Annotated in this window: 56 protein-coding genes (1 of these 56 running past the window's edge); 42 read left to right on the top strand and 14 right to left on the bottom strand. The window is 62.0% G+C overall.

The window, feature by feature from the left end:
- Positions 1-171: 171 nt before the first annotated feature.
- The 3 genes from VE009_RS08990 to VE009_RS09000 form a co-directional block, all read right to left on the bottom strand.
- Complete coding sequence (locus VE009_RS08990; RefSeq protein ID WP_325007058.1) at positions 172-705, bottom strand: hypothetical protein; 534 nt, start codon at positions 703-705, stop codon at positions 172-174.
- Positions 706-791: 86 nt separating this feature from the next.
- A complete protein-coding gene (locus VE009_RS08995) occupies positions 792-2069 on the bottom strand; it encodes an MFS transporter (protein WP_325007059.1) in 1278 nt (425 codons plus the stop codon).
- A 79-nt stretch (positions 2070-2148) separates the two neighbouring features.
- Positions 2149-3291 carry a winged helix-turn-helix domain-containing protein gene (locus VE009_RS09000; RefSeq protein ID WP_325007060.1) on the bottom strand — a complete coding sequence of 381 codons (1143 nt, stop codon included), beginning with the start codon at positions 3289-3291 and terminating at the stop codon, positions 2149-2151.
- Between the two features lie 157 nt (positions 3292-3448).
- Between VE009_RS09000 and spoVB the strand changes: the two genes are divergently transcribed.
- From spoVB to VE009_RS09030, 6 genes are all read left to right on the top strand, one after another.
- Entirely contained in the window at positions 3449-5011 is a 1563-nt protein-coding gene (gene spoVB, locus VE009_RS09005; RefSeq protein WP_325007061.1) for a stage V sporulation protein B, read from the top strand.
- Between the two features lie 599 nt (positions 5012-5610).
- Complete coding sequence (locus VE009_RS09010; protein WP_325007062.1) at positions 5611-6639, top strand: LacI family DNA-binding transcriptional regulator; 1029 nt, start codon at positions 5611-5613, stop codon at positions 6637-6639.
- A 159-nt stretch (positions 6640-6798) separates the two neighbouring features.
- Entirely contained in the window at positions 6799-8163 is a 1365-nt protein-coding gene (locus VE009_RS09015) for a maltose ABC transporter substrate-binding protein (RefSeq protein ID WP_325007063.1), read from the top strand.
- A gap of 87 nt (positions 8164-8250) precedes the next feature.
- The gene (locus VE009_RS09020; RefSeq protein ID WP_325007064.1) at positions 8251-9558 is read left to right on the top strand and encodes a sugar ABC transporter permease; all 1308 of its coding nucleotides are present in this window, start codon (positions 8251-8253) and stop codon (positions 9556-9558) included.
- A complete protein-coding gene (locus VE009_RS09025) occupies positions 9555-10415 on the top strand; it encodes a sugar ABC transporter permease (RefSeq protein WP_325007065.1) in 861 nt (286 codons plus the stop codon). Before VE009_RS09020 ends, VE009_RS09025 begins: the two co-directional genes overlap by 4 nt.
- A gap of 157 nt (positions 10416-10572) precedes the next feature.
- Positions 10573-11124 carry a GrpB family protein gene (locus VE009_RS09030; RefSeq protein WP_325007066.1) on the top strand — a complete coding sequence of 184 codons (552 nt, stop codon included), beginning with the start codon at positions 10573-10575 and terminating at the stop codon, positions 11122-11124.
- A 55-nt stretch (positions 11125-11179) separates the two neighbouring features.
- On the opposite strand, the gene VE009_RS09035 is transcribed toward VE009_RS09030, so the two are convergent.
- Complete coding sequence (locus VE009_RS09035; protein WP_325007067.1) at positions 11180-12541, bottom strand: MATE family efflux transporter; 1362 nt, start codon at positions 12539-12541, stop codon at positions 11180-11182.
- Between the two features lie 220 nt (positions 12542-12761).
- Between VE009_RS09035 and VE009_RS09040 the strand changes: the two genes are divergently transcribed.
- The 4 genes from VE009_RS09040 (at position 12762) to VE009_RS09055 (ending at position 16938) form a co-directional block, all read left to right on the top strand.
- Complete coding sequence (locus tag VE009_RS09040; protein WP_325007068.1) at positions 12762-13463, top strand: DUF421 domain-containing protein; 702 nt, start codon at positions 12762-12764, stop codon at positions 13461-13463.
- Between the two features lie 102 nt (positions 13464-13565).
- Positions 13566-14498, top strand: coding sequence for a manganese-dependent inorganic pyrophosphatase (locus VE009_RS09045; RefSeq protein ID WP_325007069.1), 933 nt, complete (start codon positions 13566-13568; stop codon positions 14496-14498).
- A 261-nt stretch (positions 14499-14759) separates the two neighbouring features.
- Positions 14760-15935: a BMP family ABC transporter substrate-binding protein gene (locus VE009_RS09050; protein ID WP_325007070.1), complete on the top strand. Its 1176-nt coding sequence runs from the start codon at positions 14760-14762 to the stop codon at positions 15933-15935.
- Positions 15936-15948: 13 nt separating this feature from the next.
- Positions 15949-16938, top strand: coding sequence for an aromatic ring-hydroxylating dioxygenase subunit alpha (locus VE009_RS09055; protein ID WP_325007071.1), 990 nt, complete (start codon positions 15949-15951; stop codon positions 16936-16938).
- Positions 16939-17026: 88 nt separating this feature from the next.
- Here VE009_RS09055 and VE009_RS09060 read toward each other — a convergent pair whose 3' ends face one another.
- Complete coding sequence (locus tag VE009_RS09060) at positions 17027-17845, bottom strand: divergent polysaccharide deacetylase family protein (RefSeq protein WP_325007072.1); 819 nt, start codon at positions 17843-17845, stop codon at positions 17027-17029.
- Positions 17846-17997: 152 nt separating this feature from the next.
- Between VE009_RS09060 and VE009_RS09065 the strand changes: the two genes are divergently transcribed.
- Positions 17998-18831, top strand: a complete 834-nt coding sequence (locus tag VE009_RS09065) for an amidohydrolase family protein (RefSeq protein WP_325007073.1) — start codon at positions 17998-18000, stop codon at positions 18829-18831.
- An 85-nt stretch (positions 18832-18916) separates the two neighbouring features.
- On the opposite strand, the gene VE009_RS09070 is transcribed toward VE009_RS09065, so the two are convergent.
- The gene (locus VE009_RS09070) at positions 18917-19921 is read right to left on the bottom strand and encodes a LacI family DNA-binding transcriptional regulator (RefSeq protein ID WP_325007074.1); all 1005 of its coding nucleotides are present in this window, start codon (positions 19919-19921) and stop codon (positions 18917-18919) included.
- Positions 19922-20063: 142 nt separating this feature from the next.
- Between VE009_RS09070 and VE009_RS09075 the strand changes: the two genes are divergently transcribed.
- The 7 genes from VE009_RS09075 to VE009_RS09105 all read left to right on the top strand — a co-directional run bounded on the left by VE009_RS09075 (position 20064) and on the right by VE009_RS09105 (position 24760).
- Positions 20064-20390, top strand: coding sequence for a UxaA family hydrolase (locus VE009_RS09075; protein WP_325007075.1), 327 nt, complete (start codon positions 20064-20066; stop codon positions 20388-20390).
- Complete coding sequence (locus tag VE009_RS09080) at positions 20387-21547, top strand: UxaA family hydrolase (RefSeq protein WP_325007076.1); 1161 nt, start codon at positions 20387-20389, stop codon at positions 21545-21547. Before VE009_RS09075 ends, VE009_RS09080 begins: the two co-directional genes overlap by 4 nt.
- Positions 21548-21560: 13 nt before the next feature.
- Positions 21561-22355 carry a glucose 1-dehydrogenase gene (locus VE009_RS09085; protein ID WP_325007077.1) on the top strand — a complete coding sequence of 265 codons (795 nt, stop codon included), beginning with the start codon at positions 21561-21563 and terminating at the stop codon, positions 22353-22355.
- A gap of 12 nt (positions 22356-22367) precedes the next feature.
- Complete coding sequence (locus VE009_RS09090; RefSeq protein WP_325007078.1) at positions 22368-22589, top strand: hypothetical protein; 222 nt, start codon at positions 22368-22370, stop codon at positions 22587-22589.
- A complete protein-coding gene (gene rbsD / locus VE009_RS09095; protein ID WP_325007079.1) occupies positions 22586-22972 on the top strand; it encodes a D-ribose pyranase in 387 nt (128 codons plus the stop codon). Before VE009_RS09090 ends, rbsD begins: the two co-directional genes overlap by 4 nt.
- 32 nt (positions 22973-23004) lie before the next feature.
- Positions 23005-23778 (top strand): glucose 1-dehydrogenase, encoded by a 774-nt coding sequence (locus VE009_RS09100; RefSeq protein WP_325007080.1) that lies wholly within the window; start codon positions 23005-23007, stop codon positions 23776-23778.
- 79 nt (positions 23779-23857) lie between these two features.
- Positions 23858-24760, top strand: a complete 903-nt coding sequence (locus VE009_RS09105; protein WP_325007081.1) for a fumarylacetoacetate hydrolase family protein — start codon at positions 23858-23860, stop codon at positions 24758-24760.
- A 55-nt stretch (positions 24761-24815) separates the two neighbouring features.
- On the opposite strand, the gene helD is transcribed toward VE009_RS09105, so the two are convergent.
- Complete coding sequence (gene helD, locus VE009_RS09110; protein WP_325007082.1) at positions 24816-27158, bottom strand: RNA polymerase recycling motor HelD; 2343 nt, start codon at positions 27156-27158, stop codon at positions 24816-24818.
- A 682-nt stretch (positions 27159-27840) separates the two neighbouring features.
- Here helD and VE009_RS09115 point away from each other — a divergent pair.
- Positions 27841-28920, top strand: a complete 1080-nt coding sequence (locus VE009_RS09115) for a HAMP domain-containing sensor histidine kinase (RefSeq protein WP_325007083.1) — start codon at positions 27841-27843, stop codon at positions 28918-28920.
- A 38-nt stretch (positions 28921-28958) separates the two neighbouring features.
- Here VE009_RS09115 and VE009_RS09120 read toward each other — a convergent pair whose 3' ends face one another.
- Positions 28959-30893 carry a hypothetical protein gene (locus tag VE009_RS09120; protein WP_325007084.1) on the bottom strand — a complete coding sequence of 645 codons (1935 nt, stop codon included), beginning with the start codon at positions 30891-30893 and terminating at the stop codon, positions 28959-28961.
- 137 nt (positions 30894-31030) lie between these two features.
- Between VE009_RS09120 and VE009_RS09125 the strand changes: the two genes are divergently transcribed.
- The 7 genes from VE009_RS09125 (at position 31031) to VE009_RS09155 (ending at position 36736) form a co-directional block, all read left to right on the top strand.
- Positions 31031-31264 carry a hypothetical protein gene (locus VE009_RS09125; protein ID WP_325007085.1) on the top strand — a complete coding sequence of 78 codons (234 nt, stop codon included), beginning with the start codon at positions 31031-31033 and terminating at the stop codon, positions 31262-31264.
- A 619-nt stretch (positions 31265-31883) separates the two neighbouring features.
- Positions 31884-32519 carry a chromate transporter gene (locus VE009_RS09130; RefSeq protein WP_325007086.1) on the top strand — a complete coding sequence of 212 codons (636 nt, stop codon included), beginning with the start codon at positions 31884-31886 and terminating at the stop codon, positions 32517-32519.
- 1 nt (position 32520) lies between these two features.
- Complete coding sequence (locus VE009_RS09135; protein ID WP_325007087.1) at positions 32521-33090, top strand: chromate transporter; 570 nt, start codon at positions 32521-32523, stop codon at positions 33088-33090.
- A gap of 15 nt (positions 33091-33105) precedes the next feature.
- Complete coding sequence (locus VE009_RS09140) at positions 33106-34101, top strand: formylglycine-generating enzyme family protein (RefSeq protein WP_325007088.1); 996 nt, start codon at positions 33106-33108, stop codon at positions 34099-34101.
- A 172-nt stretch (positions 34102-34273) separates the two neighbouring features.
- On the top strand, positions 34274-34927 hold the full coding sequence (locus tag VE009_RS09145) for an SGNH/GDSL hydrolase family protein (protein WP_325007089.1): 654 nt from the start codon (positions 34274-34276) through the stop codon (positions 34925-34927).
- Positions 34928-35068: 141 nt separating this feature from the next.
- Positions 35069-36046 carry a class II fructose-bisphosphatase gene (gene glpX / locus VE009_RS09150; RefSeq protein WP_325007090.1) on the top strand — a complete coding sequence of 326 codons (978 nt, stop codon included), beginning with the start codon at positions 35069-35071 and terminating at the stop codon, positions 36044-36046.
- Between the two features lie 141 nt (positions 36047-36187).
- Positions 36188-36736 carry a GNAT family protein gene (locus VE009_RS09155; protein WP_325007091.1) on the top strand — a complete coding sequence of 183 codons (549 nt, stop codon included), beginning with the start codon at positions 36188-36190 and terminating at the stop codon, positions 36734-36736.
- Here the strand turns inward: VE009_RS09155 and VE009_RS09160 are convergent.
- Positions 36733-38556 (bottom strand): ABC transporter substrate-binding protein, encoded by a 1824-nt coding sequence (locus tag VE009_RS09160; RefSeq protein ID WP_325007092.1) that lies wholly within the window; start codon positions 38554-38556, stop codon positions 36733-36735. The genes VE009_RS09155 and VE009_RS09160 overlap by 4 nt on opposite strands.
- Positions 38557-38674: 118 nt before the next feature.
- Between VE009_RS09160 and VE009_RS09165 the strand changes: the two genes are divergently transcribed.
- The 8 genes from VE009_RS09165 (at position 38675) to VE009_RS09200 (ending at position 44833) form a co-directional block, all read left to right on the top strand.
- Positions 38675-38872: a hypothetical protein gene (locus VE009_RS09165; RefSeq protein WP_325007093.1), complete on the top strand. Its 198-nt coding sequence runs from the start codon at positions 38675-38677 to the stop codon at positions 38870-38872.
- A 126-nt stretch (positions 38873-38998) separates the two neighbouring features.
- Positions 38999-39502, top strand: a complete 504-nt coding sequence (locus VE009_RS09170) for a DedA family protein (protein ID WP_325007094.1) — start codon at positions 38999-39001, stop codon at positions 39500-39502.
- An 80-nt stretch (positions 39503-39582) separates the two neighbouring features.
- Positions 39583-39768: a YfhD family protein gene (locus VE009_RS09175; protein WP_325007095.1), complete on the top strand. Its 186-nt coding sequence runs from the start codon at positions 39583-39585 to the stop codon at positions 39766-39768.
- 200 nt (positions 39769-39968) lie between these two features.
- Positions 39969-40835 carry a sugar phosphate isomerase/epimerase family protein gene (locus VE009_RS09180; RefSeq protein ID WP_325007096.1) on the top strand — a complete coding sequence of 289 codons (867 nt, stop codon included), beginning with the start codon at positions 39969-39971 and terminating at the stop codon, positions 40833-40835.
- Between the two features lie 18 nt (positions 40836-40853).
- Positions 40854-42020, top strand: coding sequence for a Gfo/Idh/MocA family oxidoreductase (locus VE009_RS09185; protein ID WP_325007097.1), 1167 nt, complete (start codon positions 40854-40856; stop codon positions 42018-42020).
- Positions 42021-42032: 12 nt separating this feature from the next.
- Positions 42033-43106 (top strand): Gfo/Idh/MocA family oxidoreductase, encoded by a 1074-nt coding sequence (locus tag VE009_RS09190; protein ID WP_325007098.1) that lies wholly within the window; start codon positions 42033-42035, stop codon positions 43104-43106.
- 51 nt (positions 43107-43157) lie between these two features.
- On the top strand, positions 43158-44030 hold the full coding sequence (locus tag VE009_RS09195; RefSeq protein WP_325007099.1) for an AraC family transcriptional regulator: 873 nt from the start codon (positions 43158-43160) through the stop codon (positions 44028-44030).
- 137 nt (positions 44031-44167) lie between these two features.
- Positions 44168-44833, top strand: coding sequence for a hypothetical protein (locus VE009_RS09200; RefSeq protein WP_325007100.1), 666 nt, complete (start codon positions 44168-44170; stop codon positions 44831-44833).
- A 201-nt stretch (positions 44834-45034) separates the two neighbouring features.
- Here VE009_RS09200 and phnC read toward each other — a convergent pair whose 3' ends face one another.
- The 4 genes from phnC to VE009_RS09220 all read right to left on the bottom strand — a co-directional run bounded on the left by phnC (position 45035) and on the right by VE009_RS09220 (position 48447).
- Complete coding sequence (gene phnC / locus VE009_RS09205) at positions 45035-45781, bottom strand: phosphonate ABC transporter ATP-binding protein (protein WP_325007101.1); 747 nt, start codon at positions 45779-45781, stop codon at positions 45035-45037.
- Positions 45782-45797: 16 nt separating this feature from the next.
- Positions 45798-46556, bottom strand: a complete 759-nt coding sequence (gene phnE, locus VE009_RS09210) for a phosphonate ABC transporter, permease protein PhnE (protein WP_325007102.1) — start codon at positions 46554-46556, stop codon at positions 45798-45800.
- Between the two features lie 15 nt (positions 46557-46571).
- Positions 46572-47450 (bottom strand): phosphate/phosphite/phosphonate ABC transporter substrate-binding protein, encoded by an 879-nt coding sequence (gene phnD / locus VE009_RS09215; protein ID WP_325007103.1) that lies wholly within the window; start codon positions 47448-47450, stop codon positions 46572-46574.
- A 115-nt stretch (positions 47451-47565) separates the two neighbouring features.
- Entirely contained in the window at positions 47566-48447 is an 882-nt protein-coding gene (locus VE009_RS09220) for a LysR family transcriptional regulator (RefSeq protein WP_325007104.1), read from the bottom strand.
- A 182-nt stretch (positions 48448-48629) separates the two neighbouring features.
- On the opposite strand from VE009_RS09220, the gene VE009_RS09225 reads away from it, so the two are divergent.
- The 5 genes from VE009_RS09225 to VE009_RS09245 all read left to right on the top strand — a co-directional run bounded on the left by VE009_RS09225 (position 48630) and on the right by VE009_RS09245 (position 53785).
- Complete coding sequence (locus VE009_RS09225; RefSeq protein ID WP_325007105.1) at positions 48630-50798, top strand: bifunctional 2',3'-cyclic-nucleotide 2'-phosphodiesterase/3'-nucleotidase; 2169 nt, start codon at positions 48630-48632, stop codon at positions 50796-50798.
- Positions 50799-50920: 122 nt separating this feature from the next.
- Positions 50921-51703 carry a hypothetical protein gene (locus tag VE009_RS09230; RefSeq protein WP_325007106.1) on the top strand — a complete coding sequence of 261 codons (783 nt, stop codon included), beginning with the start codon at positions 50921-50923 and terminating at the stop codon, positions 51701-51703.
- Positions 51704-51719: 16 nt separating this feature from the next.
- On the top strand, positions 51720-52175 hold the full coding sequence (locus tag VE009_RS09235) for a hypothetical protein (RefSeq protein WP_325007107.1): 456 nt from the start codon (positions 51720-51722) through the stop codon (positions 52173-52175).
- Positions 52176-52211: 36 nt separating this feature from the next.
- Positions 52212-53243: a glycosyltransferase family 2 protein gene (locus VE009_RS09240; protein WP_325007108.1), complete on the top strand. Its 1032-nt coding sequence runs from the start codon at positions 52212-52214 to the stop codon at positions 53241-53243.
- A 77-nt stretch (positions 53244-53320) separates the two neighbouring features.
- Entirely contained in the window at positions 53321-53785 is a 465-nt protein-coding gene (locus tag VE009_RS09245; RefSeq protein WP_325007109.1) for a VanZ family protein, read from the top strand.
- Positions 53786-53813: 28 nt separating this feature from the next.
- Here the strand turns inward: VE009_RS09245 and VE009_RS09250 are convergent, their stop codons facing one another.
- Complete coding sequence (locus tag VE009_RS09250) at positions 53814-54278, bottom strand: DUF2269 family protein (RefSeq protein WP_325007110.1); 465 nt, start codon at positions 54276-54278, stop codon at positions 53814-53816.
- 118 nt (positions 54279-54396) lie between these two features.
- On the opposite strand from VE009_RS09250, the gene pxpB reads away from it, so the two are divergent.
- The 3 genes in view from pxpB to VE009_RS09265 are tightly spaced (at most 6 nt apart) and all read left to right on the top strand, a layout consistent with a single transcriptional unit that may run on beyond the window.
- Positions 54397-55134, top strand: coding sequence for a 5-oxoprolinase subunit PxpB (gene pxpB / locus VE009_RS09255; RefSeq protein ID WP_325007111.1), 738 nt, complete (start codon positions 54397-54399; stop codon positions 55132-55134).
- On the top strand, positions 55131-56144 hold the full coding sequence (locus VE009_RS09260) for a biotin-dependent carboxyltransferase family protein (protein WP_325007112.1): 1014 nt from the start codon (positions 55131-55133) through the stop codon (positions 56142-56144). Before pxpB ends, VE009_RS09260 begins: the two co-directional genes overlap by 4 nt.
- Positions 56145-56150: 6 nt before the next feature.
- A protein-coding gene (locus VE009_RS09265) for a 5-oxoprolinase subunit PxpA (RefSeq protein ID WP_325007113.1) crosses the window boundary here: on the top strand, positions 56151-56786 show its 5' portion. The gene runs 135 nt beyond the window's last position; 636 of the gene's 771 nt are visible here — the first part of the coding sequence; its start codon is at positions 56151-56153; its stop codon lies off the right edge, out of view.

Raw genomic sequence — 56786 nt, forward strand, 5'->3', positions numbered from 1 at the left:
AATGGCTCGTTTCTTTACATCAAAGCTATATGTTTCAAGCTTCTGCCCTTTCTTTACCATGACGAAAAGCACCCCCTATAGTATTCATCGGTTTTAAACACAGGGTGTTTATCCAATGTCCACTATAAGGGGTGCACTTCAGCGGCGTCGAGGGTTTCTTATTTCGGCGCATTACGGGCGGTAGGCGGCGAGCGGTCCTTCGTACACGAGACGGAGCGGCTCGGCGGACATGAAGTCGTGAGGCGCGGTCTCGGAAGGGGGCTTGCCCACCGGCTCGACGCCGCCGCGGCGGAGCATCTCCGCCACGAACTCCGAGCAGAAATACGCGTTCGGGGTTTTAATATGCAGCGGCGCCAAGAAATTCAGCAGCCCCAAGTAATTGAACCCGTACCGGTCCGCCTCCCGCTCGAACCGTTCGAGCTCGGCGGCGATGCGCGCGCGCCGGCCCGCGTCGACGGGCAGCGCGTAGACGGCGCACCTCGTGCGGCCGCCCGCGGCCAAATGCCCGTCGCTTCGGCTTTCCCGCACGAAGCCGGCGAGCCAAGGCAGCCGCTTGTCTTTGCGTCCGAAGCTGAACAGCGGGTCGAGCCCTTCGCACAGCGCGAGCGACGCATGATTGTAAGGCGCCCCGGTAATCCGCTTGATGACCCTGGAAAACCGCGTTCCGGTATCCGTTAATACGATATACACCGTCTCCGTCTTCATATCCAAACCTCCGACCGATTCTGCTTTCATCGTATCGGAAGCAGCGGTTGAAGCCTACGGCTTCGCGTCCGGTTTCGCCGCCGGACTTAAGTCGAGGCCGCGGAGGAGCGGGCGTCGTCGACGCTGCCGGACGCCTTGTCGGACGACGCGTCGGCCGCGTCGTCCCGCCGCCGACCCGCGGCGATCGCGAGCGCGAACGCGGCCATGCCGAGGCCCGCGGCGAGGAATACGCCGCCGACGCCCGTCCGCTCGGCAACGGCCGCGCCGAGGAACGGGGCGATCAGCATCGTGCCCGTCTGCAGCGCGTTCGACAGCGCCGATACCGGAGCGATCGTGCGGCCGTCCGTCTCCGTCTGCAGCACGTAGCCGAACGGCACGGCGATCAAACCGCCGACGACGCCGAGCAGGGCGAAAGCGGGCGTCCACAGCCACAGCGACGGGGGCAGCCAGCCGTAAGCGCCGGCGCCGAAGCAGGCGACGAACAATCCGTCCGCGACGCCGAGCGCGGCCATGAACAGCAGCGGCCGCGACTTCCAGGACGTCCATCGTCCGGCGAGGAACGAGCCGGCGACGCTGCCTGCGCCGACGGCGCTCATGAGCATGCCCATCGCCGATTCGTCGTGCCCGAGGCTCGCGGCGAACAGCACGAACAGTCCGTCATAGCAAAACAGCAAAAACATGATCGCCGTCATATACAGCAACGCGATCCGCAGCGTCCGGTTGCCGCGAATGTACCGCACGGCCGCGCTCATGTCGTCCGCGAACCGGGTCGCCTCCGCTGGGGCCGCCTCTCCAGGCCAGCGGGGCAGCCGCAGCAGAACGGCGGCGGAAATCAGGTACAGCGCGGCGCCGATCCAGTACGGCGAGAACGCGCCCCACGCCGCGATGCAGGCGCCGCCGATCATCGGAGCGACGATTTTCGTCGCGTTGACCGCCATTTGGCTGAGGGCGCCGGCTTCGGCCAGCCGCTCCGCCGGCACCGTCCGCTTCACGGACGCTTGACGGACGGGGTCGAAAATCGAGCTGGCGCAATGCTTGAGGAAGACGAGCGCGAGCAGCAGCGCGAGCGAGTCGGCCCAAACGAGGGCGAGCATGACGGCGCCGCGAAACACGTCGCAGGCGACCAGCACGGTCCGTCCGCTCGAGCGTCCGACGCGCACGCCGGCGAGCGGACCGACCACGACCCACGGCAGCCCGATGCACAGCGACAACAGCGCGAGCTCAAAGGCGCCGTACCCCCAGACGTATACGATCACGGCGCCCAGCGCGAGGAAATCGAGCCAATTGGCCGCGTCCGACAGCGTTTGACCGACGAACAGCCGGCGAAACTCGGGCAGACGCAAAGGGGACCACAACGATTCCATGAAAAAAACCTCCCGACGGCATCTTTACGTTCCCATCGTAGCGGGGAAATGTCAGAGCCGTATCAGAAGGTTTTTTTTGCTATAGCAAGCGCCGGCGAAGCTCCGCTTCGATCGCCGGCAGCAGCGCTTCGGCTTCGGTCCGCTCCATCAGCCGCTCCCATTCCGGGCGATACCTTCGCGCGACCGTCTCCCAGCCGTTCCGCTCGGCATGCTTCAGCAGCGTATGGACGCCGTTCAGCCAATGCGGCACGAAGCGGGACCGGCGCAGCGACGCGAGGCCGTTCTCGAAATCGGCCTCAGCCGCCCCGCTCGCCCGGTCGTACCGGGCGATCCCGCGCAGCACGAGGAACAGCCCTTCTTCGCGCAAATACGGAAACGGCGAAAATGACCGTTCCATCCATGCGATCTGCTCTTCGGCGGCGGGCATGTCCCCCGTATCGATCAGCGTCTCGAGCTTCAGGTTAGCGAGGTACGGCAGCAGATTGGACGCCTCGCCGCCGCCCGCGGCTTCCGTCCACGCCTTACGGAACAGCGCTTCGGACGCTTCGCGCTCGCCCCAATCCCGGAGCATAAAGATGAGGTTATGCCGCTCCAGTTCCGTGTGATAAACGGGCGTGAGCAGGCGCCGGCGCAGCGCCGCTTCGACGAGCGGCCGGCTGGCGGCAGGCTTCAGCATGTGATATAGGTGCAGCAGGTAAAACGCTCGTTCCTCGAACGGCGCATTTCCTTCAGTAAACTCGCGGTATCGCCCCTCGACGAACGCCGCGTAGGACTCCATGTACGGGGCAGGCTCGAACCCGAGCAGCTCGCGCTGCTTCAGCAGGGCGAGCAGCGCGTCCCCGCGCCCGTACAGCAAATTGGCGTCGAGGATGCGCCGCATCCGCTCGGCGTGCTCGGGATCGTCCAGCAGCGGGTGCGGCAGCGGTTCGTCGGCCGAGCCGACCGCCTCCATCCGGTAGCCGGCTCCGCGCACGGTGCGGATTTCGTACAAATCGTTCCACGCCGCCAGCTTTTTGCGCAGCCGGTATACGTGATCGTCCACGGTGCGGTCGGTCGGCGACTCCATCGGCCATACGGCGTCCAGCAGCTGCTCCCTCGACAGCGTGCGCCCGAGGTGGCGGTACAGCGTCTCCAGCAGCGAAAATTCTTTGGGCAGCAGCGCGACTTCGCCGCCTCGGCAGCGGGCCGTCCGCGTGCCGCGATCCAGGTCGATCGATTGCATAAGCGATTGTCCTCCGGTCGTTGCGATTGCCAGATGTGCTTATTATAGCAACAGGCTCGCCGGTTCCGACAGAGGGAACGTTGCGATCCGGGAGATGCTTGTTCATGCTTTTCCGATTTTTGAATACAATGAAGTATTCTGCAACGGAGAGGTGCGCATGACACAGACCAAGCAATCTTTCATCCGAGGGACGTTCGTCTTGTCGGCGGCCGCTTTCATCAACCGGATCCTCGGCTTCGTCAGCGGCATGTTCCTTGCCCGATTCCTCGGGGCGGAGGGCATCGGGCTGCTTATGATGGCGCATCCGCTCGTTCCGCTCGTCATCACGGTGACGGAATTGGGGCTGCCGGTCGCGATTTCGAAGCTTGTCGCCGAAGCGGACGTGCGGGGCGATCGGCGCAAGGTCGGGCGCATTCTATCGATTTCGCTGCTCGTCACCGGCACGTTCAGCGTCGCGCTGACCGCGGCGTCGCTGCTAGGCTCCGAATGGATCGCGTCGATATTGCTGACCGACCAGCGCGCGTACTACGCGATGCTGGCCATCACCCCGATCGCGCCGATCGTCGCCGTATCCGCCGTGCTCAAAGGGTACTTCCGCGGCAAGCAGCGCATGCTGACGATCGCGGCTTCCGACGTGATCGAGCATACCGTGCAGATCGCCTGCGTGCTGGCGCTCGTTCATCTGCTCATGCCGTACGGCATCGCATACGCGGCTGCCGGCGCGATGTTCGCGTCCGTCGTCAGCGAGGCGATTAGCCTAGCGTTCCTGTTCGTCAGCTACCGCGCATACCGGGACCGGGGCGATGCGGAGCCGCTGCCGGAGCGGCTTCGCCACGGCCGGCGTACGCTCGGCGAGCTGCTGAAGATCGGGCTGCCGACGACCGGCCACGGCGTTATCCACTCCGTGTACGGGGCGTTCCAGCCGCTGCTGATCACGAAGAGCCTCGCCCTCGCGGGAATCGGCACGGCGCTCGCGACGCAGCAGTTCGGCATGCTGGCAGGCTATGCGTTCCCGCTGCTGTTCCTGCCGAGCTTCGTGACGCATTCGCTGTCGACGGCGCTCATCCCGGCGATCAGCGAGGCGAACGCGAACAAGAACGCGCTGCTCATGCACGAGCGGATGGAGCAGGCGATGCGCGTCGCCCTGCTCGTCGGCGCGCCGAGCACCGTCGTTTTGTTCGAATGGGCGACGCCGCTCACGACGCTCATTTATCAATCGCCGGACGCGGGCCCGCTGCTGAAAATTTTGGCGCCGCTCTTTTTCTTCCACTACTTCGACGCGCCGCTGCACGCCATCCTGCTCGGGCTCGGCCGGGCGAACGCGGCGATGTGGAACTACATCGTGGCGACGGCGTTCAAGGCGCTTGCGGTGTTCGTCTTCGGCAGCGAATTCGGCATTCAAGGCATCGCGTACGGCCTCGGCTTCGGCATCGTGCTGCTGACGGTGCTCAATTTCATGACGATCTCGACCGTAATCGGCTTCTACGTCGACATTCGCAAGTACGTCAAAGTCGGCATCTGCATGATTATCATGGCGATCTGCGGCCAGCTGCTGTTCGAGCGGTTTACGGAAGCCGGCGCTACGCTGCTGTGGAGCACGATCGGCTCGGCGACGGCGGCGCTCGCGGTTTACTTCGCGGCGCTGGCGCTCGCTGACCTTGTGCGGCTGTCGCACATTCGCCAACTCGCGCTCGCCATCGGGGCGAGGGTTCGCTTGTAGGTGCGGGTTCGCTTGCAGGCGGTCGGTCGGCCGGGGCATGTCGGTTGTTTCGCCTGCGCCGGGGTCGGTGCGTGAACGCGCGCCGGGGCGGGGCCGCTTGGCGAAGGAGCCGCGGATGCTCGACGCTCCCGCCGCTTGCGCTGCTGCGCTCGGGGACGCGGTTCCCAGAGCGCCTCCTTGGACTGTCGGGGTGAACCCGGCAGTCTTTTTTTCGTACCCGTCGCACTGTTAGATCCGCCCGGGCGGGGGGATGGAGCGCACGCTGCCCAAACGTGTGTCTGGAGCGGAGCGGGACGGCGGCGGGCGAGCGAACATAGGTAGATGTGCTCTCGGAGCGCGGGGAGACGACGACAGAGCGGCACAATCGGAGCGCAGCGGTGCAGCGAACCGGCGCACTCCAATGAGGGCAAGCGCTTCCAAATTTCCCGTTGACAGAATGGAAAATTGCGGTAAGATAGTAGGCAAGAAGCGATGAAACGTTTAATCAATAAAACGGGGTGATTTACCCGGAGTAACGAAAACCCATCGCATATGAATAATCAAACTCAATGATGAATATTGATGAAACGTTTCATCTAACGCACGAGGTGGATGCCCCTATGCAGCAAAGAACGACGATCAAGGATGTCGCGCGCGTCGCCAACGTTTCAATTGCAACCGTTTCCAATGTCCTGAACGGGACCGGACGGGTCGCGCCGGAGACGATGAAGCGGGTGCAGAAGGTGATCGAGGAGCTGCAATTTTCCCCGAGCACGTCCGCGCGCAATTTGAAGGACAAAAAATCGCAGCTGATCGCGGTCGTCGTCCCGTTTTTGGAAAAAGGCCGGCTCCAGGACAATCCGTTCTACTGGCAGCTCGTGTCCGGCATCGAGGAAGGGGCGCGAAACCATGCGCTGCAAGTCATTTTGATCGGCGTCGACGAGCAGGAGACGTTCTCCTTCGTGCATGAGCGGCATTTGGATGGCTTGATCGTCGTAGGCGTATTCGAAGGGTCCTCGGCGCTCGAGAAAATTCGCTCTTTGCAGATTCCTACGGTTTATATGGACAGCTATTTGTCGGATCCGTCTCTCGTGCAGGTGTACTTGGACGACGAGCTCGGCGGGTATATCGGCACAAAGCATTTGATCGCGCTCGGGCACCGGCGCATCGCCGTCCTGACCGGCAAACTGATCGAAGGCGGGGTGACCTTCAAGCGATGGCAGGGCTACCGCAGGGCGCTGGAGGAAGCGGGCATTCCGTACCTCGAGGAGCTGGTGATCGAGGAGCCGACATCGCCCCTCGGGGGCTATCATTCGGCGCAAATCGTCGGAGACGCGTCGAAGCGCATCAGCGCCGTCTTCGCCTTCTCCGACGTGGCGGCGATGGGGCTGATCAAGGGGCTCCACGAAATCGGGCTGACCGTCCCGAACGACGTGTCCGTCATGGGGTACGACGACATTTTTTACTGCGATTATATGATTCCCGCGCTGACGACGGTCCGTCAGGACATCGTACAGAAGGGGCAGACGGCCGTAAACCTGCTGCTCCGGCTCCAGGAAGAAGGGGTAGACGCGAACGAAGTCGATCGAAGGGTGGTGTTGCCGGTCAATTTGAAGGTGAGGCAGAGCACCGCGCCGTGGCGCGGCTAAGGCGACTGACGCAAGGAGCGTAGGAGAAGGTGCTGAGCGGAGGGCTGACGGATCTCGGTTTCGGGGGCGCAACGTCAGCGGCTCTCCACCAGAAATGCAAGCGCTTACGAAAGTTTCGGGGGCTCTTCAGATTACTCGTTAAAGGGAGATGAATCGATCATGGAAACGAAAACGAAGGTGCGATTCGGACTCGGCAAACTAACGATGATCATTCTGTCGATCGGCTGCTTGCTGGCCGCCTGCGCGAAGCCGCCGTCGGCGGTGCCGCCGGCGTCGACGGAGCCGCAGCAGCAACAAACCGAGCAGACGAAGCCGGAAACGGAAGCGAACGGCGGAACGGATACGGCGGAAAACCAGGCTTCCGCGGAGGAAGAGCTGCAGCCGGAGGAAGGCGCCGAGCTGCTGTTGTGGGACAACGGCGAAGCGGAAGGCGAATGGGCGCAGTACGTGGCGCAAGAGTTTACGAAGAAATACGGCATCCCCGTAAAATACGAAAAGGTGCAGCATACGGACGTGCCGACGAAGCTGCAGACGGACGGACCGGCCGGGCTCGGCGGGGACGTGTTCCTCGCGCCGCACGACCATACGGGGTCGATGGTGGCCGCGGGGCTCGTGCTGGAAAACTTTTTCCCCGATGAATATAGAGAGGCGGCGCTCGAGGCGGCCGTCAACGGAACGTCGGTCGACGGCAAGCTGTACGGCTACCCGGTGTCGATCGAGACGTACGCGCTCTTTTACAATAAAGACCTCGTGCAGCAGCCGCCGGCGACGTGGGAGGAGCTGATCGAGCAGGCGAAGGCGTTCAACGATCCGGCCGCGCAAAAATACGGCTTTATGTACGAGGCGGGCAACTTCTACTACAACTACGCTTTGATCGGCGGCTACGGCGGCTACGTGTTCGGGGGCGGCAACACCGACCCGCAGGACATTGGACTCAACACCGAAGGCGCCGTGAAAGCCGGCGAACTGATGAAGCGGCTGCAGAGCGAAGTGCTCCCGCTCAAGGTGGAGGATATTACGTATGACGTGAAGCAGTCGCTGTTCAACGAAGGTAAGCTGCTGTTCAACATCGACGGTCCTTGGGCGCTCGCCAACCACCGGGGCGCCGGCGTCAATTTCGGCGTGGCGCCGCTGCCGAAGCTGGATAACGGGCAATCGCCGACGAGCTTCTCGGGCGTGAAGCAGTATTTGGTCAACGCGTACACGAAATACCCGAACGCCGCGTCGCTGTATGCGAAATTCGCGACGAGCGACGAAATGCTGCTGAAGCGGTACGAAATGACGGGGCAAATTCCGGCGCGCAAAACGCTGCTCGAAAACGAAACGCTGAAAAAGGACGAAATCGCGATGGCGTTCCTGACGCAGGCGAACGAGGCTGTGCCGATGCCGAACATTCCGGAAATGGCGCTCGTCTGGGGACCGATGGCGACCGCGCTGACGGCGATCTGGAACGGCTTGGAGGAGCCGAAGCCGGCGCTCGACGCCGCCGTGCAGCAGATCAAGGACGCGATCGCAAGCCAGTAACGCAGTCCGCTCGGGAGTCGGGTCAGAAGCAACGGCCCGGCTCCCGAGGCGACGCCGCAGCACTCCAAGGCAAAGGATGGATACGCGATGCTGAAAACGAAGGCGTTCCGTGGCGCGCTGCTGTCGCTGCTCTGCATGGGGCTCGGGCAGCTGTATCACCGTCAATTCGCCAAAGGCTTCGCCCTGCTCGCGCTTGAAGCGTACTTGCTGGCGGCTTGGTCGCTGCCGTTCCAGTGGGCGATGTGGGGGCTGACGACGCTCGGCGAGACGCCCCAAATTCGGGAAGGCCGCAAAATCATCTACCCCGGCGACCATTCCATTTTCCTCATGATCGAAGGCATTATCTTCATCGTGGCGCTGCTCCTAATCCTGTGGATCTACTACCTGAACGTGCGCGACGCGTATGCGACGGGCAAAACGAGGGACGCCGGCGGCGCGCCGAGGCGAATCGCGGACACGCTGAAGCACGTGTGGGAAAACGGCTTCGCCTATGTTTTGCTGACGCCGACCGTCGTTTTCACCGCGTTCGTGACGATCCTGCCGCTCATTTTCGGCGTTCTGATCGCGTTCACGAATTACTCCGGACCGAACCATTTGCCGCCGAACCAGCTGGTCGATTGGGTCGGGTTCCGAAACTTCGCCAGCCTGTTCAGCCTCGGCACGTGGGGTTCGACGTTCTTCGGCGTGTTCCGCTGGACCGCGTTTTGGGCGGTCGTCGGGACGCTGTCGACGTACTTCATCGGTCTGTTCTTCGCCGCGCTGCTCGGCAACCGGAACATTCGGTTCATGAAGCTGTGGCGGACGATCTTCATCCTCCCATGGGCGGTTCCGGGCTTTATTTCGATCCTCATCATGCGCAACTTGTTCAACGGCGAGTTCGGTCCGCTGAACCAATACCTCAGGGAGCTTGGCTTCGCGGCGGTCCCGTGGCTGTCGGACCCCGAGTGGGCGAGAACGACGATTTTCCTCGTGAACGCATGGCTCGGTTTTCCGTTCTGGATGCTGCTTATGTCGGGCGTCATGACGTCGATCGACCGCGATTTGTACGAAGCGGCCGAAGTGGACGGCGCCGGCGCGTGGCGGCGGTTTTGGAGCATTACGTTCCCGATCGTCCTATTCTCGACGACTCCGCTGCTCATCATGAAATTCGCCGAGCAATTCAACAATTTCGGTCTCGTGTATTTCCTGACGCAGGGCAACCCCGTCAACACCGCATACAGCTATGCGGGGTCGACCGATCTGCTCATCACTTGGATTTATAAGCTGACGCTGGAGCGGAGCCAGTTCCATATGGCCTCGGTCGTGTCCATTCTCATTTTCATCGTCGTGGCGGCGCTGTCGATCGTTAATTTCCGGCGGACGCGCGCGTTCCGAGAGGAGGATATGATGTCGTGACGACGGTTCGCCGAACGAAACCTCGCGCCTTCGGGAAGGAAGCGCTCGCGCTCGCGTTCATTTACGCCGTCTTCATCGCGGCCTCCATCGCGATTGTATTCCCGATTTTCTGGATCGTCATGGGTTCGCTCAACCCCGGGGATACGCTGAACGCGACGTCGCTGCTGCCGAAGCGGCTGACGCTGACGCATTATGAGAGACTGTTTACCGAAACTGATTATCCGCTCTGGTTCCGCAACACGCTGTATATCGCGGCGTGGAACATGGCGCTGTCGACCGTGCTCGTGACGGCAGCCGCGTACGCGTTCTCCCGGTTCCGGTTTCCGGGCCGGAAGCAGGCGTTAATGACGATGCTCGTGCTCCAAATGTTCCCCGGCTTTATGGGCATGATCGCCATTTACATCCTGCTGCTGCAGCTCGGGCTGCTCGACAACCACTGGGGGCTCATTCTCGTGTACTCGGGCGGCAGCATCCCGTTCGGCGCGTGGCTCGTGAAAGGCTATTTCGACGCCATGCCGAGAAGCCTCGAGGAAGCGGCCAAAATCGACGGCGCGGGCAATGTGACCGTGTTTCTGCGCATCATGCTGCCGCTGTCCCGCCCGATTCTCGTGTTTCTTGCGATTACGAATTTTATCGGGCCGTGGATGGACTTCATTTTCGCCCGGCTGGTGCTGCGGTCGAACGAACAGAAGACGCTGGCGGTCGGGCTGTTCGAAATGGTCACCGGACGCGGCAACACCGAGTTTACGACGTTCGCGGCCGGCGCGGTAATCATCGCGGTGCCGATCACGCTGCTGTTTCTAACGTTCCAGAAGCATTTGGTCGAAGGGTTGAAAGCGGGGGCGAATAAAGGGTAGCGGCGACATTCCGGTTCCGGAGGGGGCGGAGGAGGGAGCTCCGCCCTGCAGTACGCTCGTGTGGGAGAACGGTCCGGACCGGGTCATGACGGCTGCCAAGGAACCTTCTCGGCCGTTCCGGCGTATTGTTTGTATTTGCGAGGAAGCGGGGGACGCCATGAGCGAAACGATTGATATCTCAGCCTATGATCCGAGTTGGCCGGACGCGTTCGATGCGGAGGCGAAACGGCTGCTCGCGGCGTTCGGAAACGAAGCGGCAGCGATCGAACATGTCGGCAGCACGGCGATTCCAAGGCAGCGGGCGAAGCCGGTGATCGATATATTCGTAGGCGTGTCGCCGTTCCGCGGCGCGGACTATTACGAGGGGCTGCTGGATGCAGTGCATTACCGGTTCGTACGGACGGGGATGCGAAATCGGTGGTTGTTCGGCAAGTTCGCGGACGGGGTATGGACGCATAACATTCATATCGTGCCGTACGACGGAGGTTTTTACCATCGGAACGAACTATTGCTTCGCGATTATTTGCGGAAGCGGCCGGATCTGGTCGACGCTTACGGGGAACTGAAGCTGCGTTCCGCCGAAGCCCACGGCGGCGATTTGGAAAGCTACACTCGATCGAAAACGGAATTTATCCAGTCCGTGATCGACGCGGCCAGGAAGGAGAAAGGGCTGCCGCTGGAGGATGTGTGGACGAACGAACCGTTATAAACCGCACGGGTTTGCGTGCGACAGTTCATGCTTTCCATAGCGGGCTCGGGACGGCTTATGAAGCCGTCCTTTGCCGTTTGATGCGGCGCTGCACGATGCGCAGCCGCACCCCGAAGCCGATCGCGGCGCATGTGAGGCCGGCGGTGATGCCGACCCAGTACCCGAACGGGCCGAGCGCCGTCCACGACAGCGCATAGCCGGCCGGAATGCCGATCGCCCAGTATGCGACGAGGGCGGTGACGAACGGCACCGTCACGTCCTTGTACCCGCGCAGAGCGCCCTGCAAAGACGCCTGCGCCGCGTCCGACAGCTGGAAGAAGATGACGAAAATGAGAAACTGCTGCGTCATCGCCGCGACGTCGGGCGCGTCCGTAAACCAAGACGCGACGTAGGCGCGAGTGAAGTAAAGCAGCAGCGCGGCAACCGCGATAATGCCGACCGCCGAAGTCACGCCGATGCGGGCGTACCGTCCCGCATGGTTCGGCCGCCCGGCGCCGATCTCGTAGCCGACGAGAATGGTCAGCGCCATCGAAATGCTGAGCGGCATCATGAACATCATGCCCGCGAAGCTGATGGCCGCTTGGTGGGACGCGATCGTTACCGTATCGAAGGCCGAGCCCATCAGCAGCGTGACGACGGAGAAAATGCTCGCTTCGAAAAAGATGGACAATCCGATCGGCACCCCGATTTTGAGCAGCTCCCGGACGGCGCTTGCCGACGGCCGCGGCCAGACGCGGAACAGGCGCTGCTGTTTCGGCGTCTCCAGCCGGAACACGAGCCACAGGCTGATCGCGAGGATGATCCAATACGTCGCCGCGGTAGCGTAGCCGGTGCCGGCGCCGCCGAGCTCCGGGAAGCCCAATTTGCCGAAAATCAGAACGTAGTTCAAAAACACGTTGCACGGGAGCGCGAACAGGACGATGGCCATCGTCACGTTCGTGCGGCCCTGCGCGTCGAAGTAATTGCGGACGACGCTCGAGAGGAACAGCGGGATCAGTCCGTACGAAAGTCCGACGAGATACTCCTTCGCGATGCCGTGCACTTCGGGGTCTAAGCGCATCATCGTCAGCACGGGGTCGACGAGGAGCGCGCCGAGAACGAACACCATCGCGGAGAGGGCGAGCGACAAATAGGCCGCTTGCGTGACTGTAGGCGCGATCCGGTCGGCGCGGCCGGCGCCCGTCAGCTGCGACACGACGGGGGTGACCGCGAGCAGCACGCCCGACAACGCGACGAAGGCGGGCATCCACAGGCTGCCGCCGATGGCGACGCCGGCGAGATCGGCGGTTCCGGCGCGGCCCGCCATGATGGTATCGGTTAAATTCATGGCGTGATACCCGACTTGGGTGACGAGAATCGGCCACATAATGTTTAGGAATAAACGTACTTTCTCCCTTGTTGTTTCGGCATGATGCATGCGGCGTTCCAGCCTCCCTTGCGACGAATCTGCGCGCAAGAAAGCCTGGGCATCGTCACCCAGGCTTCGTTGCGTCGAACCTATATCATACTATAGCTTTTAGAAAATTTCCATTTCCATGAGCTTGGAGTCGGCCTGAGGGATCGGACCGAAACGGGATTACGCCTGCCGGCCTTATGGGCATGATGAACCGTAAGAGCATCGAATGGAGGTTTGCAGCATGGTTTGGTGGGAGGCCGCGGGCCGCTCGGCGGCGGTGTTTTTGGCATTGCTTGTATGGACGCGCATTCTTGGCAAAAAAGTCATTTCGCAGATGACGTTCTTCGATTTCGTCGCGGGCGTGGCCATCGGCTCGATCGGCGCGAACGCCATGTTTAACCGGACGATTCCGTTCAGCGCGGAGCTCCTCGGCTTGTCGGTGTTTTGCGCCATAGCGCTGCTGTCGGATTACGTCTCATTGAAGAGCATCGTCGGACGGAAAGTGTTGGACTCGGAGTCGTCGATCGTCATTAAGGACGGTAAAATTTTGGAGGAAGGCATGACGAAGGCGAGGTTGACCGTAGACGGTTTGCTGCTGCTGCTCCGCAAAAAAGATGTCTTTTACGTCGACGAAGTGGAGCTCGCCTATTTCGAGGTGGACGGAACGCTGTCGGTCTTGAGAAAAGCGGGAGCGATGCCGGCGACGCGCGAAGACGTGGCCTCCTCGAAGCCGAGCCGCGGCCGGCCTCAAGCGCTCGTCATCGACGGCAAACTGATGCCTTATAGCATTCGCGAAGCGGGCAAAGACGAAGCTTGGGTCGAGCGGGAGCTTCGGCGCCGAGGCATCGCCGACGTCGCCGACGTCATGTTCATGCAGGTGGACGGTTCGGGAAACGTATACGTGGACGTGAGGAACGATGGAGAATCGACATATTCCCATTAAACGGGTAGGAATAATCGAAAATCCGTTGTATACTGTTGATTGGGCTTTCCAAAGTCGGTATAATTTTACCAACCCTATACTTAATGAACAAAGGAGTACTTCATGGAAAAGATCCTTATTTTCGGCCACAAAAATCCGGACACGGACACGATTTGCTCGGCGATCGCATACGCCGACCTGAAGACGCAGCTGGGCGAGAACGTCGAAGCGGTTCGCCTCGGCGCCGTCAGCAGCGAAACGCAGTACGCGCTCGACACGTTCGGCGCGCAGGCGCCCCGTCTCGTCGAGACGGTCGCGAACGAAGCGAAAGGCGTCATCCTCGTCGACCACAACGAGCGCCAGCAAAGCGCCTCCGACATCGAGAAGGTGCAAGTGCTCGAAGTCATCGACCATCACCGCATCGCGAATTTCGAAACGAGCGGACCGCTGTACTACCGCGCGGAGCCGGTAGGCTGCACCGCGACGATTTTGCTGAAGCTGTACAAAGAGAACGGCAAATCGGTGCCGAAAAACATCGCCGGTCTCATGCTGTCCGCGATCATCTCCGATTCGCTGTTGTTCAAATCGCCGACGTGCACGGCGCAGGACGTCGCCGCGGCGAAGGAGCTTGCGGAAATCGCGGGCGTGGACGCCGAGACGTACGGATTGGAAATGCTCAAAGCAGGCGCCAACTTGAAGGATAAGTCCGTCCCCGAGCTTATCTCGCTCGACGCGAAAGAGTTCACGATGGGCGGTTCGAAGGTCGAAATCGCGCAAGTGAACGCGGTCGACGTGAACGATGTGCTTTCCCGCCAAGCGGAAGTCGAAGCGGCCCTCGCGCAAATTATCGCGGACAAAGGGCTCGACCTGTTCTTGTTCGTCGTTACGGACATCCTGAACAACGACTCCGTCGGCATCGCGCTCGGTTCGAAGGCGCACGCCGTCGAGAAGGCGTACAACGTGACGCTGTCCAATAACACGGCTGTGCTGAAGGGCGTCGTTTCCCGCAAGTCGCAGATCGTGCCGGTGCTCACCGAGACGTTTAACAATTTGTAAAAAAAATGCGGACGAGGCTGCGGTCTCGTCCGTTTTATTTTGCCCTCCACACTCAGCCGATGCGGCGGAGAGGAGGGCTTTTTGATATTTATAAGTCAGATAACATGACACTTTTTAAATGAAAAGTCGCCAAATATCACAAAAAATATCGTAAACTGCGCGTCTTATGTGCGTCATTCACAAAATACTGTAAGGATACTTTACACATACATTCCCTGGTCGTATGATGTTCTCATCGCGATCGGGGAGGGACCTTCGGACATGGGGACGAAATCGAAACAGAACGGAGTATTGGCGCTGTTCGTCGCCGCGGCGCTGACGCTGTCGGCGTGCGGCGGCGCGGGGGGCACGAGCGGAGCGGGAGGGGCGGAAGCGACTGCCCTGGAACCGGAAGAAACGGCGGCGGAAGCTCCCGCCGCAGCGGAGGAAGCGCAGGCAGAGACGGAAAAACCGAGGGTCGCGTTCGCGTATCTCGGCGTGCCTGGCGACGGCGGATGGACGTACCAGCATGATTTGGGCGTCAAGCATTTGGAAGAGACGCTCGGCCTCGACGTCACCGTCGTCGAGAACGTGCCGGACGGGCCCGACGCGGAACGCGTCTTCACGGAGCTCGCGATGGAGCACGATATCGTGTTCGGCACGAGCTTCGGCTACATGGACGCCATGTACAACGTGGCGCAAAAGTTTCCCGACGTCATCTTCCTTCACTGCTCGGGCTACAAGACGCTCCCGAACATGGGCACCTACCTCGGCAACGAGTGGGAGACGCATTACCTTGCCGGCATCGCGGCGGGCAGCATGACGAAGAACGACAAGCTCGGCTACGTCGGAGCGTACCCGATCCCCGAGGTCATTTACTCGTTGAACGCATTCGCGCTCGGCGTCCAAAGCGTGAGCCCCGAGGCGACGGTGGACGTCGTGTGGAGCAACACGTGGTACGACCCGGCGACGGAACGGCAAGCGGCGGTCAGCCTTCTCGACCAAGGCATCGACGTGCTCGCTGCGTACCAGGATTCCCCGGCGAGCCTGCAGGCGGCCGCGGAGCGCGGCGTGTTCGGCGTCGGCAACGACTCGGACATGAGCCGCTACGCGCCGGACTATTACATTACGAACAATGTGTGGAACTGGGGACCGTACTACGTCGAGGCGGTGCAGTCGATCATGGACGGCACGTGGGAAAGCGGCAGCTACATGGGCGATATGAAAGGCGGCATGGTGCAGCTCGCGCCGTTCGGCAAGAACGTCCCGCAGGAAGTGCAGACTTTGGTCGAAGAGAAGAAGCAGGCGATTTTGGACGGAAGCCTTCACGTCTTTACGGGGCCGATCTACGATCAAGCCGGCAATCTAAAGCTGGCGGAGGGCGAAACGATGCCACTCGAAGACATTTTGGCGCAAAATTGGCTCATCCAGGGCGTGAACGGTACGGTGCCGCAATAGGAGGAAACGCAGCATGAGCATAAAGCAGCTTGATGCGCCCGACGCATCGATCATCGACCGTTGGCATCCCGCGCTTCCTTCGGAGCGGCTCGGAGCGGAGCCCGTCTCCGTAGAGGTGCTGAGCGTGAAAGTCGCGTTGTTCCGCATCAAAGGCGAGGCGGTGGCGTTCCGCGATCTATGCATTCATCGCGGCGTCCCGCTGTCGCTCGGGCGAGTCGAGGAAGACCGGGTCGTCTGCCCGTATCACGGGTGGACTTACGACGCCTGCGGCGCCTGCGTGCGCATCCCAGCCCAGCCCGCGGGCAAGGCGATTCCGGAAAAAGCGCGCGTCACGACGTACCGGACGGTCGAACAGGAGGGGCTGATCTGGATCAGCTTCGGGCAGCCGGACGGTCCGCCGCTGTCGCTGCCGGCGTTCGACGGCTTCCGCAAGGTGCTCTGCGCGCCGTACGAAGTGCAGGCGGCCGCGCCGCGAGTCATCGAAAACTTCCTGGATGTATCTCATTTGATGTTCGTTCACGAAGGGCTGCTCGGCGACCCGGCTTCCGCGGAAATTCACGAGTACCGCATGCACCGGACGGAGGAAGGGCTCGTCAGCGACGAGATCGAGGTGTACCAGCCGGACGCGGACGGCACGGGGAAGGGCGTCACGAACCGCTATGTGTACAAAGTGCTCGGGCCGTTCGCGGCGTTCCTGGAAAAGCGCGATTCCGCCGATCCGGATCATGTGTTCGGACTGCTGTTCGCGGTGCTCCCGCATGCGGAAAAGCGCAGCACGGCGTACGCGGTCATTTACCGCAATTACGCGCTGGATACGCCGGATTCCGTGTTCGCCGAATTCCAAGACAAGCTGATCGAGCAGGACCGGGTCATCGTCGAGTCGCAAACGCCGGAACTGCTCCCGCTCGATTTGCAGGCGGAGCTGCACCTCGTCTCCGACCGGGCGAGCATCGCGTATCGGCAGTGGCTGAAGGAGCTCGGCGTGTCGTTCGGCGCGGAATAACAATCATAACGAATAAGGCCCTTCGCGAACGCGAGGGCCGCTGCGGCGGGGTCCAGCGGACTCCGCCGTTTCGCATGGTTAGGTCCGATTATTTCCATTTCAGCAGCGGCGCCGGCTCGGGCAGCATCTCCGACAAGCGAACGAAGTCGGCGTCTTCCCGCAGATTCGGGATCGCCGAACGCAGCGCGGCCGCGGTGATGAGGCCGGGCGGGCCGACATGCCCGATCACGATGATATCGGGCTGCCGGTCGATGCTCAGCGCCAGCTTCCGAAGCTGCTTGTGAACATGAGAGGCCGAATACACTTCATCCAAAAACAAATCGTTGTCCACGAGCGGAACGCCGACGCGTTCGGCTTCCGCCGCCGCTTGGCTGCGAGGGCTCGTACGGCTGTCGAGGAAATACAGTCCGCGCTCGCGGCATACATCCATGACGATGCGCATGACGCGAGGGTCGGCCGTCGCCTTCGAACCCATGTGATTGTTGACGCCGCGGGCATGAGGCACGTCGTCTATGGCGGCATTGACGCGTTTGCGAATTTCTTCGTCGGACAGGTCGGTCGTGATCGCGCCGGGCCCAAGCCAGCTCCGCTTGCCGCGAATCGGCTCCATCGGCAAATGCACGATCACTTCGTGCCCTCTGCGATGAGCTTCCTCGGCGTCCCGCCGCGTCGTCGGCAGGAACGGCATGACCGCCGCCGTAATCGGTATCGGCAGCGACAAAATTTCCTCCGTTCCTTTCATCGCGCTGCCGAAATCGTCGATCACGACGGCGATGCGGCGGAGCTCCCCGCCGCCGGTCTCGGTCGGAGACCATCTCGAGGCGAACGCCGGCCGGGCGGGGCAGGCGTACCCCGTCAAGATCATGAATACAGCCGAGATCATAGCGATTCGGCGCATGGCTGGCATGGCTGCACATCCTTTCCAAAATCGTACCGATTAGCGTTGCCCGCACCGGCATTCCTTATGCGAATGAGCGCGGAACAGGTAGTCGAGGAAGCGGCCGCATGGTACAATCAATAGTGTTATCGATAACTCCAGTCATTAGGAGGAATGCAACGGTGAACATCGATTCGCATCAGCATTTTTGGAAATACGATCCTATCGAATTTGAATGGACCGGAGGCCCGGACAGTCCGATCAGCCGCGATTTCGGTCCCGAACAGCTTAAGCCGCTGTTGGCGGCGCATGGCTTTGAAGGAACCGTCGCGGTGCAGGCGCGCAGCTCGCTCGAGGAGAACGAGGATCTGCTCGAACTCGCGGACCGTCACGAATGGATTCGCGCCGTCGTCGGCTGGGTCGACCTGCGCGCCCCGGATGTGCGCGAGCAGCTTGCGAGGTACGCGGGGCACCCGAAGTTCAAAGGCGTGCGGCATATCGTGCAGGCGGAACCGGATGACCGCTTTTTGCTGCGGGACGATTTTTGCCGCGGCGTGAAAGCGCTGTCCGAGTTTGGTCTCACGTACGATATTTTGATTTATCACCGGCATTTGCCCGCGGCGATCGAATTCGTCCGGAGGTTTCCGGATCAGCCGTTCGTCGTCGACCATATCGCGAAGCCGGATATCAAGGGCGGGGCGCTGGAGCCGTGGGCGGAGCGAATCAGGGAGCTGGCGCGCTTCGAAAACGTGTGGTGCAAAGTGTCGGGCATGGTGACGGAAGCGGATTGGCGCGGGTGGAAGGAGAGCGATTTCGAGCCCTACGTAAATACGGTATTCGAGGCGTTCGGTCCGAAACGGCTCATGTTCGGGTCGGATTGGCCGGTCTGCTTGCTCGCCGCGGACTACGGACGAACGGTCGAGCTCGTCGAGCGGTTCGTCAGGGAGTGGAGCAAGGAAGAGCGCGCGCTGTTGTTCGGCGGCAACTGCGCGGCGTTTTACGGAATCGGCGGTTGACTTGCGGTCGAGCGCGGTGCGGGGCGGGGCCTGGCGGGGTGGAGGCGGGCTCGCGAGCGGGCCCGCGGCGCCGCCGAAGGCGCGTTCAGAGCGCCTTGGACGACTGCCGGATGACGAGCCTGGACGGCAGCACGACGTTGCGCGGCTCGGCGCCGGCCGCGCCTTGGATGCGTTCGATGAGCAGCTGCATGCCGAGCGAGCCGAATTCGTAGGCGGGCTGCTGCGCCGCGGTCAGGAACGGATCGAGCACGAACGTTTCGCCGAAATCGTCGAAGCAGACGACCGACACGTCGTCCGGCACGCGGACGCCGCGGTCGCGCAGCCCGCGTACGACGGCCAGGGCGAGGAAGTTGTTCGCCGCGAACACCGCCGTCGGCGGCTCCGGCGCCGACAGCAGCGCGTCCGCGAGTTCGACGCCGTCGGCCGCCGTATAGCCGGCCTCGTGCACGAGCGACGGATCGAACGGCACGTCGCCAAGTTTCAGCGCTTCCAGGTACCCTTGGTACCTCAGCCTCGCGGTCGACACGTCCTGCCGGCCGTTGATCATCGCGATGCGCCGGTGGCCGAGCTCGATCAAATGCTCCGTAAGCCGCCTCGCGCCTTCCCGGCTGTCGCCGAGCACGCGATCGGCGGCGATGCCCGGCACTTCCCGGTCGAGCAGCACGAACGGAACGCCGCGGCGCTGCAGCAGGCGCAGATGGTCCGCCGAAGCGTCGCCCGCGGGCGCGAACAGGACGCCGTCGACGCGCGTGGACAGCACCATGTCGACGTAATCGCGCTCCTTGCCGTAATCTTCGTCGCTGTTGCCGAATAACAGTTTATAACCGTTCCGTTTGGCCGCATCTTCGGCGCCTCGGGCTAACGTCGTGTAGAACGGGTTCGTAATATCGGTGATGAGCAGCGACAGCATTTTCGTCTCCTGCTTCACGAGACTGCGCGCCATGGAGTTCGGCACGTAGCCCAGCTCCTCCATCACCTGCTTGACGCGCGCGCGCGTCGCTTCGCTGATGCGTCCTGTGTTATTGATAACTCTGGAAACGGTCATGGCGGACACGTTCGCCTGCTTCGCAATATCGTAGATCGTAACCAAACGCGCTCACCCTTTTGCCGGGAATTGTAAGCAAACTCTGCATCCTATTGTATAGGAATTTTTGAATTGACAGCAAGAAGGATTCTTGTTACTTTAGGGTTACCGATAACACAAGTTTAATAGGATCGAGGCGGTCAGACTTATGGCAGGTGACATTGAGGCCGGGGCGGACGCCATTCGGATGCACGCGGACGACCATGTGGCGACGGCGCTCCGCGACGTGAAAGCCGGCGAAACGGTGTCGTTTCGGTTCGGCGGAGAGCGCTTACAAGTGACGGCGCTCGACGATGTGGCGTTCGGGCACAAGATCGCCCTTATGTTCATTCCGGAAGGAACGCATGTGAAGAAATACGGCGAAGTGATCGGCCGCGCGACGACGAACATCGAAGCGGGCCGGCACGTGCACGTCCACAACATCGAAGGCATTCGCGGCCGCGGCGATCAAGCGGCGAAAGGAGCGAGCGCATGAGCTCGATCATGGCGTACGAAAGGCCGAACGGCGACATCGGCATCCGCAATCATTTGTTGATCATTCCGACCGTCATCTGTTCGAACCAAGTGGTAAGCCGCATCGCGCAGCTCGTGCCCGGCACGGTGGCGATTCCGCATCAGCACGGCTGCAGCCAGATCGGTTCGGATAAGGAGCGGACGTTCAACGTGCTCGCCGGCACCGGGAAAAACCCGAACGTCGGCGGCGTCCTCATCGTCAGCCTCGGCTGCGAAGTCGTCGACCCGGCGGCGCTGGCGGAAGAAATCCGAAAGACCGGCAAGAGCGTCGAATGGTTCGACATTCAGTCGGTCGGCGGCTCGGTGAAAGCGATTCAGCACGGCGTCGAGCTGGCGCGCCGGATGAAGGCCGAGCTCGATCGCCAGCCGAAAACGCCGGTGCCGCTCAGCAAGCTGAAGGTCGGCGTCAAGTGCGGCGGCTCCGACGCGACGTCGGGCCTCGCGTCCAACCCGGCGCTCGGCGCGGCGTCGGATGCGCTCATCGCGCAGGGCGGCGGCATCGTCATCGGCGAGACGACGGAAATCATCGGCGCGGAGCATGTGCTCGCGGGGCGCTGCGAGACGCCCGAGACGAAGAGCCGGCTGTTCGAAATCGTCGACCGGTTCGAGCGGGAGGTCGAACGGATGGGCGCCGACATGCGCGGCGGCAACCCGAGCCCGGGCAACATCGCCGGCGGATTGTCGACGATCGAGGAGAAGTCGCTCGGCTGCATCAGCAAATGCGGTTCGGCGCCGATCCGCGGCGTCATCGAATACGCAGAGGACATTCCGGAGGGCGGCCTCTACTTCATGGATTCGCCCGGGAACGACATCGAGTGCGTCTCGGGCATGGCGGCCGGCGGGGCGCACATCGTCTGCTTCACGACGGGGCGCGGCACGCCGACGGGCGCCGCGGTCGTGCCGGTCATTAAAATTACGGCGAACCGCCGCATGTACGAAATGATGAGCGACAACATGGACGTCGACGTGAGCGGCATGCTGACCGGCGAAATGACGCTCGAGGAAGCGGGCGATGCGATTTGGCGGGAAATCGTCGAGGTGGCGGGCGGCAAGCTGACGAAGGCGGAAATTCTCGGGCATCAAGAGTTCAGCATCAATCGAATCGGACCGAGCTTGTAAGGGGGATGCGCGCATGAAAAGGCTGGAAAATCGAGTGGCGCTCGTCACGGGCGGCAATCGCGGTATCGGAGAAGCGATCGTGTACCGGCTCGCGGAAGAAGGAGCGCACGTCGCCGTCAACTATCCGTGGGATACGATGCGGGAACAGGCGGAGGCGGTCGTCCGCAACGCCGAAGCGCTCGGCGTCAAAGCGGTCGCGGTGCGGGCGGACGTCGGCGTGAAGGCGGAGGTCGCCGCCATGTTCGAGCAGGTGCGAGCGGCGCTCGGCGACGTGGAAATTTTGGTGAACAACGCCGGGGTGGCGCCGTTCGAATCTTTTTTCAAACTGAAAGAGGAAACGTGGGACCGCACGTTTAATACGAACGTGAAGGCGATTTTTCTATGCTCGCAGCTGGCGGCGGAAACGATGGCGGCGAAGCGCTACGGCAAAATCGTCAACGTGCTCTCGACCGCGAGCCTCGTCGTGACGAGCCCGGTCATCCCGCATTACCAATCGTCTAAAGCGGCGGCGCATATGCTCACGAAAGGGATGGCGATCGAGCTCGGCAAATACGGCATCAACGTGAACGCGGTCGGGCCGAGCACGGTGGACACGGACTTGTGCGCCGACTATTTGGCCGATCCCGAAATTCGCCGCAAGGAAATCGAAGCGAACCCGATGAAGCGGCTCGGCACCGCGCGCCAAATCGGCGATGCGGTCGTCTTCCTCGCTTCCGAAGAAGCGATGCAGGTGAACGGCCATTTGCTGATGGTGGACGGGGGGCTCAGCGTGAAGGCGGCGCAGCCCGAAGACCATCTGGAACGGTAAGGGGGCGCGGCGATGGCGGCTGTAAGATGGGAATACGCGCGGGCCGGCGCGTTCGAGGCGCTCGCGGCGTTGGGCGAGGACGGTTGGGAGCTCGTCGGCGTCGCGCCGGACGGGAACGGCGGGCAGACGTTCTACTTGAAGCGGCCGCGCCCGTCGATCCGCGAGGAGCTGACGCGCTCCCAGCGGGATCAGGCGCTTCGCGCCGCGGCCGGCGGGGAGGCGGGGCGCCGATGAAGAAGGGCGGCATCCTGCACCCGACGCTGAACCGGATTTTGGCGGAGACGGGGCATACCGACCTGCTGACGATTTGCGACCGTGGGTTTCCGGTCCCTCCGGGGCCGGAGCGGCTCGATCTGGCGCTCGTCGACGATGTGCCGACCGTGGTCGACGTGCTGCGGGCGATCGCGGGCGAATTCGTCATCGACCGGATCCTCGTGACGGAGGAGATGGCGGCGGCGAGCCCGGAACGGTTCGCGCTGCTGCGGGAGACGTTCGGGGACGTCGCGTTCCAGGTCGTGACGCACGAGCGGTTCAAAGCGATTTGCCCGGAGTCGCGGGCGGTCATTCGCACGGGAGACGCGACGCCGTACGCCAACGTCATGATCGTATCCGGATAGAGGGCAGGAAGTATCGACGAGGGGGATGAAGGATGAGACTCGCTGACAAAGTGGCGCTGATTACCGGATCTGGGTCGGGAATCGGCAAAAGCAGCGCGCTGCTGTTCGCGCGCGAAGGCGCGACGGTCGTCGTGAACGACCTCGACGCGGAGAAGGGGCAAGAGACGGTGAACGACATCGTCTCGGCCGGGGGCAAGGCGTCGTTCTATCAGGCCGACGTGACAAACCCGGAGCAGGTGCGCGCGATGATCGACGCCGTCGTCGCCGAGTTCGGGCGCATCGACGTGCTGTTCAACAACGCGGGCGTCAGCGGCGTCGGCATGCTGCACGAGGTCGAGCCGGAGGCGTGGGACCGCGTCATGACGATCAACATCAAAGGCGTGTTCCTGCCGTCGAAGTACGCGCTGCCGTATATGATGGAACGCAAAGCCGGCTCGATCATCAACATGTCGTCGTGCATCGCGGAAATCGGTCTCGCGCGGCGGGCGTCGTATTCGGCGACGAAAGGCGCCGTGCTCGCGCTGACGAAATCGATGCAGGTCGATTACGCGCCGTACAACATTCGGGTGAACGCGCTGCTGCCGGGGACGATTTTCACCCCGTTCGTCGAAAACTACTTGCGCACGTCGTATGACGACCCGGAAGCGGCGATCGCGCAGCTGAAGACGCGGCAGCTGAGCGGCGAGCTCGGCCGGCCGGAGGATGTGGCGCAGGCCGCCTTGTTCCTGGCATCGGACGAATCGAAATTTATGATGGGGTCGCCCCTGTACATCGACGGCGGCGTCGTGTTCGGGAAGAACGCATAGTATTCGGTTTTGGGCGAAGTCGAAGCAGATTGAGGCCCTTTGCGGCCGTACAATACATACGAGGGAAGGCTGTGAAAGCATGAAGCTGGTTACGTTCATTGAAAACGGGGAATTCCGGCTCGGCGTCGCGACGGAGAAGGGCGTCGTCGACGTCGCCGCCGCGGCGGCGGCTCTGGCGTCCTTCGCCGGAGCGCCTACGGATGTGCACGCGGTCATCGAGGGCGGACAAGCGGCGATCGAGGCGCTGAGCGCTCTGGTCGACGCGGCGCTGTCGGACGCGAACGTCTCCGCGCAGGCGCTTAAGGCGGAGGACGCCTTAACGTTCGGTCCGTGCGTCACGCGGCCGAACAAAATCATTTGCGTCGGTCTCAACTACCGCAAGCATGCGGAGGAGACGAACGCGCCGATTCCGCAGTATCCGATCTTGTTCAATAAGTTTAACAACACGCTGACGGGCCACGGGCACGACGTGCCGCTGCCGCGCGTTTCGAACGCGGTCGATTACGAGGCGGAGCTCGTCATCGTCATCGGCAAAACGGCGAAGTACGTCGACCGGGAGAACGCGCTCGACCACGTGTTCGGCTATTGCAACGTGAACGATTTGTCGGCCCGCGATTTGCAGATGCGCACGCCGCAGTGGCTGCTCGGCAAGACGTGCGACAAGTTCTCGCCGCTCGGCCCGTATCTCGTGACGGCCGACGAGGTGGGAGACCCGAACGCGCTCGACATTCGTTGCATCGTGAACGGGGAAGTGCGCCAAAACTCCAATACGTCGGATATGATTTTCCGCTGCGACGAAATCGTCAGCTACATCTCGCAGCATATGACGCTCGTGCCGGGAGACATCATCTTAACCGGAACGCCGGAGGGCGTCGTGCTTGGGTACCCGGAGGAGAAGCGGGTATACCTGAAGCCCGGCGACGTCGTGACGATCGAGATCGAGAAGCTCGGCACGCTCACGAATCGGATGGTGGCGGAATAACGCGAACGGCCAAGCGCGAAAGAGCGCTTGGCCGTTTTTTTGGCGGTTGGCCGCTTTATCCCCGCTGCGCTCGCTCGACGTCGTACAGGCTCGAATCGACGCCCGTCACGAACGGCGACGGCTCGCCCATGGCGTACAGCCGGAGCCGGTGCATCGCCCGCGTGCACGCCGCGTAGAACAGCTTGCGCTCCCTTTCGAGCGCGTAGGCGCGCGCCGACGCGTCGGCGATCAGCACGGCGTCGAATTCGACGCCTTTGGCGAGCGCCGCCGGGAGCAGGCAGACGCCCCGCGGAAGGCGGGCGGCGTCGCGCTCGGGCCGCTCCAGGCCGTCGATCAGCGGCGAGAGCGCTGCGTACAGCGCGTCGCATTCCGCGGCCGTCTTCGCGATGATCGCCGCGGCCGGGAAGCCCTCCGTCTGCAGCGCGCGAACGTCGCGGGCGATGGCGGCGGCGAGCGAATCGGCGTCGTCCGCCAGCACGAGGACCGGCTTCGCGCCGCGGCGGTCGAACGGCGCGTAATCGCCGTCGCCGCCCGGCAGCAGCCGCCGCGTAAACTCGACGATGTCCAGGGTTGACCGGTACGTCCGCTCGAACGGCACGACGGCGACCGACGCGCCGTCGAAGGCGGGGTCGAGCGCGCTGGCGGCCCGGAGCGACGCCGCGTGCGGGAAAATCGTCTGACGGAAGTCGCCGACGACCGTCATGCGCGCGGCGGGAAACAACCGCCGTAGGTATGCGAGCTGCAGCGGCGAGTAATCCTGCGCTTCGTCGATCAAGACGTGGCGGATGTCGCGGCGCTCGGGCGTTCCCGTCATCGCATCCCGCAGCCAGAGGTACGGGACGGCGTCCTCGTACGGCATGCGCCGGTCGGCGAACGCCGCCGCGGTCCGCTCGGCGCCGCGCCGCCACGCGTCGTCGCCGGACCGGTATGTTTCTAGAAACCGCAAATACAGCGCGGCCGCATCGACGCAGCGGAGCCTTTTCGCGCGGCGGCGCAGCGCGTCGAACCGCTCCCCGACGATCATCTCCCGCAGCACGCGTTCTTCGAGCTCGTTTTCGTTGAACACGGCTTCGGGACCTTTTTGTCGTTTGCGAACTTCTTTGTAGGCGCGGCGAAGCGTCTCCGGATCGACCGTTTCGAGACGCTCGTCGACCCATTCCCGGTCCCGTTCGGCGGCTTCGCAGGCGTCAAGGTCGCGAACGACGCCCTTGGCGAATCGGGCGAACCGTTCGGAAAGTGTCTTCCACGGCTTCGCCCCCGTCTCGAGAAACAGCTCGCGCATGCGCTGTTCGTCCACGAGCGTTCGGCCTTCGAGCCGAATGGCGCGGAACGGCAGCTCCTCCGCCGTCAGCCGATCCATGAACGCGGTCAACGCAGCGAGGAAGGCGGGGTCGGACTTGACGCGAGAAACGGCGAGCCGTTCAGCGGCGGCTTCCTCGGGCTCGTTCAGCAGCGCTTCGAGCGCGTCGAGCGGATGTTCGAGGCGGAACGACGAGCCGAGCCGCCGCTCGAGGTACCCCGGGAACGTTTCCTGCCGCAGCGCCTCCTCGCCAAGCTCCGGGAGGACGGAAGCGACGTACCCCATGAACATCGCGTTGGGCGAAAAGAGCAGCATCTGCTCGGACGAAAGCGTCGCGCGATATTTGTATAGGAGGTAGGCCGCCCGCTGGAGAGCCGCGGACGTTTTGCCGCTGCCGGCCGGGCCGTGCACGATCAGGACGTCCGCGTCGTCGTTGCGGATCGCGCGGTTTTGCTCGCGCTGGATCGTCGAGGCGATGGCGCGCATCGCGCCGTCGGACGTCTTTGCGAGCATCGCCCCGAGCAGCGAGTCGCCGATCGTCACCCCGGCTTCGAATACGCCTTCCAATTCGCCGCCGCCGAAGACGAATTGAAGCTTGCGTTCCATCGTGCCGCGCACGTCGCCGTCCGGAGCGGCGTAGAAAGCCGGGCCGGGCTCGAAGTCGTAAAACAGGGTGGAGGCGGGCGCGCGCCAATCGAGCACGAGGAACGTCTCGCCGTCTTCGTCGAGGAGCGAGGCGAGGCCGATATAAAGCGTCTCGGGGTCGGCGGCTCCGTCTTCGCGAAACGTCACGGCTCCGAAATACGGCGCCTCCAGCTGTTTCGCAAGCGTCTTGAGGGCGCCGCTCAGACGAGCGGAGGTCGAATCCCGCTCGGCGAGCAGCTGGCTTTGCTGTCTCATGCCCGCGTACGTCTCCAGTCGGTCGGCGGCGGAGCCGACGTTGAAGGACAAGTCGTCCCAAAACCGGCGACGCAGGTCTCGCGCCGATTCGCGCGCTCCGCTCAGCTCGGGTTCCAGCCGGGACATGCGCTCGGCGATGATCCTTCGGACCCGTTCGATTCGATTCTTTTCGTACTCCCGCAGTTCGTTTGCCGGCATAGCAGCACGCTCCTCAAAAGGATGTTGACACGCGTTTTATCTTGTTGTACAATATAATTGGGTAAGTTTAATTGTTATCATCACAAAATAAACGCGCGTTCCTCATTGTACCATACACTTATGCCCCCGACAACCACCGGACCGCCTTAGGGCGGTTTTATTTATTGTTATGGAATTTATAAGTTTCGCCGACTTCGGAACGAGTAAATTCTATACCAAGAAAAACTTCCGCTTAACCGCGGTCGCCCATCTTTGTATTTACTCCACTGCAAGACGTCGATCGATCAACAGAAATCTTTCAGCCGCCGGATGCCCCGGCTCGCGCCGCCAGCCCCTTTTTACGCTTCGTTTCACAATAGTATGGAATGCCCTTTGATTACATTTGTCAGCATGTCGGTCCGATAAAATCGGACTTTCCCGGACAATTCTATTTTTTTCACCCACCGACTGGCATTTAATGGTATAATGGGACGGGATTCGACTGCGGGGAGACACGAGGATTGGTGATTGGTATGAAGGAACGGTGAGCACTCTTTCCTACTTTTTAATTAACGGGATGTTTATCATTTTCCCTTTTTTCCTTTTTCAAATGATTTCTCTACGGTTGCCCGTATACCGCACGGGAAAGTTGACGGTTGCGGCTTGCTTGGCTTTCTCTTTGCTAGGTTGCATCGGGTTCCCTATGAATTTCTTCGGCGGCTACGAGTACGAGCTCTCGCCCGTCCCTTTGATCGTCGGCACGCTGTACGGCGGATGGCAGGTAGGTCTCGCGCTTTCGCTGCTCGGCGCGGCGGGACAATTTCCGGCAGAAGGCGTCGCCATGCTGCAGCATGCCGTGTTGGGATCGGTGTTAACCGCTTTCGTCGCCGCCTTGCGGGCTCCGTTTTTCGCCTCCGCGTTCGTTAAGAAGCTTGGATGGGGGGCGGTGTATTCGGCGTTCGCCGCAGGGCTGACGTATGCGGGGGAAGCGCTGCTCGATGCCGCCCCTCCGCCGGGAGTATGGATGTTGTATGTTGCAACCTTGCTGGCGCTGCTGTTGTGTGCGCTTACGGTCGGCGAGCATCTTCGGGAAGCGATCATCCATCGGAAGGAAATCGTCAGGATGGAGAAGCTGACCGCCACCAGCTCGTTGGCCGTCATCATCGCGCATGAGCTCCGCAATCCGCTGACGACGGTGAAGGGGTTCCTGCAGCTGATCAAGCGTCAAAATCCGTCCGAACAAATCCTTTATTACGCCAACACGGCAATGCAGGAGCTCAGCGAAGCGGAAAAGGTTATCCACACCTATCTGACGATCACGACGCTGCACGAAGCGGCAAAGTCGGAGGTGTCGCTGTCGAACTGCATCGATCGGGCGCTGACCGAAATTTGGCCGTTGATCGAGCTGAAAAAAATCGAACTGATCGACGCCGTGTCGGAAGACGTGATGCTGAGCTGCAACGAAGGGCAGCTGCAGCTTTGTTTGATGCATTTGCTCCGCAACGGCGCCAATGCGCTGCATCGCGGCGGGAAACTGACGATTTCTTCGTATTGGAAAGGGAAAGAACTCGCGATCGTCATCGCCGACAACGGCATCGGGATGACCGAGGAGCAGCTGGAGCAGCTCGGCATGCCGAAGTACAACACGAGAAGCAGCGGCACGGGAACCGGGCTGATGTACTGCTATCATTTCGTTCATTCGTTGAACGGCAGGCTTCGCATACAGAGCCAGCCGGGCCGGGGCACGACGGTCACCGTCGTCATTCCGGACCAGCGGGCTTAGGGGAGAATTGCCTAAGGGAGGCGTCGCGTTCCGGAGCATCAGCCGGGCGCGGCGCCTTTTCGTTCCGGAGCGGCATGCAGGTAAGGATATAGGCAAACGAGCCCGACGGCGTATAACGCCAACAAGACGTATACCGGCATGAGATGAAGCGGGTCGGTATATCCGATGGCGGCATGGACGCCGAGGCCGGCGGCGAAGCCCGGGAGGCCGGCGACGAGCAGCATGCGCCAGATCCATCGCTCGCCCTGCCGGATGCCCCACAGCGCGGTGATCAGCACGGCCAGCGCGTCGGACAGCAGGGCGCCGCCGAAGCCGGCCCGGTCATGGGCGATCAGCGGCAGCAGCTTCGGATTGGCCGCCTCCAGATGATCGGCGTGCGTGCCGAGGAAGGCGAGATCCGTCGGCACGAACACGTGCGTCACGCCGACGCCGGCGATGACGATGCCGCCGACGGCGAGCCCGACGCCGATGCAGACGAAGGCGAGCTGGCCGTACAGGCCGAGCCGCCAGACGGCGGAGTTGGATCGGTTGGGCGGCGGGTCCCGCGGCGGCGCATCCCGTCCGTCGCGCATCGCGAGCATGAACATGGGCAGCAGCAGCGCGGAGACGGCGGCATGCAGCGGATCGAAATAACCGTAGCCCAAATACAGGAAGAATCCGGAAAATCCGACGGTGCCCGAAACCATCAGCGCGGTGCGCGCCCAATGCTGCCGCCTTCGCAGCCCGTACCGCGCCAAGTAGCAGTACATGACGCCGATGGATATCATCGTGCCTGCGAGCGTGATGCGGTCGTGCGACATGAACGCCAGCAGCCGCTCGTTGACGGCACGAATGGCGTTCCGATCGGCGCCGAGGAACGCAGTGTCGTACGGCAGCACGACGGTCGTCGCGGCAATGGCCCAGGCGGCGGCGCCGCCGACGATCATGGCGATGCCGAGGAGCAGCATCCAGCCCCAGGATCGTTGGGGGGGCACCGGCGGCGGATCGGCTTGGATCGCGTCGTGCAGCAATAGCTCGTTGACCCGTTTCGGCAGCCCGGGGCCCGCATGGACGAGCCCGGCGTTCAGCTCGATGATGTCGGCGCCTGCGCGGCGCAGCGCGAGCGCCTCCTCGGGCTCGACGACGCCGCCGGCGGCGACGATCCCGTACGGCCGCGGAAGCTGCCGGCGCAGCCGTTCCGTCGCCGCGAGCGCGGCCGCTCGAACGGCGCCCCCGCTGCGGTAGCCGCTCCGGGCGTCGCCCGCCGCGGCGCCGACGACGACGCCGTCCCACGCGCCGCGCGCCGCATCCGCCCAGTCGTCCAGCCGTTCCGCGTCGGGCGGCACGTACAGCAGGAGCGGCAGGCCGGGCGGGACGGCTTCGCGGATCGCTCGGGCGGCTTCTCGCAGCAGCTCCATGAGCCGCTCGCGCGGCCAGCGCTCGTCCGCCGCGTCGACGACGAGCGCGGCGGCGTACGGCGCCATTCGCTCTGCGAGGCGCCGGTACTGGGCGAGCGCCTCCTCGGGAGCGGCGCCGGCGTCGTGGCGGAGGCGGACGAACAGCGGCCTCCCGATGCGCCGCCGGTCGCGCGCCAACCTGCGCTCGATCGCCTCCGCGCCGGCGCTGGCGAATCGGTCCGACGTCAGGACGGACGCGGTCGCGTCGTCGCGGGCGAGGCGCGGGGGCGGCGTCGGGCGCTCCGTCACGGGCCCGACCTCGATGTAGCCGCACCCGAACTGCGCCAGCGCGACCGTCGCGAGGCCGTCGGGGTCCACGTCGCCGCCGATGCCGACCGGGCACGCGAAGCGGATGCCCCAGCGCTCGAGGGCGGCTTCTTCGGGCGTTTCGAGATGGCCGAGCGTACGGATGGCGAAGGCGCCGCCCGGCAGCCGGGCCAGCCCGCCGATCGCGCCGAGCGCCATGCGGCGCCCCAGCTCCGGCGGCAGCTTAAAGAGGAGAGGCTTGAACAGCGGATGGTACGACCAGTCCGGCATCGAGAACGACTCCTTTCCGAACGGGGTTTCGGTTTCATTGTAACATAGGCCGGAATCGTCTATACTACTGCACATAAACTCGCCGAATGCCTCGAACCCTCGATACCCTCGATAGACCGAAAGGAAGACAGCTGCCGATGATCCCTTTTTCGCATACATGGCCTTACGAAACATCGGGCGACGACGTGTACGTTTCCGAGTGTCCGTTTTGCCGCGCCAACCATGTCATTTTGCCGCTGCGCAAACGCGAACTGAAGGAAATTCACGAAGGGAAGAAGAAGCTTCTCGTGTTTCCGTGCTGCCATGGCAGCGCCACGATCGTCGACACCGACGCCGACTACTTGCTCGCCAACCGGCGGCTGCGCAAGTAGTTTTTTCTTTTTTGGGAGAAAGTTCTGCGGGCGCGGGCTAGTTGGAGTGTAGTCGGAGAATCTCCGACTAAAGGAGCTCGCTGGCTCGATAGGCGCAAAATAGTCGGAGAAACTCCGACTACAAGAGCTCGCTGGCCCGTATGGAGCAAAATAATCGGAGAAACTCCGATTACAGCTACCCGTCGGCTCGCTCGCAAGGAATTATCCATGACCCCGCGTGGTTTGCGCGGCGCGGCAAATGCGGAACTCTCCGGCAATTGCGCAGCAATTAGCGAGGAAATTGCACTAATAGCGAGTCTAGCCTCGCTATTAGTGCAAAAAGCTCGCTATCGCCAAAGAGAGGGCGCCCAGTGGCGCTCGCCCGCGCCGGCGGCGCTCGCCCGCGCCGGCGGCGCACGCCCGCGCCAGCGGCGCCCGCCTCGCCGGCCCGTGCCTCCGCATTCGCCTAATTCCGATGAGAATACTCGACTTAAAATCAAAATGGATGAATGATACCTATCGACCACCCCGAAACTGCCCGTCAGCAAACTCTTTTCACATATTTCAGCAGAAGTTTATTCCAAAATAGAAAAAACTGCGGTATAATGGCCACATACCACTCAAGAGGAGCGGATCAGCCGTGGCCCATTCTTTCGTTCAAACTTGGAAACAGCTGCCCGCGATTTTCATGTGCTTCTTGAAAATCGGGCCTGTAACGTTCGGCGGCGGGTACGCGATGATCCCGCTCATCGAACGGGAAGTCGTCGAGAAACGAAAATGGCTGGAAACGAAAGACGTCGCCGATGTGTTCGCGGTGGCGGAGTCGATTCCGGGCGCCATCGCGATCAATTCCGCAACGTTCATCGGCTACCGACTCGCCGGCGCGCCGGGGGCGATCGCGGCGATGGCGGGCGTGCTGCTGCCGACCTTCCTCATCGTCCTTATGCTTTCCGTCTTTTTCCTCCAGGTGCAGGATCACCCGAAAGTCGAGGCGGCGTTCCAAGGCATCCGCGCTGCGATCGTCGCGCTGATCTGCTACGCCGGCGTCAAAATCGGCAAAACGGCCGTGCTCGACAAAACGACGCTCGCCGTCGCGCTCGCGACGGTCGGACTGCTGTTTTTCTCGCATCTGCACCCGGCGCTGATGATCGTCGCTGGTTTTTTCGTCGGCGCCGCGCTGGTCGCTTTGCGCACGAAGATGGGCCTTAAGACGAAGCTCGAGGGCCAGCATTACGAGGAACGCGAATGGGGCTTCATGATGGGAGATGGCATCTAGGATGGAGAGCATCGCATTACTCTGGGAACTGTTCGTGACATTCCTGATGATCGGCGCGGTGTCTTTCGGCGGCGGCTATTCGATGATCCCGGTCATCGAGCGGGAGGTCGTGCACCAGCACGGCTGGCTGTCGCTGCAGGCGTTCACGGACGTCATCGCCGTCGCCGGCATGTCGCCGGGACCGATCGCGACGAACTGCGCGATTTTCATCGGCTACCGCTTGGCGGGCGTGCCGGGGGCGGTCGCGTCCACGCTTGGCATGGTGCTGCCGTCGCTCGCGATCATCTTGATCGTAGCCGCCTTTTTCTATAAAGTTAGGAACAGCTCGTTCGTCAAAAAAGGCTTTTACGGGCTTCGCCCGATTATAACGGGACTCATTTTTTATGCGGCGATCTCGTTCGCCATCGGCAACGGCGTCGTCCCGACGGGCGGCGCCGGAGCGGTCGGGTGGGAAACCGCCGCGCTGCTCGCGATTTTCGCCCTGTCGCTGATCGCCCTGCTGCGATTTCGCACGCACCCGGTCATCGTCATCGTCTTGTCCGGACTAACCGGGATCGCGTTCTTTAGTTAAGGAGGAACTTATCGTATGGAGCCCGTCAACGGAACGATCAAGTCATGCTGCGCCCCAAGGAGAGCGAACGACGGCGAAACGCCGGCGCCAGCGGCAGCGGCGGAGCGCGCCCCGGCGGCGGCCGACGAGGCGGCGGCGCGGTGCAAGAGCACGGACGGCATGATCCGGCTGCCCGGCGGCACGTTCCTCATGGGAACGGACGACGAAGAAGGATTTCCCGCGGACGGCGAAGGGCCGGTTCGCGAGGTGACGGTCGATTCGTTCTTGATAGACCCGTATGCCGTCACGAACGATCAATTCGCCGCATTCGTGCGTGAAACCGGTTACGTCACCGAGGCCGAGCGGTTCGGCTGGTCGTACGTCTTCCATTTGCTCGTGCCGGAAGACGTCAAGCAAACCGTCACCCGCGTTCCGCAGCAAACGCCATGGTGGTACGCGGTCGAAGGCGCCTATTGGGCGCAGCCGGAAGGTCCCGGCACGAGCGTGGAAGGCCGGGGCGACCATCCCGTCGTACATATCAGCTGGAACGACGCTGATGCGTACTGCCGATGGGCGGGGAAACGGCTGCCGACGGAAGCGGAATGGGAATACGCCGCGAGAGGCGGTCTCGTCGGCAAACGGTATCCGTGGGGCGACCTGCTGAAGCACGAAGGCAAGCATATGTGCAACATTTGGCAGGGCAAATTTCCGGAAAAAAACAACGCCTCCGACGGTTACGTCGGCACGTGTCCGGTCGACGCGTTCGAGCCGAACGGCTACGGACTGTACAACGTCTCCGGCAACGTGTGGGAGTGGTGCGCGGATTGGTTTCATCCGACGTACCACCGCGAGGAAAACCGTCTCAACCCGAAAGGTCCGCCCGCCGGGTCGAACCGCGTCATGAGAGGCGGGTCGTATCTTTGCCACAAATCGTACTGCAACCGGTACCGCGTCGCCGCCCGAAGCTCGAATACGCCCGACAGCTCGACGGGCAACGCCGGCTTCCGCTGCGCCGCGGACGCGCCGAACTAACCGAAAACTTGCGTCTATAGGACTCGCTTCGGCGGGTTCTTTTTTTGTACGACGGGAAGTTCGCCAGAGCGGACATCGCGGGGACGCGGGCGGCGCAAATGTTCGTGACGGGTCCTCTTCCTTTCGTTAATATAATAGAGATGGAATATGGGACACGTTAGGGGGAGAACGGATGATTATCGGAAACGACGAAAAGCTGCTCATGATCGGCGACTCGATCACCGATTGCGAGCGAGCCCGCCCCATCGGGGAAAGCCGGTTCGGCGGAGGCACGGGGAAAGGGTACGTGGCGCAGGTGGAGGCGCTGCTGCACACGAGGTATCCGGAGCGGAACATCCGCGTCGTCAACATGGGCATCAGCGGCAACACGGTGCGAGACCTTAAGGCGCGCTGGCAGACCGACGTCGTCGAGTTGAAGCCGGACTGGCTGTCGATCATGATCGGCATCAACGACGTATGGCGGCAGTTCGATTCGCCGACGATTCCGGAAGCGCACGTCTACATCGAGGAATACGAAGCGACGCTCGACGAGCTCGTCGCCGCGACGAAGCCCACCGTCAAGGGGATCGTTCTGATGACGCCGTTCTACATCGAGCCGAACCGGGAGGACGCGATGCGGGCGACGATGGACCAATACGGCGCGGTCGTGCAGCAGCTGGCGGCGAAGCACGGCGCGCGGTTCGTCGATACGCAGGCGGCGTTCGACCGGGTGATGCGGCATTTGTACCCCGCGACGCTGGCGTGGGATCGGGTGCATCCCGTCCTGTCCGGACATATGACGATCGCGAAGGCGTTCCTCGATGAGATCGGCTTCGAGTGGGATTGACGCGCGCACGGGAAAAGTCCAAACCGTTTCTTCTGTTTTCCTATCGGATTGTGTAAAATGAAAACGGTAGCATCATAGGGCATTATAGGGGCATCGTAGGGGTAGACAAAAAAGTAGAGAGAAACGAGGCGAGGGAGAACCATGGAACGAGAACTGGCATTAGAAATCGTTCGCGTGACGGAGCTGGCGGCATTGGCATCGGCGCCGTGGATGGGCCGCGGCGATAAGGACTCCGCGGACGGCGCGGCGACGGAAGCGATGCGCGCGATGTTCGACTCGGTGTCGATTCGCGGCACCGTCGTCATCGGAGAAGGCGAAATGGACGAAGCGCCGATGCTGTACATCGGCGAAGCCGTCGGCAACGGGGACGGACCGGAAGTGGACGTCGCCGTGGATCCGCTCGAGGGGACGGAAATCGTCGCCAAGGGTCTCAACAACGCGCTGTCGGTCATCGCGGTCGCGAACAGAGGGCAGCTGCTGCACGCGCCTGACATGTATATGGAGAAGCTGGCGGTCGGCCCGAAGCTGAAAGGCAAGCTCAGCATCGAGCAGCCGCTCGAGGAAACGCTGCGCATCGCGGCGAAGGAGCTCGGCAAATCGATTTCCGATTTGACCGTTATGATTTTGGACCGCTCGCGCCACGAGCAGCAAATCAAGACGCTGCGCAAGGTCGGCGTACGGATCAAGTTTTTGTCCGACGGCGACGTCGCCGGAGCGATCGCGCCGGCGTTCGAGGATGCGGGCATCGACTTGTACGTCGGCTCCGGCGGCGCGCCGGAAGGCGTGCTGGCGGCCGCGGCGCTGCGCTGTCTGGACGGGGAGCTGCAGGGGCGGCTCATGCCCGCCAATGCGGAAGAGTTCCAGCGCTGCATTCAGATGGGCATAGACAATCCGTACAAAGTGTTGACGATGGACGATATGGTCGGCACGGAGGACGTCATTTTCGCCGCGACCGGCGTGACGCCCGGAGAAATTTTGGGCGGCGTCCGCTACTTCGCGGACCAGCGGGCCGAGACGCAATCGGTCGTCATGCGGGCGAAAACGCGAACGATCCGTTACGTACGCTCGCTCCATTACTTGCCGAATAAACCGATCCTTCAAAAGCTGAAATCCAAATAAGAGCGCCGCACGGGGACGCCGCGAAGCCGCAACGCTTCGCAGGCGTCCTTTGCGCATCGTTGGAGGGAAATGCAGGAAGTGCGTCGAACAAGTGGGGAGCAAGGCGCGATTCCAACATTCGAGAAACGGAGAGATACGGCAATGACAACGACGAACGCGCGGATCGAACTGCGCGAATACGGCGGCGAAGCGGAGCGGCTGGTCGCGTTTCTGACGAGCCAGCCTTGGCCGTTCCACGGCACCCCGAACTTGACGGAAGACAGCGTGCGCGAGAGTCTCGCGAAAGGCCGATACGCGGGGGAAGAGACGAAGACGTTCTGGGTCCGGGCGGACGGAGCCGACGTAGGGCTCATTCGGCTGTTCGACCTCGGCGATTTGACGCCGCTGTTCGACATTCGCATCGACCGGAACGCGCGCGGGCAGGGCATCGGTACGGCGGCCCTTCGGCGGCTGACCGATTATTTGTTCACGGCGTTCCCGGAGAAAATCCGCATGGAAGGGCACACGCGCGTCGATAACTACGCCATGCGCAAAACGTTCGCGAAAGCGGGGTTCGTGAAAGAAGGCTACCATCGGAAATCGTGGCCGACGGAAGGCGTCTATTACGATTCGGTCGGCTATGCGATTTTGCGGGACGATTGGGCGAGCGGGCGGACGACGCCCGTCCATTGGAACGACGTTCCGTTCTAGACGAGCGCCTGCTGCAGGCGATCGGCGGCGTCCTCTTCTTGCGCCGTTTTGTACCAAACGTTGCGGTAATCGATCAAGCCGAGCGTATTGTGCGATACGCCGCCGATTCTCGGATTGTAGTACGAGTCGAACGCCGAATGGAACAAAAAAAGAATCGCGTGCGAAGACCGAACGAGCCGGGACAGCTCCGCGACGCAGTTCCAGCGCCCTTCGGCGGTGCGTTCGCGAAACATGCGCCGGACGATGGACCGCGCCGCGTTCCGGAGCTCGTCGTCGAGCAGGTGCATGCCGACGGCGCTCCGCGGCGAAAACACCATATCGATGAATGTCGCCTCCCCGTCTTCGAACACCGCGTTATAAAACACAATGTGCCCCGGAGTTTGGTTCGCGTACTTATAAAAATCGCAAAACCGAGACAATCTCGGCTCGATGCGGACGCCGTATCGGGCGGCGTATTCGCGAAGCAGCATCGCCTCCCGTTCCCGGTTGACGTTCGAGTCGAGAATGATCGTCTCGCCGTCGTAGCCGGATTTCGCAAGCAGCTCCCTAATACGATCCGGATCGGCGGGGGGTGCCGATGGCGTCTCCGCGCCCACATCGCAGAACCCTTCCGCTAAGCGCAGCCGATCGTCGCCGAGACGGGCCATCATGTCTTCGCGGTCGATCATCAGGCCGAGCGCTTCGCGAAACGCCGGGTTCCGCTGCGGACCTTCGCGCTTCATATTGAAAGCGAGCAAACGGCAGCAGCCTGCCGTCGACGTGCGGAGCCGCTCCAAATACCCGGTCGGCAGAGGGGCGTTGCAGCTGCCCTTGTGCACGAGATCAACAGGGCCTCGAGCGGCCTCGAGTTCGTTCCCTTCCGAAATGAAATGCATTTCGACGCGGTCCAAGTGCGCGCGCCCGAGATAATAATAGGGGAACGCGTCGAGCACGCATACCTGTTCCGTCAGCTTCGCGATCTGGAACGGTCCTGTGCCGATCGGGACGGAGAAGAACGCGTCCCCGCGCTGCTTAACGGCGTCCCTCGGCAAAATCGAGGCGTTGTCGAAGCCCGCGATGCGCGGGAACCACACGCAGCTGTCCTTCAACCGGAACTCTACGACGTACGCTTGTTTGGCCGCGACCGAGTCGATCATCCAAAAGTTGGAGTGATCGCGCAGACGCTCGAACGTAAAGACGACGTCATGCGCGTCCAATTCCCGTTTATGATGAAACAATACCCCCTTGCGCAAGTAAAACGTCCATCGCGTCGCATCCTCGTTCGATTCCCAATGATGGGCGAGTCTCGGCACGACGCCGTCGGATTCAGGGTCGTATTTGACGAGCGTGTCGTAAATTTGGCGGCACAAATGGCCTTCTCCGCAGAAGTAAATGAGGGCGGGATCGAGCGACAAGATTTGATCGAACACCGGGATCCGGAGCGTATCGGTCGTCCGTTCGCTTCGATCCTCTTGGCGGAACCCGAAAAAATCGGACAGCCATGCGGAAAACCGCTCCGCGCTTTCCGGCGTCCGGGCCCGCTCGTGAACGAGGTTCATCGCGTTGCGCACGTCGCCCTGCTCCGCAAGCCGCTTCGCGATATCCTGCAGGATCTGTTCCCGTTCGACGTTCAGCTCGATTTCCGACGTCCGGCCGCGGCCGCGTCCCGGATGCCATGCGATCCAGCCGGCTTCCTCCATTTTGCGAAGGATGAATTTCGCGTTGCGGTCGGTGCATTGGAACACGCCCGACAGACGCTCGACCGTAACCGGCATTCGTTCGCCCGGCGTATTTGCGCCCAATTCGTCATATAAATTCAAATAGTGCGTTTCGAGCTGCATGCGCCGCCCTCCTCGATCTCCCGATAAAAGGTGAAGAGTAAAGTTTTGGAATTTCACTTTTCTTCTCCTTTTAACAGCTTACAATGGAGTTATGCAGGAGCTCAAGGGGGAAATCGAAATGCGGGAACTTTTTTTCGAGGAACAGCGTGCGGAAGAGGAGCGTCGCCGGCTTCGGGACGTCAGCAGGAACGGTTGGATGTTGACGGCGGCAAAGGCGGAGGCGGAGGCGAATCCCGCGAAAGAGTGGCGGTTGTGCGCAACGTTCCGCTCGCTCAGCGTATGCTTGACGCTTCGCCGCGAAAGCCATGTCCGTTGAACGGCGAACCGGACTTTAGGCCGGGCGTCCCCGGTCCGCGGATGGTTTTGCTTTCCAAGCGAAAAGAGGTAAACTAGATTCATAAACTAGCGATAAACGATAGAGTCGCAGAAAGTTGGCGTTAGAGTGGAAATCGAGGCGTTGCTAAACGAATACGGCTACGCGGCCTTGTTCTTTGCGTTTTGTCTCGGCATCGTCGGCCTGCCGATCCCGAACGAGGTCGTCGTCATGTCGGGGGGAGCGGTGTCGTCCGAAGGCATGCTGCTGCCGGTGCCGGCGTTTCTTATGACGTACGGGGGCATCTGCTGCGGACTGACGATCGGCTTCGTCGTCGGGCGGTTCGTCGGCGTGCCGATTTTGGAGCGGCTCGGCCGGCGGCCGAAATTCGAAGCGTATGTGGCGCGATCGCAGCGTCTCGTCGAAAAATACGGAGGTACGGCCTTATTGTTCACGTACTTCATTCCCGTCGTGCGGAACGTCGTCCCGTACGTCATCGGCGCCGGGGGCGTCGGTTACCCCGTATTCGCCTTATTCGCCTACACCGGGGCGTTCGTGTGGACCGCGTTGTTTTTCATCGTCGGCTACGTGACCGGGGACGAAATCAACGAAGCGATTTTGCAGATTCCATAAGCGTCTCCTCGCAGGGTGCGGGGGAACGCTTTTTTTGCGCATACTACTTTTCGCAGGCTTGCAGGAAAGGAGGAGCGACGATGGGCCGAGGGAATAACAGGCGCGTGGTGGATAACAACGAATCGCAAATGCCGCAAACGCCGAAGTACGACGTTCGCGAGCGCGGCGAGGGCGAGGAGACGGAATTCGCCGAGGAAATGGAAGGCCGCTACGCCGTCGAGCAGAAGCCGGGCTTCCCGAGCACGGGCGTAAGACGCAAACGCTAGCTGAATGTTAGAGAAAGCCGGAGACGCGGATCGAACGCGTGCTCCGGCTTTTTCGCGTTCGGGGGCGGCGGCAGGGGCAGGCAATGCGGATAGTCAACCACAGTTAAACGAAACGCGATACTACCCACAGGGAGTTAACCCGCCGCAGCGGTTGTTATGTTAAGGTTATCAAAGAGAAAGTTATTCAAGGAGGAACCGTAATGAAGCTGTCCGTGTTTACCGTATGTACGCCGGATTTAACCCCTGATGCGCTGATCAACGCCGCGAGCGAAGCCGGGATCGCAGGCATCGAATGGCGCTATACTTCGACGCCCGCGGAGGTGCGCGGCGAAGCGCCGTCGTTCTGGCGGAATAACGCGTGCACGCTCGACCCGGAGACGACGACGGACGAGGAGCTGGATGCGCTGAAGGAGAAAGCGAGCCGCGCCGGTTTGCAAACGGTTACGATCACGCCGTATTTGACCTGCGGCGACGTTCCGGGCACGGAACGCGCAATGCGGCATGCGGCTCGCCTCGGGGCGAAGGCGATTCGCGTCGGCGTGCCGCGGTACGATCGGTCCCGGCGCTATCCGGACTTGTTCGCGGAGGCGATCGACTACCTCCAGGCGGTAGAGGAGCTATCCGCCCGGTACGGGGTGAAGGGGCTCGTCGAGACGCATCACCAGACGATCGCGCCGAGCGCGGGGCTCGCGTACCGTCTCGTCGAACGATTTTCGCCGGAGCGGATCGGCGTCCTGTACGACCCCGGCAATATGGTGCACGAAGGGTACGAAAATTACCGGATGGGCCTTGAACTGCTCGGGCCGTTCCTCGCGCATGTGCATGTGAAGAACGCGGGCTGGTTCCCGAAGGCGGACGGCTCGGGCTGGGAGTGCCGCTGGGCCGCCATGGACCGCGGCGTCGTCGATTGGAAGCAGGTCGTCGCGGATTTGCAGGCGGTCGGCTACGACGGCTGGTGCGGCGTCGAAGACTTCAGCGGCACGCATTCGAGCAAGGCGCTGCTCGGCGAGTTCGTCGGCTGGTTCCGGTCGCTGCTCGGCGAGAGCGCGGAAGTTCAACGCACGTAATCAAGGGGAGGCGCTACTATGAATAAAGTCCGAATCGGCATCGTCGGCATGGGCAACATGGGATGGGGGCACGCGGATTATTTGGCCGCGGGCGAGGTGAAAGGAGCGGAGCTGACGGCCGTCAGCGACTTATTCGAGTCGAAGCGAAAGCAGGCTGCGGAATCGTTCCCCGGCGTCGCCGTATTCGATTCGGCGGAAGCGCTGTTCGCCTCCGGACTTGTGGACGCGGTGCTGATCGCAACGCCGCACTACGAGCATCCTGCTTGCGCGATCGAAGCGTTTCGCCACGGTCTGCACGTGCTGATCGAAAAACCGGCGGGCGTCTACACGAAACAAGTGCGGCAAATGAACGAAGCGGCCGCGAACAGCGGCAAAGTATTTTCGATCATGTACAATCAGCGGACGAATCCGTTGTACCGAAAGCTGCGCGACTTAATTATTTCCGGGGAGCTCGGCGAGGTGCGCCGGACGAACTGGATCATTACGAATTGGTACCGGTCGCAGAGCTACTACAACTCCGGCGGCTGGCGCGCGACGTGGGCGGGCGAAGGCGGCGGGGTGCTGATCAACCAGGATCCGCACCAGCTCGACCTGTGGCAGTGGACGACCGGATTGATGCCGACGCGCGTTCGGGCATTCTGCCATTTCGGGAAATACCGCGACATCGAGGTCGAGGACGACGTGACCGCGTACGTCGAATACGCGAACGGCGCGACGGGCGTCTTCGTCACGACGACCGGCGAGGCGCCGGGAACGAACCGCTTCGAGGTGACGGGCGACCGCGGCAAAATCGTCATCGAGGACGGCAAGCTGACGTTCTGGCGGCTGCGGGTGTCCGAGCCGGAATTCAACGCGACGTACAAAGGCAGCTTCGGACAGCCGGAATGCTGGAAATGCGAGGTGCCGATCGAGGGCGACAACCCGGGACACAAAGGCATTACGCAAAACTTCGTCGACGCGATTTTGAAAGGAACGCCGCTGATTGCGCCGGGGGAAGAGGGCATCCTGGGCCTCACGATTTCGAACGCGATGCACCTTTCCACGTGGACCGACAATTGGGTGAATTTGCCGATCGACGAAGATTTGTATTACGACCTGCTGCAGGAACGCATCCGCAATTCGAAATACCAAAAGCCGGAGACCGTCGAGGTCGTGGCCAACGTCAAAGGCACATTCAATTCGTAAGGGGATGAAGGTATGCAAAGAAGCGACGGAATGAATTACGCCCCGCAGGGGAAGCCGAAGCCGGTCGTCGGCCGAGGCGAGTTCCCGTTCGCCGCGACGGCGCTCGAGCACGGCCACATCTACGGGATGTGCAACGGGCTTGTGGAAGCGGGAGGCACGTTGAAATGGGTGTACGACCCGGATCCGAAAAAGGTGGACGCGTTCTTGCAGCGCTATCCCGAGGCGCGACGGGCCGAAACGTTGGACGACATTTTGCAGGACCCGGAAATTCGTCTGGTCGCCGGAGCGGCCATTCCGTCCGAGCGGGCGGCGCTCGGCATTCGCGTCATGGAGCACGGCAAAGATTACTTTACGGACAAAACGCCGTTCACGACGCTCGAGCAGGTCGAGGCGGCGCGGGAGACGGCGGCGCGCACCGGGCAGAAGTATATGGTGTACTACAGCGAGCGGCTGCACGTCGAAAGCGCCGTGTTCGCGGGCCAGCTCGTGAAAGACGGGGCGATCGGCCGCGTCGTGCAGGTGATCGGCACCGGTCCGCACCGGTTGAACGCGCCGTCGCGTCCGGAGTGGTTTTTCAAGAAGGAGCAGTACGGCGGCATTTTGTGCGACATCGGCAGCCATCAAATCGAGCAGTTTTTGTTTTTCGCCGGCTGTTCGGACGCGAGAGTCGTGTCCAGCAAGGTCGCCAACTATAACAACAAAGACTATCCGGAGCTCGAAGATTTCGGCGACGCGACGCTGATCGGCGACAACGGGGCGACCAACTACTTCCGCGTCGACTGGCTGACGCCGAGCGGTCTCGGCACGTGGGGCGACGGCCGGACGATCATCCTCGGCACGGAAGGTTATATCGAACTTCGCAAATATATCGATATCGCGCGGTCGAACGAGCCGGATCATCTGTACCTCGTGAACGGGGAGGGAGAGAAGCATTTCTCGCTGCGCGGCCAAGTCGGCTATCCGTTCTTCGGCGAATTGATCTTGGATTGCCTGAACCGGACGGAGCTCGCGATGACGCAAGCGCACGCGTTCAAAGCGGGCGAGTTGTGCGTCCGCGCCCAGCTCGCCGCCGAGCGGGTAGAATAATCGCGCCGCTTGCGGTACAATGTGGGGGAATCCGCAGACGGGAAGGACACGATGGCCATGAAGCCCGTGGAATTCGGGTATCGGTCGGACAATTACCCGCAGATGACGTTCCACTCGCATCCGTACTACGAAATCTATTATTTCCACGGCGGGCGGTGCAATTACGTCATCGGCCCGAACGTGTACTCGCTGCAGCCCGGCGATTTGCTTTTGATGCACGGCATGACGCTGCATACGCCGAACCCCGACATGCGGGTGCCGTACGTTCGCAGCATCATCCATTTTTACCCGGAGTTCGTGCATGAGTTCATGAACCGGAAATATACGGTGCCGCTTATGAAGCCGTTCGAGGAGCTGCGCAACGCCCGCATTCCGACCGGCGCGCGCAAAGCCGAAGTCGAGACGCTGCTCGAGCGCATGGCCGAGACGTACCGGTCGGACGACGAGCATGCGTATGAACGGTTTATGCTGCGGTTCGTGGATTTGCTGTACGTCGTCCGCGAGTTGTGCGAGCGCGAGCTGGAGGAGAGCGACGCGCAGCGCAGCGAGCGGGAGCGCCACGCGCAGCGCGTCATCGAATTGATCGAAGCGCGCTATGCCGAGGATTTGACGATGGAGGACGTGGAGCGGGAGCTGCATGTCAGCCGCCATTACTTGGCGCGCGTGTTCAAGGCGGTCACCGGCTGGACCGTGTTCCAATTTTTGTATCAACGGCGCATTAATCAGGCGAAGACGCTGTTTCTCTTCGAGCCGTCGCTGTCGGTGTCGGAGGTCGGACGGCGCGTAGGATTCAAGCATTTGCCGCACTTCAGCCGCGTGTTCAAGCAGATCGAAGGCTGCGCGCCGGAGCAGTACCGGAAACGTTCTTCCGCCGCCGGCGGAGCGATTCCCGAATCGCCGTTCTTGGTAAGGAGTCATCACTAGTTATCGAGTGTTGTTGAAACGGACGCAAAGCATGCGCCGTCGCCCATTCCGGGCGGCGGCGCTTTTTTTATCGCGTTCGCTCATCCTTGTATGTACTTCGAAAGAAGTTTTTCTTATTTGCAGAGGGGGGATTTTCCGTGGAACAATTCGAACGAGCGTTTCGGACGTGGTTCCGGCATCATGCGGAACGCAGCAGAGGGGAGCGGCGGCGCCGTTTGCTGGAGCGGTATGGGGAGGCGGAGATATCGTTTTTACGGAACGTATGGTATCCGGCTTTCGGCTCGCTGGAAGGGTTGTCTCCGGAGCATGAAGCGATCGATGCGGAAGGGAAGACGAGGTTTTTGGATCATGCTTTTTTTGCGTCGGGCTTCATGTGGGATTTAGAAATCGATGGGTACGGTCCGCATTTGAGAGATATTGATCGGCGTCAATTCGCTGATGAACGAAGGCGGGATGTAGCCTTGCAAATCGTCGGTTGGCGGGTGGCGAGATTTTCATATGACGATGTCGTCGAAAAGCCATGGATTTCTCGAAGATTGCTCGAGCGCTGTCTTGCCTTGCCCGCGGAACGGGACGCGCAAACGGAAGCGCTGCTTTATTATGCGATGGCCCGGGGCGGAGAAATTACGGTCGGCGAAGCTCGAGAGACCCTTCGGAAGAGCGACAAGCCGACGCTAGCAAAGCTTCGGCAGCTTGTGCGGGACGGATGGCTGGAGCCGGTGTCCGTCGAGGCGAAGCGGGTGCACCGGTACCGCGTGCGGACGGAGGCATTGGGGCGGCGCTGGGGCCGCGGGGGGGAATAGTCGGAGAAACTCCGACTACATGCGGCGCGGCGGCAGCGGAGGGGGAAATAGTCGGAGAAACTCCGACTAAACGCGGCCTGGCGGCTGCGGAGGGGGAAATAGTCGGAGAAACTCCGACTAAACGCGGCTCTGAGGCCGCGGACGGCGAAATAGTCGGAGAAACTCCGACTACATGCGGCCCGGGGGCCGCGGTTGAACCGACTATTCTCCGTAGATCGTCCGGCGGACGTCGGGGGTGACGTCGCCGGGAGGGCCGTCGAATACGACGCAGCCGGCCTTCAGGCCGACGATCCGGCTGCAGAAGGCGAGCGCGAGCTCGGGATCGTGCAAATTGACGATCGTGATGCGGCGCGCGTCTTCCCGATGCACGCGCTCGAACAGCTCCATGATGCCTCGCGACGTGACCGGATCGAGACTCGACACCGGCTCGTCGCCGAGCAGTACGGTCGGGCGCTGCATCATGGCGCGGGCGATGGCGACGCGCTGCTGCTGCCCGCCGCTCAGCTGCTCGACGCGTCGGGACGCGTAGTCGCCGAGGCCGACCGCCTCGAGCGCCGCCAGCGCCCGCTGCCGTTCGTCGCGGCCGAAGTAGCCGACCGCGTTACGCCACGCGGGGCGCTGCCCGACCGTGCCGAGCATGACGTTCGTGAGCGCCGTCGTCCGCGGCACGAGGCCGAACTGCTGAAACACCATGCCGATGCGCGAGCGCGCTTCCCGCAGGCCTCTTTCGTCGATCCGCGTCATGTCGAGGCCGTCGACCTCGACGACGCCCGACGAAGGGCGCACGAGCCCGTTGATGCAGCGGATCAGCGTCGATTTGCCGGCGCCGCTGCGTCCGAGCACGCCGACGAAGTCCCCGGGGCGGAACGCGAGGGACAGCCCGTCGAGCGCGGAGCCTGCCGCGCCGCGCCCGTACGTTACGGTCACCTGTTCCATACGAACCGTCATGCGAATCCCCCCTTCGTCAGATCATCCGTTTGCGCACCCATGCGCTGAACGCGTCGGCGCCGACGACGAGCGCCATCACGACGAGGACGTCGACCGTCACCTGCGCGTATTTGAACACTTTGAAATGCATAAACAGCTGCTGACCGATGCCGCCTGCGCCGATAATGCCGAGAATGAGCGACGTGCGGATCGCCACCTCGAACCGGTAAAAATATTGCGAGACGATGTTAGGCGCGATTTGCGGCAGCACCGCGTACAACGCGACGACGCCCCGGGAGGCGCCCGCCGCCCGCAGCGCTTCCTGCGGCGCCGGGTCGGCGGCTTCGACCAGCTCCGATACGAGCTTGCCGAGCACGCCGACGTTATGAAGGAAAATCGCGATGACCGCGGGAAACGGTCCCAAGCCGACCGCGACGACGAACAAGAGGCCGAAGACGATTTCCGGAACGGATCGCAGGAAGCTCAAAAACAAGCGGACGACGCCGCGAAGCCAGCCGGAGACGACGTTGCCCGCCGCGAGAAAGCTCAGCGGCACCGCGAAGACCAGCGCGAAGAACGTAGACAAAAAAGCGATCTCCACGGTGACGAGCGATTCCCGGACCGCCTCCGGCAGCACGCTCCAATCCGGCGGAAGCCAATCGTTGCGAATGAACGAAACGATGTTCTCCGCGGAAAGGAGCCGGGCCGGGTCAAGCCCGAGATCGCTCCAGCTGACGGCGACGACGCCGAGGATCAGCAGAGCGATGATGATGATGCTTCGCGTAAGCCATAGCATGTCGCCGCGCCTCCGTTATTCGAGTCGTCCTTCTTTCTCGGCTACGGTGCGGATCGACTCGTAGTCGGCGTCGGTCGTCGGCGCGAAGCCGGAAATGCCGAAGCCCGACAAAATCGTTTCATCTGTAATGGAAACGAACGTATCCTGCAGCAGCTTGATCAGCTCCGGATCGGTGCCCTTTTTGACCGCCCAAGGATACTGGAACAGAGGCTCCGACCGCCAGATGACCTTAAGCTGGCTGCCGTCGATCGTGCCTTGCTCGACCAAGTTTTCATAGATCGCGCTGTCGATCGCGCCCGCGTCCACCTGCTTATTCTGCACCGCAAGCGCGGTGACGTCGTGCGAACCCGTGTAACGGACTTCCTTCAGCTTCGATTCCGTTTCGGAAACGAGCACGCCGCGCGCCTTCAGTTCGACGCCCGGAACGAGCGAGCCGGACGTGGAGTTCGGGTCGCCGAACGCGAACGTGACCGCCGACGGGTCGGCGAACAGCTCGTCCAACGAATTCCAAGGGTGATCTTTATGAGTAATAATATAGGAAAAGTACGTCGGTTTATCCTCGACGAGCTGAACGACGATCGCTTCCGCGCCGCTTTTGTGATTTGCGATAACGTACGTGAGCGGCCCGAAGAACGCCATGTCGACTTGGCCGAAGTTCATCGCCTCGACGACGCCGTTGTAATCGGGGTAATCTTGAATCGTCACTTCGCGGCCCAGCGCATCGGACAAAATCGTCTGCAGCTTATTCATCGCTTCACCGAGCTGCCCTTCGGTTTGCACCGGAATGACTGCGATTTGGAACGGCTCGCTTGCCGCCGGTCGGCCGCAGCCGACGGCTGCGAACAGCAGCATCGCCGCCGCCGCTGCCAAAATGATGCGTTTCGCTTTTTTCATGTTGCCCTCTCTCCACCCTCATGAATTTCCTAATATTCAACACTTGATTGAAAATAATTCAACGATAAATGTAACAAACCCCCTTCCTGGTTGTAAAGAAGGGGGCGGAAAAAATCTATGGATATATAGCGGCCGCGGCGTCGAGGAACATGCGGACGAGCGGATCGCGCTCTCGCCCCGCCTCGAAGGCGGCGTAAAAGCGCCGGTCGGTCGGCAGCTCGGCGACGACCGTCACGCTGCGAGGCAGCGCGAGCGCCCAGCGGGATACGGCGGTGACGCCGATGCCGGCTTCGGCGAGCGCCATCGCCGACTCGGTCGAAGACGATACGGCGGCGACCTTCAAATCGGAGACGGAAATGCCGTGCCGCTCCAGCGCTTGCTCCAGCGCTTGGCGCGTACCGGAACCGGGCTCCCGGAGAATGAACGGCAGGCCGACCCAATCGCGAAGCGAAGCCGAGCCGGGAGCGCCGCGCCGCGCGGCTACCGGCTCCGCGGCGACGATCGCGAGCGTATCCGATGCGACGGTGACGTACTGCAGCGCGGGGGAGGGCGGCCGAGAGCCGACGAACGCGACGTCGATCTGCCGCGATTCCAAGCGATGAAGCACCGCTTCGGAGCCGTCTTCGACGACCGATAGCTCGACGTGCGGGTGAAGCTCGACGAGCCGCTTCATGATCGGCGGCAGCAAATACGAGGCAGGCACGGTAGAGGCCCCGATGCGAAGCTTCCCCGCCGGCGACCCCGCGAGCGAACGGCATTCGCTGACGAGCGCGTCCCAGTCCTTCAGCAGCTTCTTCCCGCGCTCGTAGACGAGGCGGCCGACGGCGGTCGGTTCCACGCTGCCGGACCTGCGGAAGAGCGGCGCCCCCACTTCCTCCTCCAGCGCCTTGATTTGCTTGCTCAGCGCCGACGTCGTCAGACCGAGCGCCGCCGCCGCTTCCGTAAAGCTGCGCCGGTCCACGATTCTCACGAACGATTGCAATCTTCTCAGCTGCATGGTTGCCACCCGTTTCCTATTAATTCGGTTCGTTCCACTCCAATGAGTATACCTCGTTTCGAAAGCGCCGTGCCATTGCGTGTGATCTATTAATTTTACAAATGTAAAGAATTTGTAAAGTAGATTATGGTACACTGGTGAACGGTGGTTAAATACATATTTTTCCCAGAGGAGCGGATGCAATGCGCAAATCAGTGTGGAAACAAGGAATGCTCGCCGCGACGGTAGCCTTCAACGTGTTGGGGGCGCCGGCATGGGCTCAGGCGGCCGAAGGCGACGCGATCGTGAAGCTGCGGGTGCTCGAGACGACCGACCTGCATGTCAACATGGTCAATTACGACTACTTCGCGGACAAGCCTACGGACGAATACGGGTTTGCCAAAACGGCGACATTGATCCGCAAGGCGCGAGAAGAAGCGAAAAACAGTCTGTTGTTCGACAACGGCGACTTGATTCAGGGCAATCCGCTCGGGGACTACGTCGCGAAGGTCGATCCGCTCGAAGAAGGCGAGACGCATCCCGTATATAAAGCTATGAATCTCTTCGATTACGACGCCGGCAACATCGGTAACCACGAATTCAATTTCGGACTCGATTTCCTGCAGAAGTCTCTGGCAGGCTCCGAATTCCCGTACGTCAACGCGAACGTTTACGTCGACGACGGCGACGACGACGAGTCGAACGACAAGCACTACTTTACGCCTTATCTAATATTGGACCGCGAGGTCGTCGACGAATCCGGCGCAACGCACACGCTGAAGGTCGGCGTCATCGGCTTCGTTCCGCCTCAAATCATGGCGTGGGACAAGGCGCATTTGGAAGGCAAAGTGGTCGCGAAAGACATCATCGACACGGCGAAGGCGCTCGTGCCGAAAATGAAAGCGGGAGGCGCCGACATCGTCATCGCGATCCCGCACTCCGGCTTCGAAACGGTGCCGCAATCCGAAAACATGGAGAACGCGACGTATTACTTAAGCGAGGTGCCGGACATCGACGTCATCCTGTTCGGGCATTCGCACCGGAACTTTCCGGATCCGGCATTCGAAGGCGTCCCCGGCGTCGATCTCGAGAAGGGGACGATCAACGGAGTGGCGGCGGCGATGCCGGGCTTCTGGGGCAACCGCCTAGGCGTCGTCGATTTGGAGCTGCAGCTCGCGGACGGCAAGTGGTCCGTCGTAGAGACGAAGGTAGAGCTGCGCAACATTTACGACGCCGCGACGAAGACGCCGCTCGTGGAGGCCGATCAGGCCGTGATCGAAGCGGTGTACGAAGAGCACCAAGATACGATCGAGTACGTGCGGGGTCCGGTCGGCGAAACGACCGCGCCGATCAACAGCTTTTTCGCGCTGCTGCAAGACGACCCGTCGATCCAAATCGTGAACGACGCGCAAACCGCGTATATCGCAAAGGCGCTGCAGGGCACGGAATACGAAGGGCTCCCGGTACTGTCCGCGGGTGCGCCGTTCAAGGCGGGCGGCCGCCAAGGCCCGACGTATTACACGAACATTCCGGCGGGCTCGCTCGCGATTAAGAACGTGGCCGACCTCTACCTGTACTCGAACACGGTACACGCGGTGCTGCTCACCGGCGCCGAAGTGAAAGAATGGCTCGAATGGTCGGCCGGGCAATTCAATACGATCGACCCGAAGTCGGCGGCGCCCCAGCCGCTCGTCAACGCAGCGTTCCCGACGTACAACTTCGACGTCATCGACGGGGTCACGTACGAAATCGACGTTACGAAGCCGCCGCGCTACGACGCGAGCGGGAAAGAAATCATCAACCCCGATTCGAACCGCATCGTAAACTTGCAGTATAACGGCAAGCCGATCGATCCGGAGCAGAAGTTCGTTGTGGCGACGAACAATTACCGAGCTTCGTCCAGCGCGCTCGCGAACCCGGGGGGCGATCGCATCATCGTGAAGGCGCCGGACGAGAACCGTCAAGCGGTCATCGACTACATTCGCGACAACGGCACGATCAATCCGTCCGCTGACGGCAATTGGAAGCTGGCGAACACGCTCGGTCGCGCGAACGTGACGTTCTTGACGTCGCCGGACGCGGCTGCGTTCGCGGCTTCGATGGATACGCTCGAATACGTCGGCGCTACGGCGGACGGATACGCGGAGTACCGCATCGTTCAGTCGTCGACCGGCGATACGGCGCCGTCCGCGCCGAAGCCGGAGACGGTCGAGCCGGCGCAGCAATCGATCTACATCGTCAAGCCGGGCGACAACTTGTCCAAAATCGCCAAACTCTACGGCGTCACCTGGCAGCAGCTCGCCAAGCACAACAAGCTCAAAAATCCGAACTTGATTTACCCGAACCAGCGCATCGCGATTCCTTCCAAGTAACGAACCGCGACATCGCCCGAGGCATCCGCCTCGGGCGTTTTTCTTTTTATGCGGGAGGATGCATGAATCGGCGGACCGATGCAAAAAATACCACGCGAGGAAATCGGTGCGAGGGGTGCCATATGGGGGAAGAACGCGAAAGGAGAACGGGGAACCGCCGCGTCATAGCCAATTTGAACATGTTCGGAACGACGCAGCTCCATTTTCGCAACCCTGGGGTCGTGGCGTGGTGGTCCGCGGCGTTTCCCGGCGCGGGGCATATTTTGCTTCAAAAATATTTCCGTGGCTTCTTATTATTTATTTGGGAAATGGTCGTCAACTCGCGTTCGAACTTAAATTTGTCCATGGTCTATTCGTTCAACGGGAAATTCGAGCTGGCGAAGGAAGTGCTGGATCTCCGGTGGATGGCGCTGTATGCCCCGGTTTATTTATTCGCCATCTACGACAGTTACCGCACCTGCGTCGACATGAACAAAATGACGTTCCTCGCGCGCCACGAGAAAGCGCCGCTTCGCGCGTTCCTGATCGGGCCGTTCGAGATCAATTATTTGGACAAGCGAAAGCCGTGGATCGCGCTCGTTTGGTCTTTGCTCGCCCCAGGCATGGGACAGCTGTATGCGCACCGCATCGTGAACGCGCTGTTCGCGACCGTGACTTGGATTGTGTTCGTGTACTATTCCAATGCGTACGTGGCTTTGTACTATACGCTGATCGGACAGTTCGAGCAAGCGGGGGCCGTCCTCGACTGGGAGTGGTTCATGTTCATCCCATCCACCTACTTTTTTACCGCATACGACGCTTATGTCAACACGGTGGAATCGAATACGCTGTTCGATATGGAAATGAGAAATTATTTGCGCGATGCGTACGGGAACGCGTCGGCGCTGCCGTCTCTGAAGCCGTAGGAAACGAGGGGTCGTTTTGCACGTTATCGCACAATTCGACTTATCCAGTTACGTAGAAATCGCGATCGCCGAATTGGAAAAGCAAGGCATCCGCCGCCGGCAGCTCGTCGCCGTGCCTTTGGAGACGAGGCCGCCGCGCAGACGGATGATCGATACGATCCACCGATCCGACGGCGAATCGCTCATCGACGTCGGCATGGCGCTCGGGACGGCGGTCTCCGTCGTTACCGCATCGGTCGGGATGACGCTCGAATGGGGTCCGATCGTGTGGGGACTGATCGGAGCCGCGGGCGGGTTCGGCATCGGCCTAATATTCGATATATTGCAATCTCGGCGAAGGCGGCGGCGGCAGAAATATCGGCGCATCGGCGAAGTCGTCATTATCGTCGATTGCGACGAACTGCAGGCCGAGCGCGTCGCCGACACGATGTGGCGCCACCAAGCGCTGGGCGTCGCCATCATTCCGGAGTGATCGAGAACACAATAAGCATAGCAGGAGGGAATAGGCGTGAGCGATAGAGCATGTCCCGTTTTGGCCGTCGTCGTGCCTTGTTACAACGAGGAAGACGTGCTGCCGGAAACGATTCGCCGCATACGTCAGCAGCTGGATCGCTTGATGCAAGCGAAGAAAATCGACGAGAACAGCTTTATGCTGCTTGTGGACGACGGAAGCGGGGACAATACGTGGCCGATCATCGCCGCATACCACGAACGCGACGCGGCGGTGCGCGGCATCAAGCTGACGCGCAACGTCGGCCATCAGCATGCGCTGCTGTCGGGGTTGATGTACGCGAAGCAGGCGGCCGACTGCGTCATTTCGATCGATGCGGATTTGCAGGACGACGTCGAAGCGTTCGGCGAATTTATCGACCGGTTCCAGGAAGGCTGCGATATCGTATACGGCGTGCGGGCGGACCGGAAGGAAGACACGTGGTTTAAGAAAGGGACCGCGCTGGCGTTTTACCGATTGATGCGCAAAATGGGAACGCCGGTCATTTACAACCACGCGGATTACCGGCTCATGAGCGCGCGGGCGCTGGAGCAGCTCGCAAGCTACCGCGAATCGAATTTGTTTTTGCGCGGGTTGATCCCGCAGCTGGGCCTTCGCTCATCGGTCGTGTACTACCATCGGTATGCACGGTTCGCAGGCGAATCGAAATACCCGCTGCGCAAAATGCTCTCGTTCGCTTGGAACGGCATCACCTCGCTCAGCGTCGCGCCGATTCGGCTCGTGCTATCGCTCGGACTCGCGCTGTTCGGCTTCAGCATCGCGGCGTCCGCGTACGCGCTCGTTTCGCACGGGCGGGGAGCCGCGGTGCCGGGGTGGACGTCGATCATGCTCACCTGCTCGCTGCTCGGCGGCATTCAGTTGATCAGCTTGGGCGTCGTCGGCGAATACGTGGGGAAAGTGTACAAAGAAACGAAGCGGCGGCCTCCCTACTTTATCGAGACGACCGCGGACGAACAAACGCCGCGGGCCGCCGTCCGCGCGTATCCGGCGCTCGAGGACGATCGCCGTTCCGCGGAATTGCTGCAATGATTTCAATTCGCCGTAGTCCCGACGCCTCCGATCGGCTACAATGGAAGGAGACGACATGGGACGGCGAGGTGGGAACGATGTTTTTGGCGATCCGAATCGACAAGAAGGCAGTATGGGTCCTCATGGGCTTGTATACTGCCTTTTTGCTTTATATGATGCTGTTCGGCTTCGATCGTACCGTGTACGGGAAGGAGGAGCTGGCTTTGCGGCTGAATCTCGTTCCATTCACGACGATTCACCGGTACGTGTTCCATGCGGATGCGTTCACGCTCGGAACATGGGCCGTCAACTTATTCGGCAATATCGGCGTGTTCGTGCCGTACGGCCTGTTGCTGCCGATGCTGTGGAACCGGTGCCGCTCGTTCCACGGTATGCTGGGGACGTTCCTGTCCGGTTTGTTCGTCGCCGAGCTGCTCCAATTGCTGCTTCGCGTCGGCAGCTTCGACGTGGACGATTTTTTGCTGAACGCGATCGGAGCTTGCATCGGGTATGCCGTATATAGAACACTGCGCGGCAGGAACCAAAACAAAAAGACCGGCTGAACCGGTCTTTCGGGTCGCGGTGTCGGGCTTACAGCATCGGACGAAGGAACATCATGGCGAACAGCAGCACGCCAAGGATGGATGCGGCGGACATGAAGCGATTCAGCTTAGCGAGCAGGGCGGATTCCGCGGCGGGAACCGGATTCGCGTCCGCTTCCGGCGTCGAGGCGATCCATTCGTTCAATTTTTTGCCGAGCGGGGCGGCGAAGCCAATGACGATGATTTGGATGACGACGTACAGTCCGATGGAAATGATGATCCAAGGCTCGGAGAACGAGTAGCCCGTGACGGCGACGAGGATCAGGCCGGAGAGAACGGCCAGCGTGCCGCCGATTTTCGGGAACATTTCCAGCAGGTGGACGTATTTCAACGAGTGGCGAAGCTCGCCGACCGATTGGTTGGCGCGGAGCAGCACATGCGAAAAGTACGTCGGGCCTACGCCGATAATTGCGGTTAACACATGAAATAAGAGCAGCCACCGAACCCAATCCATGACATCCCGTCCTTTTCTTTTATCCTTGTTTTCCTGATCATATTAACATGGTAAATTATGTGTGGAAACGTAGTTATAGGACTTTTGAAATATTTATTTTTTTATGGAGGGGACGAATATGCCGGTACCGACGCAGCCGCGGTTCGCCCCATATGGGGAGCAGGCCGTCGTCCTGACGTTCGGGGACGCGTTCGAACCGGAGGCGCATCGGGGCGTCGTTCAGGCGGCCAACGGCCTGGCACTGCGACCGTTCCCGGGATATCGGGAGGCGGTGCCTACCTACACAACGATATGCGTCTTCTACGATGTGATCGAGGTACTCGAAGCGCTGGCGGCATCGGGGATGCGAAATGCCGGCGCCGCGGCCGCGTACGATGCCGTGTGCGGATGGATCCGGGAGCGGATCGTGGAGAGCGGGGAGGCAAGCGGAGTAGGGAAAACGGTGCGAATTCCGGTCTGCTACTGCGCCGTCTGCGGGCCGGACTTGCCCGCCGTTGCGGAGGCTGCCGGATTGGCGCCCCAGGAGGCGGCGGCGCTGCACAGCAAGGCTCGATATACGGTAGCGATGATCGGCTTTCTGCCGGGGTTTCCCTATTTGACCGGGCTGCCGTCGGCGCTGTCCGTGCCGAGGCTCGATACGCCGCGGGCGCTCGTACCGCGCGGCAGCGTGGCGATCGCCGGCGGGCAGAGCGGCATTTACCCGGCGGACAGCCCGGGCGGCTGGCGGCTCATCGGCAGGACGCTCCTTCCGCTGTTCCGGACGGACCGCGATCCTCCGAGCTTGCTGGAGATCGGGGACGCGGTGCGGTTCGAGCCGGTCGATCATGCGGAAGCGGAAGGAGCGGCAACGAGATGAGCCTGGTGGTGCAAAGTCCCGGTCTGTTCACGACCGTGCAGGACGCCGGACGCTTCGGGTGGCGTCGGTTCGGCGTCGTCGTCGGCGGTCCGATGGACGCCGATTCGTTCGCGGCCGCCAACGCGCTGGTCGGCAACGTTCCTGGCGCGGCCGCCTTGGAGATGACGCTGGCCGGCGGCACGTTCGCGCTCGAAGCGGATGCGCTCATCGCCGTCTGCGGCGCGGATATGGCGCCGACGGTCGACGGCGCGCCGCTGCCGATGTGGCGCCCCGTCCGCGTGCCGGCCGGCGCGACGATCCGGTTCGGCGCTGCGGCGCGCGGGCGGTACGCCTATTTGGCGGCGGCCGGCGGCATCCGCGTGCCCGAAGTGCTGGGCAGCCGCTCCGCTTCGACGCGCGGCCCGTTCCCGGGGCTTGCCGGCAGAATTCTGCAAGCCGGCGACGCACTGCCGATCGAGCCGCATCCCCCGCTGCGAGGCGGGGCGACGGCCGCGGATCGGCCGTACCGGGCGCCTCGCTGGCTGCTGGGCGAGGGGTGGCGGTTCGCCGCGCCCGACGCGGTCGGCGAGCGGGTCGTGCGCGCGCTTCGCGGCCGCGAATGGGACCGATTCGACGCCGAGACGCGGCGCCGCATCGAGACCGGCGACTGGACGTTCGTCGTTCGGGCGGAATCCGACCGGATGGGCTACCGGCTCGATCCGGATCGGGCGCCGACGGCCGCCCGCGCGAACATGCTCTCGGAAGCGGTCGCGCCCGGGACGATTCAAGTGCCGCCGGACGGCAGGCCGATCGCCCTCATGGCCGACAGCCAAACGACCGGCGGCTACCCGCGCCTGCTGCAGGTGTGCGCCGTCGATCTCGGCTTGCTGGCGCAAACTCGCCCGGGCGGCGTCGTCCGCGTGCGGCTGATCGAGCATGAACAAGCCGTCGAGCTGTGGCTGGACCGCGCCCGACAATGGCGCTGGCTGCGGGAGCGGCTGCGCTGGACGACTTGGAACGAGGAGGAATGAAGAACGTTGAAGACGACGATCGATCTCAACTGCGATATGGGAGAAGGATTCGGCGCCTACTCGTTCGGGAACGACGAGGCGCTGCTGCGCTGGATTAGCTCGGCGAACGTCGCCTGCGGCTTTCACGCCGGCGACCCGAGCGTCATGCGCCGCACGGTAAAGCTGTGCTTGGAGCGCGGCGTGCGCATCGGCGCGCATCCCGGCTTGCCCGACCGGCAAGGCTTCGGGCGGCGGACGATGGCGCTGACCGCGGAGGAGACGTTCGATATAACGTTATACCAAATCGGCGCGCTGCAGGCGATCGCGAAGGCGGAGGGCGGAACGGTCGTCCAAGTGAAGCCGCACGGCGCGCTGTACCATATGGCCGAGGAGGACGAAGCGATCGCGAAAGCCATCGCCGAAGCGACGAGGGCGGCGGGCGAAACGCTCGCCCTCGTCGGGCTGTCCGGCGGCCGGCTCGTCGCGACGGGCCGATCGCTCGGCTTGCGCGTGCGCGAGGAAGCGTTCGCCGATCGCGCGTACGCAGCCGGCGGCGGTCTAGCACCGCGCTCCCTCCCCGGCGCGGTGCTGGCCGATCCGACCGCTGCCGCGGCGCAAGCGCTGCGCCTCGCGCAGAGCGGCGTCGTGGCGACGTTAGGCGGC

This window comes from Paenibacillus sp. (assembly GCF_035645195.1).
Taxonomy (GTDB): domain Bacteria; phylum Bacillota; class Bacilli; order Paenibacillales; family YIM-B00363; genus Paenibacillus_AE.

What these genes read in the sequence shown, in the direction of transcription:
- VE009_RS08990 (WP_325007058.1), bottom strand. Translation starts at nt 705, where the DNA reads ATGAAGACGGAGACGGTGTATATCGTATTAACGGATACCGGAACGCGG.
- VE009_RS08995 (WP_325007059.1), bottom strand. Translation starts at nt 2,069, where the DNA reads ATGGAATCGTTGTGGTCCCCTTTGCGTCTGCCCGAGTTTCGCCGGCTG.
- VE009_RS09000 (WP_325007060.1), bottom strand. Translation starts at nt 3,291, where the DNA reads ATGCAATCGATCGACCTGGATCGCGGCACGCGGACGGCCCGCTGCCGA.
- spoVB (WP_325007061.1), top strand. Translation starts at nt 3,449, where the DNA reads ATGACACAGACCAAGCAATCTTTCATCCGAGGGACGTTCGTCTTGTCG.
- VE009_RS09010 (WP_325007062.1), top strand. Translation starts at nt 5,611, where the DNA reads ATGCAGCAAAGAACGACGATCAAGGATGTCGCGCGCGTCGCCAACGTT.
- VE009_RS09015 (WP_325007063.1), top strand. Translation starts at nt 6,799, where the DNA reads ATGGAAACGAAAACGAAGGTGCGATTCGGACTCGGCAAACTAACGATG.
- VE009_RS09020 (WP_325007064.1), top strand. Translation starts at nt 8,251, where the DNA reads ATGCTGAAAACGAAGGCGTTCCGTGGCGCGCTGCTGTCGCTGCTCTGC.
- VE009_RS09030 (WP_325007066.1), top strand. Translation starts at nt 10,573, where the DNA reads ATGAGCGAAACGATTGATATCTCAGCCTATGATCCGAGTTGGCCGGAC.
- VE009_RS09035 (WP_325007067.1), bottom strand. Translation starts at nt 12,541, where the DNA reads ATGCATCATGCCGAAACAACAAGGGAGAAAGTACGTTTATTCCTAAAC.
- VE009_RS09040 (WP_325007068.1), top strand. Translation starts at nt 12,762, where the DNA reads ATGGTTTGGTGGGAGGCCGCGGGCCGCTCGGCGGCGGTGTTTTTGGCA.
- VE009_RS09045 (WP_325007069.1), top strand. Translation starts at nt 13,566, where the DNA reads ATGGAAAAGATCCTTATTTTCGGCCACAAAAATCCGGACACGGACACG.
- VE009_RS09050 (WP_325007070.1), top strand. Translation starts at nt 14,760, where the DNA reads ATGGGGACGAAATCGAAACAGAACGGAGTATTGGCGCTGTTCGTCGCC.
- VE009_RS09055 (WP_325007071.1), top strand. Translation starts at nt 15,949, where the DNA reads ATGAGCATAAAGCAGCTTGATGCGCCCGACGCATCGATCATCGACCGT.
- VE009_RS09060 (WP_325007072.1), bottom strand. Translation starts at nt 17,845, where the DNA reads ATGCCAGCCATGCGCCGAATCGCTATGATCTCGGCTGTATTCATGATC.
- VE009_RS09075 (WP_325007075.1), top strand. Translation starts at nt 20,064, where the DNA reads ATGGCAGGTGACATTGAGGCCGGGGCGGACGCCATTCGGATGCACGCG.
- VE009_RS09080 (WP_325007076.1), top strand. Translation starts at nt 20,387, where the DNA reads ATGAGCTCGATCATGGCGTACGAAAGGCCGAACGGCGACATCGGCATC.
- VE009_RS09085 (WP_325007077.1), top strand. Translation starts at nt 21,561, where the DNA reads ATGAAAAGGCTGGAAAATCGAGTGGCGCTCGTCACGGGCGGCAATCGC.
- VE009_RS09090 (WP_325007078.1), top strand. Translation starts at nt 22,368, where the DNA reads ATGGCGGCTGTAAGATGGGAATACGCGCGGGCCGGCGCGTTCGAGGCG.
- rbsD (WP_325007079.1), top strand. Translation starts at nt 22,586, where the DNA reads ATGAAGAAGGGCGGCATCCTGCACCCGACGCTGAACCGGATTTTGGCG.
- VE009_RS09100 (WP_325007080.1), top strand. Translation starts at nt 23,005, where the DNA reads ATGAGACTCGCTGACAAAGTGGCGCTGATTACCGGATCTGGGTCGGGA.
- VE009_RS09105 (WP_325007081.1), top strand. Translation starts at nt 23,858, where the DNA reads ATGAAGCTGGTTACGTTCATTGAAAACGGGGAATTCCGGCTCGGCGTC.
- helD (WP_325007082.1), bottom strand. Translation starts at nt 27,158, where the DNA reads ATGCCGGCAAACGAACTGCGGGAGTACGAAAAGAATCGAATCGAACGG.
- VE009_RS09115 (WP_325007083.1), top strand. Translation starts at nt 27,841, where the DNA reads ATGAATTTCTTCGGCGGCTACGAGTACGAGCTCTCGCCCGTCCCTTTG.
- VE009_RS09120 (WP_325007084.1), bottom strand. Translation starts at nt 30,893, where the DNA reads ATGCCGGACTGGTCGTACCATCCGCTGTTCAAGCCTCTCCTCTTTAAG.
- VE009_RS09125 (WP_325007085.1), top strand. Translation starts at nt 31,031, where the DNA reads ATGATCCCTTTTTCGCATACATGGCCTTACGAAACATCGGGCGACGAC.
- VE009_RS09135 (WP_325007087.1), top strand. Translation starts at nt 32,521, where the DNA reads ATGGAGAGCATCGCATTACTCTGGGAACTGTTCGTGACATTCCTGATG.
- VE009_RS09140 (WP_325007088.1), top strand. Translation starts at nt 33,106, where the DNA reads ATGGAGCCCGTCAACGGAACGATCAAGTCATGCTGCGCCCCAAGGAGA.
- VE009_RS09145 (WP_325007089.1), top strand. Translation starts at nt 34,274, where the DNA reads ATGATTATCGGAAACGACGAAAAGCTGCTCATGATCGGCGACTCGATC.
- glpX (WP_325007090.1), top strand. Translation starts at nt 35,069, where the DNA reads ATGGAACGAGAACTGGCATTAGAAATCGTTCGCGTGACGGAGCTGGCG.
- VE009_RS09155 (WP_325007091.1), top strand. Translation starts at nt 36,188, where the DNA reads ATGACAACGACGAACGCGCGGATCGAACTGCGCGAATACGGCGGCGAA.
- VE009_RS09160 (WP_325007092.1), bottom strand. Translation starts at nt 38,556, where the DNA reads ATGCAGCTCGAAACGCACTATTTGAATTTATATGACGAATTGGGCGCA.
- VE009_RS09165 (WP_325007093.1), top strand. Translation starts at nt 38,675, where the DNA reads ATGCGGGAACTTTTTTTCGAGGAACAGCGTGCGGAAGAGGAGCGTCGC.
- VE009_RS09175 (WP_325007095.1), top strand. Translation starts at nt 39,583, where the DNA reads ATGGGCCGAGGGAATAACAGGCGCGTGGTGGATAACAACGAATCGCAA.
- VE009_RS09180 (WP_325007096.1), top strand. Translation starts at nt 39,969, where the DNA reads ATGAAGCTGTCCGTGTTTACCGTATGTACGCCGGATTTAACCCCTGAT.
- VE009_RS09185 (WP_325007097.1), top strand. Translation starts at nt 40,854, where the DNA reads ATGAATAAAGTCCGAATCGGCATCGTCGGCATGGGCAACATGGGATGG.
- VE009_RS09190 (WP_325007098.1), top strand. Translation starts at nt 42,033, where the DNA reads ATGCAAAGAAGCGACGGAATGAATTACGCCCCGCAGGGGAAGCCGAAG.
- VE009_RS09195 (WP_325007099.1), top strand. Translation starts at nt 43,158, where the DNA reads ATGGCCATGAAGCCCGTGGAATTCGGGTATCGGTCGGACAATTACCCG.
- phnC (WP_325007101.1), bottom strand. Translation starts at nt 45,781, where the DNA reads ATGACGGTTCGTATGGAACAGGTGACCGTAACGTACGGGCGCGGCGCG.
- phnE (WP_325007102.1), bottom strand. Translation starts at nt 46,556, where the DNA reads ATGCTATGGCTTACGCGAAGCATCATCATCATCGCTCTGCTGATCCTC.
- phnD (WP_325007103.1), bottom strand. Translation starts at nt 47,450, where the DNA reads ATGAAAAAAGCGAAACGCATCATTTTGGCAGCGGCGGCGGCGATGCTG.
- VE009_RS09220 (WP_325007104.1), bottom strand. Translation starts at nt 48,447, where the DNA reads ATGCAGCTGAGAAGATTGCAATCGTTCGTGAGAATCGTGGACCGGCGC.
- VE009_RS09225 (WP_325007105.1), top strand. Translation starts at nt 48,630, where the DNA reads ATGCGCAAATCAGTGTGGAAACAAGGAATGCTCGCCGCGACGGTAGCC.
- VE009_RS09230 (WP_325007106.1), top strand. Translation starts at nt 50,921, where the DNA reads ATGGGGGAAGAACGCGAAAGGAGAACGGGGAACCGCCGCGTCATAGCC.
- VE009_RS09245 (WP_325007109.1), top strand. Translation starts at nt 53,321, where the DNA reads ATGTTTTTGGCGATCCGAATCGACAAGAAGGCAGTATGGGTCCTCATG.
- VE009_RS09250 (WP_325007110.1), bottom strand. Translation starts at nt 54,278, where the DNA reads ATGGATTGGGTTCGGTGGCTGCTCTTATTTCATGTGTTAACCGCAATT.
- pxpB (WP_325007111.1), top strand. Translation starts at nt 54,397, where the DNA reads ATGCCGGTACCGACGCAGCCGCGGTTCGCCCCATATGGGGAGCAGGCC.
- VE009_RS09260 (WP_325007112.1), top strand. Translation starts at nt 55,131, where the DNA reads ATGAGCCTGGTGGTGCAAAGTCCCGGTCTGTTCACGACCGTGCAGGAC.